This is a genomic window from Pseudomonas allokribbensis, assembly GCF_014863605.1.
Lineage (GTDB): Bacteria > Pseudomonadota > Gammaproteobacteria > Pseudomonadales > Pseudomonadaceae > Aquipseudomonas > Aquipseudomonas allokribbensis.
The window spans coordinates 815,001-872,671 of the sequence record NZ_CP062252.1; the positions used below are offsets into that span (position 1 = coordinate 815,001).

The 57,671-nt window shown below is 60.1% G+C and carries 43 protein-coding genes, 2 tRNA genes and 2 rRNA genes (2 of these 47 cut by a window edge); 39 read left to right on the top strand and 8 right to left on the bottom strand.

Features of this window, described 5'->3' with window-relative positions:
* The 10 genes from IF199_RS03600 to yfiB form a co-directional block, all read left to right on the top strand.
* Positions 1 to 52: transfer RNA gene (locus IF199_RS03600), tRNA-Ile, on the top strand (it extends 25 nt beyond the left edge of the window).
* A 30-nt stretch (positions 53 to 82) separates the two neighbouring features.
* Positions 83 to 158, top strand: a tRNA-Ala gene (locus tag IF199_RS03605).
* A gap of 245 nt (positions 159 to 403) precedes the next feature.
* A 23S ribosomal RNA gene (locus IF199_RS03610) occupies positions 404 to 3,294 on the top strand.
* Between the two features lie 179 nt (positions 3,295 to 3,473).
* Positions 3,474 to 3,589 (top strand): 5S ribosomal RNA (rrf, locus tag IF199_RS03615).
* A 154-nt stretch (positions 3,590 to 3,743) separates the two neighbouring features.
* A complete protein-coding gene (recC, locus tag IF199_RS03620) occupies positions 3,744 to 7,196 on the top strand; it encodes an exodeoxyribonuclease V subunit gamma (protein ID WP_192559702.1) in 3,453 nt (1,150 codons plus the stop codon).
* The gene (gene recB, locus IF199_RS03625) at positions 7,193 to 10,882 is read left to right on the top strand and encodes an exodeoxyribonuclease V subunit beta (protein WP_192559703.1); all 3,690 of its coding nucleotides are present in this window, start codon (positions 7,193 to 7,195) and stop codon (positions 10,880 to 10,882) included. The genes recC and recB overlap by 4 nt, the downstream gene beginning before the upstream one ends.
* Positions 10,879 to 12,984, top strand: coding sequence for an exodeoxyribonuclease V subunit alpha (recD, locus tag IF199_RS03630; protein ID WP_192559704.1), 2,106 nt, complete (start codon positions 10,879 to 10,881; stop codon positions 12,982 to 12,984). The genes recB and recD overlap by 4 nt, the downstream gene beginning before the upstream one ends.
* Positions 12,985 to 13,106: 122 nt before the next feature.
* Complete coding sequence (gene yfiR, locus IF199_RS03635; RefSeq protein WP_096818680.1) at positions 13,107 to 13,682, top strand: regulatory sequestration protein YfiR; 576 nt, start codon at positions 13,107 to 13,109, stop codon at positions 13,680 to 13,682.
* Positions 13,679 to 14,947, top strand: coding sequence for a diguanylate cyclase DgcN/YfiN (gene dgcN / locus IF199_RS03640; RefSeq protein ID WP_096818682.1), 1,269 nt, complete (start codon positions 13,679 to 13,681; stop codon positions 14,945 to 14,947). Before yfiR ends, dgcN begins: the two co-directional genes overlap by 4 nt.
* The gene (gene yfiB / locus IF199_RS03645) at positions 14,947 to 15,447 is read left to right on the top strand and encodes an outer membrane lipoprotein YfiB (RefSeq protein WP_176504814.1); all 501 of its coding nucleotides are present in this window, start codon (positions 14,947 to 14,949) and stop codon (positions 15,445 to 15,447) included. The genes dgcN and yfiB overlap by 1 nt, the downstream gene beginning before the upstream one ends.
* On the opposite strand, the gene IF199_RS03650 is transcribed toward yfiB, so the two are convergent.
* Positions 15,444 to 16,391 (bottom strand): LysR family transcriptional regulator, encoded by a 948-nt coding sequence (locus tag IF199_RS03650; RefSeq protein WP_114881330.1) that lies wholly within the window; start codon positions 16,389 to 16,391, stop codon positions 15,444 to 15,446. The genes yfiB and IF199_RS03650 overlap by 4 nt on opposite strands.
* A gap of 149 nt (positions 16,392 to 16,540) precedes the next feature.
* Between IF199_RS03650 and IF199_RS03655 the strand changes: the two genes are divergently transcribed.
* Positions 16,541 to 18,067, top strand: a complete 1,527-nt coding sequence (locus tag IF199_RS03655; RefSeq protein WP_102619357.1) for a CoA-acylating methylmalonate-semialdehyde dehydrogenase — start codon at positions 16,541 to 16,543, stop codon at positions 18,065 to 18,067.
* A 9-nt stretch (positions 18,068 to 18,076) separates the two neighbouring features.
* The gene (mmsB, locus tag IF199_RS03660) at positions 18,077 to 18,964 is read left to right on the top strand and encodes a 3-hydroxyisobutyrate dehydrogenase (RefSeq protein ID WP_192559705.1); all 888 of its coding nucleotides are present in this window, start codon (positions 18,077 to 18,079) and stop codon (positions 18,962 to 18,964) included.
* 76 nt (positions 18,965 to 19,040) lie between these two features.
* On the opposite strand, the gene IF199_RS03665 is transcribed toward mmsB, so the two are convergent.
* Positions 19,041 to 19,385: a cupin domain-containing protein gene (locus IF199_RS03665; protein ID WP_096818693.1), complete on the bottom strand. Its 345-nt coding sequence runs from the start codon at positions 19,383 to 19,385 to the stop codon at positions 19,041 to 19,043.
* A gap of 603 nt (positions 19,386 to 19,988) precedes the next feature.
* Between IF199_RS03665 and IF199_RS03670 the strand changes: the two genes are divergently transcribed.
* The 5 genes from IF199_RS03670 to rfbA all read left to right on the top strand — a co-directional run bounded on the left by IF199_RS03670 (position 19,989) and on the right by rfbA (position 26,484).
* Positions 19,989 to 20,924, top strand: coding sequence for an acyltransferase (locus IF199_RS03670; protein WP_244142435.1), 936 nt, complete (start codon positions 19,989 to 19,991; stop codon positions 20,922 to 20,924).
* Positions 20,921 to 22,171 carry a glycosyltransferase family 28 protein gene (locus IF199_RS03675; protein ID WP_102619359.1) on the top strand — a complete coding sequence of 417 codons (1,251 nt, stop codon included), beginning with the start codon at positions 20,921 to 20,923 and terminating at the stop codon, positions 22,169 to 22,171. Before IF199_RS03670 ends, IF199_RS03675 begins: the two co-directional genes overlap by 4 nt.
* Positions 22,172 to 22,193: 22 nt before the next feature.
* On the top strand, positions 22,194 to 24,371 hold the full coding sequence (locus tag IF199_RS03680) for a prenyltransferase/squalene oxidase repeat-containing protein (protein WP_192559707.1): 2,178 nt from the start codon (positions 22,194 to 22,196) through the stop codon (positions 24,369 to 24,371).
* 64 nt (positions 24,372 to 24,435) lie between these two features.
* Complete coding sequence (gene rfbB, locus IF199_RS03685) at positions 24,436 to 25,518, top strand: dTDP-glucose 4,6-dehydratase (protein WP_208491903.1); 1,083 nt, start codon at positions 24,436 to 24,438, stop codon at positions 25,516 to 25,518.
* A 42-nt stretch (positions 25,519 to 25,560) separates the two neighbouring features.
* The gene (rfbA, locus tag IF199_RS03690; RefSeq protein ID WP_085734075.1) at positions 25,561 to 26,484 is read left to right on the top strand and encodes a glucose-1-phosphate thymidylyltransferase RfbA; all 924 of its coding nucleotides are present in this window, start codon (positions 25,561 to 25,563) and stop codon (positions 26,482 to 26,484) included.
* Positions 26,485 to 26,526: 42 nt separating this feature from the next.
* On the opposite strand, the gene IF199_RS03695 is transcribed toward rfbA, so the two are convergent.
* Entirely contained in the window at positions 26,527 to 27,672 is a 1,146-nt protein-coding gene (locus tag IF199_RS03695) for an LLM class flavin-dependent oxidoreductase (RefSeq protein WP_096818702.1), read from the bottom strand.
* A gap of 26 nt (positions 27,673 to 27,698) precedes the next feature.
* Here IF199_RS03695 and IF199_RS03700 point away from each other — a divergent pair, with 26 nt between their 5' ends.
* The 7 genes from IF199_RS03700 (at position 27,699) to IF199_RS03730 (ending at position 36,991) form a co-directional block, all read left to right on the top strand.
* On the top strand, positions 27,699 to 28,703 hold the full coding sequence (locus tag IF199_RS03700; RefSeq protein WP_279612922.1) for an NAD(P)-dependent oxidoreductase: 1,005 nt from the start codon (positions 27,699 to 27,701) through the stop codon (positions 28,701 to 28,703).
* A gap of 230 nt (positions 28,704 to 28,933) precedes the next feature.
* A complete protein-coding gene (locus IF199_RS03705; protein ID WP_096818707.1) occupies positions 28,934 to 30,091 on the top strand; it encodes an acyl-CoA dehydrogenase family protein in 1,158 nt (385 codons plus the stop codon).
* A gap of 136 nt (positions 30,092 to 30,227) precedes the next feature.
* Entirely contained in the window at positions 30,228 to 31,328 is a 1,101-nt protein-coding gene (locus tag IF199_RS03710) for an efflux RND transporter periplasmic adaptor subunit (RefSeq protein ID WP_096818709.1), read from the top strand.
* Positions 31,325 to 34,402 (top strand): MexW/MexI family multidrug efflux RND transporter permease subunit, encoded by a 3,078-nt coding sequence (locus IF199_RS03715; RefSeq protein ID WP_192559709.1) that lies wholly within the window; start codon positions 31,325 to 31,327, stop codon positions 34,400 to 34,402. The genes IF199_RS03710 and IF199_RS03715 overlap by 4 nt, the downstream gene beginning before the upstream one ends.
* Before the next feature lie 9 nt (positions 34,403 to 34,411).
* On the top strand, positions 34,412 to 35,863 hold the full coding sequence (locus tag IF199_RS03720) for an efflux transporter outer membrane subunit (RefSeq protein WP_192559710.1): 1,452 nt from the start codon (positions 34,412 to 34,414) through the stop codon (positions 35,861 to 35,863).
* Positions 35,864 to 35,992: 129 nt separating this feature from the next.
* Positions 35,993 to 36,358, top strand: coding sequence for an ArsR/SmtB family transcription factor (locus IF199_RS03725; RefSeq protein ID WP_007953843.1), 366 nt, complete (start codon positions 35,993 to 35,995; stop codon positions 36,356 to 36,358).
* 75 nt (positions 36,359 to 36,433) lie between these two features.
* Positions 36,434 to 36,991, top strand: a complete 558-nt coding sequence (locus tag IF199_RS03730; RefSeq protein ID WP_192559711.1) for a chorismate--pyruvate lyase family protein — start codon at positions 36,434 to 36,436, stop codon at positions 36,989 to 36,991.
* A 53-nt stretch (positions 36,992 to 37,044) separates the two neighbouring features.
* On the opposite strand, the gene IF199_RS03735 is transcribed toward IF199_RS03730, so the two are convergent.
* The 3 genes from IF199_RS03735 to IF199_RS03745 form a co-directional block, all read right to left on the bottom strand.
* On the bottom strand, positions 37,045 to 37,320 hold the full coding sequence (locus IF199_RS03735; RefSeq protein ID WP_085713206.1) for a helix-turn-helix domain-containing protein: 276 nt from the start codon (positions 37,318 to 37,320) through the stop codon (positions 37,045 to 37,047).
* Between the two features lie 59 nt (positions 37,321 to 37,379).
* Positions 37,380 to 37,889: a flavin reductase gene (locus IF199_RS03740; protein WP_007953834.1), complete on the bottom strand. Its 510-nt coding sequence runs from the start codon at positions 37,887 to 37,889 to the stop codon at positions 37,380 to 37,382.
* A 172-nt stretch (positions 37,890 to 38,061) separates the two neighbouring features.
* A complete protein-coding gene (locus IF199_RS03745) occupies positions 38,062 to 38,943 on the bottom strand; it encodes a LysR family transcriptional regulator (protein ID WP_096818717.1) in 882 nt (293 codons plus the stop codon).
* Between the two features lie 82 nt (positions 38,944 to 39,025).
* Between IF199_RS03745 and IF199_RS03750 the strand changes: the two genes are divergently transcribed.
* Positions 39,026 to 39,790 carry a sulfite exporter TauE/SafE family protein gene (locus tag IF199_RS03750; RefSeq protein WP_192559712.1) on the top strand — a complete coding sequence of 255 codons (765 nt, stop codon included), beginning with the start codon at positions 39,026 to 39,028 and terminating at the stop codon, positions 39,788 to 39,790.
* On the opposite strand, the gene IF199_RS03755 is transcribed toward IF199_RS03750, so the two are convergent.
* A complete protein-coding gene (locus tag IF199_RS03755; RefSeq protein ID WP_096818720.1) occupies positions 39,780 to 40,094 on the bottom strand; it encodes a putative quinol monooxygenase in 315 nt (104 codons plus the stop codon). The genes IF199_RS03750 and IF199_RS03755 overlap by 11 nt on opposite strands.
* A gap of 200 nt (positions 40,095 to 40,294) precedes the next feature.
* Here IF199_RS03755 and mdaB point away from each other — a divergent pair, with 200 nt between their 5' ends.
* The 10 genes from mdaB (at position 40,295) to IF199_RS03805 (ending at position 51,019) form a co-directional block, all read left to right on the top strand.
* On the top strand, positions 40,295 to 40,885 hold the full coding sequence (gene mdaB, locus IF199_RS03760) for an NADPH:quinone oxidoreductase MdaB (RefSeq protein WP_192559713.1): 591 nt from the start codon (positions 40,295 to 40,297) through the stop codon (positions 40,883 to 40,885).
* A gap of 60 nt (positions 40,886 to 40,945) precedes the next feature.
* A complete protein-coding gene (locus IF199_RS03765) occupies positions 40,946 to 41,857 on the top strand; it encodes a LysR family transcriptional regulator (protein ID WP_192559714.1) in 912 nt (303 codons plus the stop codon).
* 103 nt (positions 41,858 to 41,960) lie between these two features.
* Positions 41,961 to 42,854, top strand: a complete 894-nt coding sequence (locus IF199_RS03770; protein WP_192559715.1) for an NAD-dependent epimerase/dehydratase family protein — start codon at positions 41,961 to 41,963, stop codon at positions 42,852 to 42,854.
* A 445-nt stretch (positions 42,855 to 43,299) separates the two neighbouring features.
* Positions 43,300 to 45,021 carry a carbamoyltransferase family protein gene (locus IF199_RS03775; RefSeq protein ID WP_192559716.1) on the top strand — a complete coding sequence of 574 codons (1,722 nt, stop codon included), beginning with the start codon at positions 43,300 to 43,302 and terminating at the stop codon, positions 45,019 to 45,021.
* A gap of 64 nt (positions 45,022 to 45,085) precedes the next feature.
* A complete protein-coding gene (locus IF199_RS03780; RefSeq protein WP_192559717.1) occupies positions 45,086 to 46,261 on the top strand; it encodes an MFS transporter in 1,176 nt (391 codons plus the stop codon).
* A 1-nt stretch (position 46,262) separates the two neighbouring features.
* Positions 46,263 to 46,934 carry an HAD family hydrolase gene (locus tag IF199_RS03785; RefSeq protein WP_244142437.1) on the top strand — a complete coding sequence of 224 codons (672 nt, stop codon included), beginning with the start codon at positions 46,263 to 46,265 and terminating at the stop codon, positions 46,932 to 46,934.
* Complete coding sequence (locus tag IF199_RS03790; protein ID WP_192559719.1) at positions 46,931 to 47,569, top strand: YdcF family protein; 639 nt, start codon at positions 46,931 to 46,933, stop codon at positions 47,567 to 47,569. Before IF199_RS03785 ends, IF199_RS03790 begins: the two co-directional genes overlap by 4 nt.
* Positions 47,570 to 47,594: 25 nt before the next feature.
* Positions 47,595 to 49,061 carry a D-aminoacylase gene (locus tag IF199_RS03795; protein WP_192559720.1) on the top strand — a complete coding sequence of 489 codons (1,467 nt, stop codon included), beginning with the start codon at positions 47,595 to 47,597 and terminating at the stop codon, positions 49,059 to 49,061.
* A gap of 112 nt (positions 49,062 to 49,173) precedes the next feature.
* Positions 49,174 to 50,586 carry a hypothetical protein gene (locus IF199_RS03800; protein WP_192559721.1) on the top strand — a complete coding sequence of 471 codons (1,413 nt, stop codon included), beginning with the start codon at positions 49,174 to 49,176 and terminating at the stop codon, positions 50,584 to 50,586.
* A gap of 64 nt (positions 50,587 to 50,650) precedes the next feature.
* Positions 50,651 to 51,019 (top strand): glyoxalase superfamily protein, encoded by a 369-nt coding sequence (locus tag IF199_RS03805; RefSeq protein WP_085734057.1) that lies wholly within the window; start codon positions 50,651 to 50,653, stop codon positions 51,017 to 51,019.
* Here IF199_RS03805 and gliR read toward each other — a convergent pair.
* Positions 51,016 to 52,044 carry an AraC family transcriptional regulator GliR gene (gene gliR, locus IF199_RS03810; RefSeq protein WP_192559722.1) on the bottom strand — a complete coding sequence of 343 codons (1,029 nt, stop codon included), beginning with the start codon at positions 52,042 to 52,044 and terminating at the stop codon, positions 51,016 to 51,018. The genes IF199_RS03805 and gliR overlap by 4 nt on opposite strands.
* A 211-nt stretch (positions 52,045 to 52,255) precedes the next feature.
* Between gliR and IF199_RS03815 the strand changes: the two genes are divergently transcribed.
* From IF199_RS03815 to IF199_RS03830, 4 genes are all read left to right on the top strand, one after another.
* Positions 52,256 to 53,851: an FAD-binding oxidoreductase gene (locus IF199_RS03815; protein WP_192559723.1), complete on the top strand. Its 1,596-nt coding sequence runs from the start codon at positions 52,256 to 52,258 to the stop codon at positions 53,849 to 53,851.
* A 5-nt stretch (positions 53,852 to 53,856) separates the two neighbouring features.
* Positions 53,857 to 55,452: a glycerol-3-phosphate dehydrogenase/oxidase gene (locus IF199_RS03820; protein WP_192559724.1), complete on the top strand. Its 1,596-nt coding sequence runs from the start codon at positions 53,857 to 53,859 to the stop codon at positions 55,450 to 55,452.
* 20 nt (positions 55,453 to 55,472) lie between these two features.
* Complete coding sequence (locus IF199_RS03825) at positions 55,473 to 57,041, top strand: FGGY-family carbohydrate kinase (protein ID WP_192559725.1); 1,569 nt, start codon at positions 55,473 to 55,475, stop codon at positions 57,039 to 57,041.
* 116 nt (positions 57,042 to 57,157) lie between these two features.
* A protein-coding gene (locus IF199_RS03830) for a phospholipase C/P1 nuclease family protein (protein ID WP_192559726.1) crosses the window boundary here: on the top strand, positions 57,158 to 57,671 show its beginning. Its footprint extends 776 nt past the window's final position; 514 of the gene's 1,290 nt are visible here — the first part of the coding sequence; the start codon lies at positions 57,158 to 57,160; its stop codon lies off the right edge, out of view.

The following is a 57,671-nucleotide window of genomic DNA, read 5'->3' on the forward strand; positions in this document are numbered from 1 at the left end:
CGCACCCCTGATAAGGGTGAGGTCGGCAGTTCGAATCTGCCCAGACCCACCAATTTTGTGTGGGAAACGCCTGTAGAAATACGGGGCCATAGCTCAGCTGGGAGAGCGCCTGCCTTGCACGCAGGAGGTCAGCGGTTCGATCCCGCTTGGCTCCACCACTACTGCTTCTGAAGTAAGAGCTTAGAAATGAGCATTCCATCGAGTGGATGGTGAATGTTGATTTCTAGTCTTTGACTAGTTCGTTCTTTAAAAATTTGGGTATGTGATAGAAAGATAGACTGAACGTTACTTTCACTGGTAACGGATCAGGCTAAGGTAAAATTTGTGAGTTCTCTTAGTTGAGAAATTCGAATTTTCGGCGAATGTCGTCTTCACAGTATAACCAGATTGCTTGGGGTTATATGGTCAAGTGAAGAAGCGCATACGGTGGATGCCTTGGCAGTCAGAGGCGATGAAAGACGTGGTAGCCTGCGAAAAGCTTCGGGGAGTCGGCAAACAGACTTTGATCCGGAGATGTCTGAATGGGGGAACCCAGCCATCATAAGATGGTTATCTTGTACTGAATACATAGGTGCAAGAGGCGAACCAGGGGAACTGAAACATCTAAGTACCCTGAGGAAAAGAAATCAACCGAGATTCCCTTAGTAGTGGCGAGCGAACGGGGACTAGCCCTTAAGTGGCTTTGAGATTAGCGGAACGCTCTGGAAAGTGCGGCCATAGTGGGTGATAGCCCTGTACGCGAAAATCTCTTAGTCATGAAATCGAGTAGGACGGAGCACGAGAAACTTTGTCTGAATATGGGGGGACCATCCTCCAAGGCTAAATACTACTGACTGACCGATAGTGAACTAGTACCGTGAGGGAAAGGCGAAAAGAACCCCGGAGAGGGGAGTGAAATAGATCCTGAAACCGTATGCGTACAAGCAGTGGGAGCAGACTTTGTTCTGTGACTGCGTACCTTTTGTATAATGGGTCAGCGACTTATTTTCAGTGGCGAGCTTAACCGAATAGGGGAGGCGTAGCGAAAGCGAGTCTTAATAGGGCGTCTAGTCGCTGGGAATAGACCCGAAACCGGGCGATCTATCCATGGGCAGGTTGAAGGTTAGGTAACACTGACTGGAGGACCGAACCGACTACCGTTGAAAAGTTAGCGGATGACCTGTGGATCGGAGTGAAAGGCTAATCAAGCTCGGAGATAGCTGGTTCTCCTCGAAAGCTATTTAGGTAGCGCCTCATGTATCACTGTAGGGGGTAGAGCACTGTTTCGGCTAGGGGGTCATCCCGACTTACCAAACCGATGCAAACTCCGAATACCTACAAGTGCCGAGCATGGGAGACACACGGCGGGTGCTAACGTCCGTCGTGAAAAGGGAAACAACCCAGACCGTCAGCTAAGGTCCCAAAGTTATGGTTAAGTGGGAAACGATGTGGGAAGGCTTAGACAGCTAGGAGGTTGGCTTAGAAGCAGCCACCCTTTAAAGAAAGCGTAATAGCTCACTAGTCGAGTCGGCCTGCGCGGAAGATGTAACGGGGCTCAAACCATACACCGAAGCTACGGGTATCACGTAAGTGATGCGGTAGAGGAGCGTTCTGTAAGCCTGTGAAGGTGAGTTGAGAAGCTTGCTGGAGGTATCAGAAGTGCGAATGCTGACATGAGTAACGACAATGGGTGTGAAAAACACCCACGCCGAAAGACCAAGGTTTCCTGCGCAACGTTAATCGACGCAGGGTTAGTCGGTCCCTAAGGCGAGGCTGAAAAGCGTAGTCGATGGAAAACAGGTTAATATTCCTGTACTTCTGGTTATTGCGATGGAGGGACGGAGAAGGCTAGGCCAGCTTGGCGTTGGTTGTCCAAGTTTAAGGTGGTAGGCTGGAATCTTAGGTAAATCCGGGATTCTAAGGCCGAGAGCTGATGACGAGTTGCCATTAGGCGACGAAGTGGTTGATGCCATGCTTCCAAGAAAAGCTTCTAAGCTTCAGGTAACCAGGAACCGTACCCCAAACCGACACAGGTGGTTGGGTAGAGAATACCAAGGCGCTTGAGAGAACTCGGGTGAAGGAACTAGGCAAAATGGCACCGTAACTTCGGGAGAAGGTGCGCCGGTGAGGGTGAAGGACTTGCTCCGTAAGCCCATGCCGGTCGAAGATACCAGGCCGCTGCGACTGTTTATTAAAAACACAGCACTCTGCAAACACGAAAGTGGACGTATAGGGTGTGACGCCTGCCCGGTGCCGGAAGGTTAATTGATGGGGTTAGCTAACGCGAAGCTCTTGATCGAAGCCCCGGTAAACGGCGGCCGTAACTATAACGGTCCTAAGGTAGCGAAATTCCTTGTCGGGTAAGTTCCGACCTGCACGAATGGCGTAACGATGGCGGCGCTGTCTCCACCCGAGACTCAGTGAAATTGAAATCGCTGTGAAGATGCAGTGTATCCGCGGCTAGACGGAAAGACCCCGTGAACCTTTACTATAGCTTTGCACTGGACTTTGAATTTGCTTGTGTAGGATAGGTGGGAGGCTTTGAAGCGTGAACGCCAGTTTGCGTGGAGCCATCCTTGAAATACCACCCTGGCAACTTTGAGGTTCTAACTCAGGTCCGTTATCCGGATCGAGGACAGTGTATGGTGGGTAGTTTGACTGGGGCGGTCTCCTCCTAAAGAGTAACGGAGGAGTACGAAGGTGCGCTCAGACCGGTCGGAAATCGGTCGTAGAGTATAAAGGCAAAAGCGCGCTTGACTGCGAGACAGACACGTCGAGCAGGTACGAAAGTAGGTCTTAGTGATCCGGTGGTTCTGTATGGAAGGGCCATCGCTCAACGGATAAAAGGTACTCCGGGGATAACAGGCTGATACCGCCCAAGAGTTCATATCGACGGCGGTGTTTGGCACCTCGATGTCGGCTCATCACATCCTGGGGCTGAAGCCGGTCCCAAGGGTATGGCTGTTCGCCATTTAAAGTGGTACGCGAGCTGGGTTTAGAACGTCGTGAGACAGTTCGGTCCCTATCTGCCGTGGACGTTTGAGATTTGAGAGGGGCTGCTCCTAGTACGAGAGGACCGGAGTGGACGAACCTCTGGTGTTCCGGTTGTCACGCCAGTGGCATTGCCGGGTAGCTATGTTCGGAAAAGATAACCGCTGAAAGCATCTAAGCGGGAAACTTGCCTCAAGATGAGATCTCACTGGAACCTTGAGTTCCCTGAAGGGCCGTCGAAGACTACGACGTTGATAGGTTGGGTGTGTAAGCGCTGTGAGGCGTTGAGCTAACCAATACTAATTGCCCGTGAGGCTTGACCATATAACACCCAAGCAATTTGCGTCGGCTCTCTAAACCAGAGCAACCAGATTGCGGTGTGTGAAGACGAAACGAACCGAAAGTTCGACTGCACCTAAAAAGGCAGCACAAAACACCGAAAACTATCCCATACCCAATTTGCTGAAGCGAGGCCGTCTGGCCACGACTCAGTACCCGAATTTCTTGACGACCATAGAGCGTTGGAACCACCTGATCCCATCCCGAACTCAGAAGTGAAACGATGCATCGCCGATGGTAGTGTGGGGTTTCCCCATGTGAGAGTAGGTCATCGTCAAGATTAAATTCCGAAACCCCAATTGCGAAAGCAGTTGGGGTTTTGTTTTGCCCGCAGGAAAGTTCGTACGACATTCTCAGACGCCCTGCGGCTGTCCTCGCCTGCCGACAATGCTAAGGTTCAGCCCTAGCTTTTGTACTTTTCCAAGGAAGCCTTCATGCCGGACACTCAGTCCCTCAACGCTGCATTCATGGTGGTTCAGAGCAACAGCCTGGACGAACTGCGCAGCCTTGTGATCAGCATAATGCGGCGCTATCCGCTGGCTCCCCTGGAGAACGAAATTGCGCTCGTGCAGAGCAACGGCATCGCTCAATGGCTCAAGCTGGCATTAGCCGAGGATCCTGAAGAGGATGACCTTGGCGGCTGCGGTATTGCCGCTGCAATTGATGTGCAGTTGCCGGGCAGTTTCATGTGGCAGCTTTACCGAATGGTCCTGGGGCGAGATGAGATCCCGGCAAAGTCCCTGCTCGACAAGGCACCTCTGACCTGGCGGTTGATGCGCTTGTTGCCGCAGGTCATCGACCTGCCGCATTTCGAACCGCTGCAACGATTCCTGACCCATGACACCGACTTACGCAAGCGCTACCAGCTGTCCGAGCGTTTGGCTGATCTATTCGATCAGTATCAGGTGTACCGTGCCGACTGGCTCGAGGATTGGGCCGAGGGGCGTCATCAACTACGAAATGTCAGAGGTGAAATAAAACCGCTGCCCATCACCAGTTGCTGGCAGGCGGAGCTGTGGCGCGCATTGCTTGAGGATGTCGGTGAACAAGGCATGGCTCAAAGCCGTGCGGGCGTGCACCAGCGATTCATCGAGTGCATCAACAACCTTGAAAAAGCACCGACAGGTTTGCCTTCACGAGTAATCGTTTTCGGAATTTCCTCACTGCCTGCGCAAGTACTCGAAGCATTGGCAGGGCTGGCCCGTTTCAGCCAGGTCCTGCTCTGTGTCCACAACCCTTGCCGTTATCATTGGGCCGATATCGTTGCCGACAAGGATCTGTTGCGCCATCAATACAAACGTCAGGCTCGCAAGAACGGCATGCCCGTGGTTCTGAATTCTGAATCACTGCATCAACATGCCCACCCGCTACTGGCAGCCTGGGGCAAGCAAGGTCGTGACTACATCAATCTGCTCGACAGCTATGACGACCCCGGCAGCTATCGCGCGGCATTTCGCAATGGTCGTATCGATCTGTTCAGCGAAACAGTCCCGCAAAATATGCTCAATCAACTGCAAGATGACATTCTGGAGCTGCGCCCACTCGACGAGACGCGTGAGCTCTGGCCCGACGTCGATCTGAAGCAGGACCAGTCGATTCGATTCCACATTGCCCATAGTGCCCAGCGTGAAGTGGAGATTCTCCACGATCAGCTTCTGGCCCGCTTCAGCGCCAATCCCGAACTGCGCCCGCGCGATGTGATCGTGATGGTGCCTGATATCGACAGCTATGCACCGCATGTCCGTGCGGTGTTCGGGCAGCTGGATCGTCATGATCCACGGTTCATTCCTTTCACACTGGCAGACCAGGGGCAACGCGGTCGCGATCCATTACTGATCGCTGTCGAACATTTGCTCAAGCTGCCAGACAGTCGTTTCCCCGTCAGCGAAATCCTCGACTTGCTCGATGTTCCAGCGTTACGCGCACGGTTCGGAGTGGAGGAGCGGGACTTGCCGACTCTGCATCGCTGGATCGAAGGCGCCGGTGTGCGTTGGGGGATGGACGCTGATCAGCGCGCCGGACTGGGATTGCCAAATGAACTGGAGCAGAACAGTTGGCGTTTCGGCCTGAGGCGGATGCTCCTCGGGTATGCGGTTGGCGACTCAAGTGCCTGCGCGGGTATTGAGCCCTACGATGAAATTGGCGGTCTCGATGCCGCATTGATCGGTCCTCTGGTCGCCTTGCTGGATGCCTTGGAGTACTCGCACCAGCAGTTGCTGAAGCCTGCGAAACCTCAAGAGTGGGGGAGCCGGTTACAGGTACTGATGCAGGTGTTTTTCAAAGCGAGCAATGAGCATGACGACTACTTGCTGACCCAGCTTGAAGAGCTGCGCGAAACATGGCTGGAGACCTGCGAGTCTGTCGGACTGGAAGACGAGTTGCCGCTGACCGTTGTTCGCGAGGCCTGGCTGGCTGGACTGGATCAGGGGCGCCTTTCTCAACGCTTTCTGGCCGGAGCGGTGAACTTCTGTACCCTGATGCCGATGCGGGCAATTCCATTCAAGCTGGTTTGCCTTCTGGGCATGAACGATGGCGATTATCCCCGGGCACAACCACCGCTGGACTTCGACCTCATGGGCAGCGATTACCGGCCGGGAGATCGCTCCCGCCGTGAAGATGATCGCTATTTGTTGCTCGAAGCACTGTTGTCTGCGCGTCATCAGCTCTACATCAGTTGGGTTGGACGCAGTATTCGTGACAACAGTGAGCGGCCACCCTCGGTGCTGATCGGTCAGTTGCGCGATCATCTCGCCAACGGTTGGTGCACGACTGACGACAGTGCGGATCTTTTGCATGCCATGACTCAGGAACATCCGCTGCAGCCATTCAGTTCACGTTACTTCCATGAGGGAAATGAACTGTTCAGCTACGCCAGCGAATGGCAGATGCTGCATCTACGTCATGAGCCTGTTGATGTGAAAGGAATACTTGAACCCCATGTCCAGGAGGAGCCGTTGAGTCTCGCACTGCTGCAGGATTTCCTGCGCAATCCGGTGCGACACTTTTTCACTCAGCGATTGAAGGTTTACTTTGAAGCGGCACAAGTACCTCAAGCCGATGAAGAACCCTTTGTCCTGGATGCGTTGCAGCGATATACCCTCAGCGACAGTTTGCTCGAAGCGGCCCTGGGACATCCGGAGAGTGTTGATCAGGCGCTCGAGGATCAGGCTCGGCGCCTGCAAAACAGCGGGCTGCTGCCCATGGCGGGATTTGGTGAGTGCCTGCAGCGAGAGTTGATCGAACCGCTTCCTGATTTGCTGCAACGCTATCAGCAGCTACTGACGCTTTGGCCGACTCCGTTGACCAGCGCGATCCCGATCAATCATGAATGTCAGGGATTACGCCTGGAAGGATGGCTTGGTGGTCTGCATCAACGCGCCGATGGCGGTGTGCTGTCGGTGACGACGATCCCCAACAGTATCGGTTCGATCAAGAACCGCAAATGGCACCGTCTGACCAAACCATGGGTCAATCATCTGGTCGCTTGTGCGAGTGGGCTTTCTCTGACTACGGCGCTGGTCGCCAGTGACGACACCCTTTTGCTTGAACCGATGGAGCAGGATCGGGCCTGGAGAATACTCGAAGACCTGCTGCTCGCCTGGCAGTCAGGAATGCGTCAACCGCTCCCGGTGGCGGTGAAAACCGCTTTTGCATGGCTGGGCCAGAATGACCCGCTGAAGGCTGAAGCCGCTGCCCGTAAAGCCTATGAAGGTGATGGCCAGACCAGCGAAGGTGAGCGACGCGAAAGCCCCGCATTGGCCCGTCAATTCCCGGATTACGATGCATTGTTGGCCGAAGAGACATTCCCCGATTGGTGCAACGCTTTATACCGCCCAGTGCTCGAAGCCCCTTGGCAATCCTTGGCCAGCGCGGGGGGACGTTCATGAGCGCAAAGCAGCCTCTTGCCCTGGCGTTTCCGTTAAAGGGCAGTCAACTGATCGAGGCCAGCGCGGGTACTGGCAAGACATTTACAATCTCCGCGTTGTATCTGCGCCTGATCCTTGGCCATGGAGGTGAAGCGAATGGCTTCGGTCGCGAGCTGCTGCCACCGCAGATTTTGGTGGTGACATTCACCGACGCAGCGACCAAGGAGTTGCGCGAACGTATTCGCACTCGCTTGGCGGAGGCCGCACGCTTCTTCCGTGACGAGACACCGCCTCCAGATACGTTGATTGATGAGTTGCGCGCGCAGTTCGACCCTCAGCAATGGCCCGGTTGCGCCAATCGTCTGGACATCGCCGCGCAATGGATGGACGAGGCTGCCGTCTCGACGATCCACAGCTGGTGTCAGCGAATGCTGCGCGAACACGCATTCGACAGCGGTAGTCTGTTTACCCAGACCCTCGAAACCGATCACAGCGATCTGTTGGGCGAAGTGCTCCGCGATTACTGGCGCCTGTTCTGCTATCCGATGCAGGGGGATGTACTGAATTGGGTTCGCAGTCACTGGGGCGGTCCGGCCGCTTTGTTGCCTCGCGTACGTGCTCTCTTCGGTACTGAACGTAATGGAGCGGAAGGCAGATCTCCGGCCGAACTGATCGAAGAATGCCTGCAAGAACGTCGAGCAGCATTGGTTGAATTGAAAAAGCCCTGGCAGCAGTGGGCGGATGAGCTGCTCGCCATTTGTCATCAGGGCGTCGCCAGCAAGACAGTCGATGGGCGCAAGATGCAGGCTCGCTACTTCGAGCCCTGGTTCGAGAAACTCAAGGCCTGGGCTGAAGACGAGTCACTGGAGCAACTGGATATCGGTACCGGATTTACCCGGCTCACGCCTGACGGCATGGCCGAGGCCTGGAAAGGCGAGCCACCGAGCCATCCGGGACTGGACGCCATGCAGGCACTCAAATCAAGCCTCGATGAGCTGCCAACCCCCGACGCAGCGGTGCTGCAGCACGCCGCCAAATGGGTGGGCGAGCGCTTTGAAGAAGAAAAGCGTCGACGTGCCGAAATGGGTTTCGACGACATGCTGCTGCGACTCGACGCAGCCTTGCAATCCGAAGGCGGCGAGCGCCTCGCCACGCTTATTCGCGAGCAGTTTCCGGTCGCCCTGATCGATGAATTTCAGGATACGGATCCGGTGCAGTACCGGATCTTCGAGAACATCTATCGCATCGAGGAAAACAATCCCGAGACCGGACTATTCCTGATCGGTGATCCGAAGCAGGCGATCTATGCCTTCCGTGGCGCAGACATCTACACCTACCTGCGCGCGCGAATAGCCACCACCGGGCGGCTACATACGTTGGGCACAAACTTCCGCTCCAGTCATGGAATGGTCCGTGCGGTGAACCAGGTGTTCGAGCGCGCGGAATCCCGTGAACAGGGACGCGGCGCGTTTCTGTTTCGAGAGAAAAACGGTGACAACCCGGTGCCGTTTCAGCCCGTGGATTCTCAGGGGCGCAAGGAACATTTACTGATTTCCGGGCAAGACGTGCCGGCGCTGAATATCTGGCATTTATCCACCGAGCAACCAGTCTCCGGTGCGGTCTATCGCCAGCAGATGGCGGCGGCCTGCGCCAGTGAAATCACTGCCCTGCTCAATGGCGGACAAGCCGGCAGCGCTGGTTTCGCGCAGGACGGCAAGGATTTTCGCGGGGTGCAACCGGCGGACATCGCAATTCTTGTGCGTGACGGCAAAGAGGCCCAAGCGATACGCGGTGAACTTGCCGCCCGAGGGGTGCGCAGTGTTTACCTGTCGGACAAGGATTCTGTCTTTGCGGCCCAGGAGGCCCATGATCTGCTGGCCTGGCTCAAGGCCTGTGCCGAACCGGATGTCGAGCGCTCGTTGAAGGCAGCCCTCGCCTGCACCACGTTGAACCTGCCGTTGACTGAGCTGGAGCGCCTGAATCAGGACGAACTGGTCTGGGAAGCTCGCGTCATGCAGTTCCGAGCCTATCGCGAGATCTGGCGCAAACAAGGCGTGCTGCCGATGTTGCGGCGTTTTCTGCATGACTTCCATCTGCCGCAAACCTTGATCGCGCGCAGTGATGGTGAGCGTGTGCTGACTAACCTGTTGCACCTGTCGGAGCTGATGCAGCAGGCGGCCTCCGAACTCGATGGCGAACAGGCGCTGATCCGGCATTTGGCCGAGCACCTTGCGTTGTCCGGTCAAGCGGGTGAGGAGCAGATCCTGCGCCTTGAAAGCGACGAGCAACTGGTCAAGGTCGTGACGATCCACAAGTCCAAGGGGCTTGAGTATCCGTTGGTGTTTCTGCCTTTTATCTGCTCGGCCAAACCCGTGGACGGCAGCCGGCTGCCGTTGCATTACCACGATGCATCCGGCAAGGCTCAGGTCAGTCTCAAACCTGATGCCGAGCTGATTGCCCTGGCCGACAATGAGCGGCTGGCGGAGGACCTGCGTTTGCTCTACGTCGCTCTGACCCGGGCACAACATGCCTGCTGGCTTGGCGTGACGGACCTCAAGCGCGGCAATAACAGCAGCTCGGTCCTGCATCTTTCAGCACTTGGTTATCTGGTGGGTGGTGGCGCGTCATTGAGTGAGTCCAGCGGTCTGACTCGCTGGCTCGACGATCTGCAGCAACATTGCCCTGCGCTGAGCATCGTTGAAATGCCCCTGGCAACCAGCGAAAGCTACCAGCCGCCACGCAACGAAGCGATCCCAAGTGCCACGTTGATCCCCAAACGCAAGGCCAGCGAAAACTGGTGGATCGCCTCTTACAGTGCCTTGCGCATCAGTGACGTGTTGAGCGTGGGCAGTGATGAAGCACCGGACAGCCCGCAAGCGCAGAAACTGTTCGACGACGAGCGCCTTGAGCCCGATGCCCCTCGCGAGATCATTCCGGGAGGGGCCGAGATTCACCGCTTCCCCCGAGGACCGAATCCGGGGACGTTCCTCCACGGACTGCTCGAATGGGCAGGTGATGAAGGGTTCGCGGTTTCACGCGAGGCGCTGGAAGACGCGATCGCTCGACGCTGCAATCGACGCGGCTGGGAAGGCTGGATCACGACCCTAAGCGACTGGCTGCAGCATTTGCTCAAATCGCCGATGCCTGCAGGCACCGGTCGACCACCGGTGGTGCTGGAGCAATTGAAACAGTATCGGGTCGAGATGGAGTTCTGGTTCGCCAGCCACAAGGTCGATGTCGTCAGACTCGACGAGCAGGTACGCAAGTTCACCCACAACGGTGTTGCCCGGGTCGCCGCCGAAGCGGTGCAACTCAACGGCATGTTCAAAGGTTTCATCGACCTGACCTTTGAGCATGATGGTCGGTATTACGTGGCGGATTACAAATCCAACTGGCTGGGCGTCGATGACGCCGCCTACACCGAACTGGCCATGGAACAGTCGATTCTGGAAAATCGTTACGACCTGCAATACGTGCTGTATCTGCTGGCACTGCATCGTCAGCTCAAGGCCCGCCTCGCCGATTACGATTACGACCGGCATGTTGGCGGTGCGCTGTATCTGTTCCTGCGGGGCTCTCGTGCTGACAGCGGTGGTGTGTATTTCGTGCGGCCGCCGCGAGAGCTGATCGAGCGTCTGGATCGGATGTTCCAGGGCAAACCGGAACCGAAAGCCGAGCCCGCGTGGGAACAGGGAGAATTGCTATGAGCCGCACCATCGCGGATTTTCCGCCGGTTTCACTGGATGCCGACGGCCTCGCGCAGCTCACCCCTCTGACGCGAGCCCATGACCTGTTGCAGCTACTGAACCTCTGGGTCGAGCGTGGATGGCTGCGGGCGCTGGACAAGGCATTCGTGGCATTTCTTTACGAGTTGGCGCCTGACGTTGATCCGTTGGTATTACTTGCCGCCGCGTTGACCAGTCATCAACTCGGCCACGGTCATGTGTGTCTGGATTTGTTCGAAACCCTCAAGGCCCCGGACTTCGCCCTGTCCCTGCCGCCGGAGGGTGACGTGCAATCGGGTGTGTTGTTGCTGCCATCGCAATTGCTTGAAACCCTGGAAGGGGCGCACTGGTGCAGGGTGCTGGCTGGCAGCTCGCTGGTGGCGCTGGCTGCCGACGACAATGAGTCTGCACGGCAATGTCCTCTGGTGCTGTCCGGTAAGCGCCTGTACTTGCGGCGGTACTGGGCCTATGAGCGACGCATCGACACTGCTCTGCGTCAGCGCTTGGCGGAGCATGAGCCGACGCCGGGCGATCTGTCGCAGCGGCTGGACGAGTTGTTCGGATCGACAAAGAACGCCGACGTGATCGACTGGCAGAGACTCGCCTGCGCGCTGGCGACCCGAGGTGCTTTCAGCATCGTCACGGGCGGGCCTGGCACCGGCAAGACCACCACGGTGGTGCGTTTGCTGGCGTTGCTTCAGGCTCCGGCGGTCGAAGCCGGCCAGCCTCTGCGCATTCGCCTGGCCGCCCCCACGGGTAAGGCGGCTGCGCGGTTGACCGAGTCCATCAGCCAGCAAGTGCAGTCGCTGAAAGTCGCCGACGCCGTTCGGGAAAAGATTCCTTCCGAGGTCACCACTGTTCACCGTTTGCTCGGCAGCCGTCCCGGCACCCGACACTTCCGTCACCATGCCGGGAACCGTCTGCCACTGGATGTGTTGGTGGTCGACGAAGCGTCCATGATCGATCTGGAAATGATGGCCAACCTGCTTGATGCTTTGCCGTCGCACGCTCGTCTGGTGTTGCTGGGCGACAAGGATCAACTGGCCTCCGTCGAGGCCGGTGCGGTGCTGGGGGATCTGTGCCGCGACGCCGAGGCGGGTTGGTACAGTCCGCAGACCCGCCAGTGGCTGGAGTCCGTTAGCGGTGAGTCCTTGCAGGACAGCGGTTTGCATGAGGACATCGACGGTACACACCCGTTGGCGCAGCAAGTGGTGATGTTGCGTCACTCGCGGCGTTTCGGCGAGGGCAGTGGCATCGGCCAGCTCGCGCGTCGGGTGAATCAGCAATTGCCGGATGAGGCTCGCCAGCTGTTGGCTGGGCGAAGCCATGACGACGTGTATTCACTGGCGCTCAAAGGTGAGCAGGACCACGCACTGGAGCGGCTTGTTCTGGAAGGGCATGGCGATGGCCCCCACGGGTATCGGCATTACCTGAGCGTTCTGCGCAATCAGCGTCCGCCTGCGGGAGCTCCCCTTGAGCATCCAGGTTGGCTCGATTGGGCGCGTGAGGTCTTGCAGGCGTTCGATACTTTTCAGCTGCTGTGCGCGGTGCGTAAAGGGCCGTGGGGCGTCGAGGGGTTGAACCAGCGCATCACCGACGCGCTGCTCAAGGCGCGGCTGATCGACAGCGACCAGCAATGGTATGAAGGTCGCCCGGTGCTGATGACCCGCAATGACTATGGCTTGGGGCTGATGAACGGTGACATCGGCATTGCTCTCAAGCTGCCCGAGCGTGATGGGCCGAACGCCGGTGAAGCGGTCCTTCGGGTGGCGTTCCCGCGTAACGACGGGCGCGGCGGGGTACGGTTCGTGTTGCCGAGCCGGCTCAATGATGTGGAAACCGTGTACGCGATGACGGTGCACAAGTCGCAAGGCTCGGAGTTTGCCCATACCGCGCTGATCCTTCCGGACGCCTTGAATCCGGTGTTGACCAAAGAGCTGATCTACACCGGCATTACCCGAGCCAAGCACTGGTTCACCTTGATCGAACCGCGAGCCGGGGTGTTTGAAGAGGCGGTGCAGCGCAAGGTCAAGCGCTTGAGCGGTCTGATGCTGGAACTGGAGGAGGGCGTGGGACCTCGATAATGAAAATGCTGACGGATCCCGGCGTTATCTGACCAGCCGGTCAGAGGGTGCTGTATCGCTGGCGTTCCAACGCTGTGCTATCGTTGCGGCATCATCTCGTTACGATCCAAGAGAATCCCTGCATGAAGCTGGCTGTCTGGGCGACAGAGCGCGTAGTTGGCAGCAAGCAAGTGTTGCTTGCCGGTCTGCTCTGTTTGCTCACGGGTGTGGCTGCTGCCCAGCCGCAAACACCGGTGGGTATGGCCGAGCAACGGGCAAAATCCGTTACTCAGGTGGTCCTCGGCATTCTCAGTTATGCCCGCTGGCCGGTTGAACCTGCACAATTGCGCCTGTGCATCGTCGGTCCCACCGAATACACCGACGACCTGGTGAAAGGCACGACCCAGGCCACGGGCCGACCTGTCACGGTGCGTCGCCTGCTGGCCGACAACCCGTCTATCGTCAGCGAGTGCGATGCGGTGTACATCGGCAAACTCACCGCCGATGAACGCAGCCGACTGTTCGCTTCGCTGATTGGCCACCCGGTATTGAGCATCAGCGAGGGCGGCGATCAGTGCACGGTCGGCAGTCTGTTCTGTCTGCGGGTCGGTGATGAGCAGGTGTCGTTCGAGGTCAATCTCGACTCCGTCGCCCGCAGCGGCGTGCGCATTCATCCGAGCGTGCTGCAGTTGTCGCGCCGCAAGCCGGCGGCCCCATGAGACGCAACAAATCCACAGGGCGTCCGACCCTGGGTTCGGTCATCGGTCGCGGGCATTTGATTGTCGCGCTGGTTGCCGTGGGAATGGCCAGTGTGTCCCTGACCCTGCTCGGCGTGTTGGCGCTGCGGGTCTATGCCGATCACAACCTGCACCTGATCGCTCGTTCGATCAGTTACACCGTGGAAGCGGCGGTGGTGTTCAACGACAAGCCTGCAGCGACGGAAGCGCTGGCGTTGATCGCTTCGACCGAAGAGGTGGCGGACGCGCAGGTGCTGGACAGCCAGGGCCAGGAACTTGCGCGTTGGCAGCGTCCGGAGAACGGCTTGTTTTCCGGGCTGGAAATGCAGATAACGCGGGTCGTTCTGGAAAAACCGATCAGCCTGCCGATCCTGCATCAGGATCGCGAGATCGGCCGGATCCTGCTGACGGGTCACGGCGGCAGCTTGATGCAGTTTCTGTTGAGCGGTCTGGCGGGCATCATTCTCTGCACCGCGATCAGCGCCTGGGTGGCGCTCTATCTGGCGCGCCGTCAGTTGCGCGGGATCATCGGCCCGCTGCACAGCCTGGCGGGAGTCGCCCACGCCGCCCGCAGTGAGCGGGCGCTCGACCGGCGCGTACCTCCGGCGAAAATCGCCGAACTCGACAACCTCGGTAATGACTTCAATGCCCTGCTCGATGAGCTGGAGTCCTGGCAGACCCATCTGCAAAGCGAGAACGAAACCCTCGCCCATCAGGCCAGCCACGACAGCCTCACCGGATTGCCCAATCGCGCGTTCTTCGAAGGCCGTCTGATCCGCGCGCTACGCAGCGCCAGCAAACTCAACGAGCGGATGGCGGTGCTGTTTCTCGACAGTGACCGTTTCAAGGGCATCAACGACAGTTTCGGTCATGCCGCCGGCGATGCGGTGCTGGTGGCGGTGGCTAACCGGATTCGGGCGCAGTTACGCGAAGAGGATCTGGTGGCGCGTCTGGGCGGCGATGAGTTTGCCGTTTTGCTGACGCCGTTGCACAAGACCGAAGACGCCGAGCGCATTGCCGACAAGATCCTCGCCAGCATGGACACCCCGATTGCATTGCCGGGCGACACCAGTGTGGTGACCTCGCTCAGTATCGGCATTGCGGTTTACCCCGATCATGGCGCCACGCCCGGCACCTTGCTTGATGCGGCTGACGCCGCCATGTATCAAGCCAAGCGCCTGTCGCGTGGCGCCCAATTCACGGCCGGGTCGGAGCACCCGGTCGATCCCGTTCAAACCAGGAGCTAATGCCCGTGTTCTCACTTTCCGTTCGACTGTTTTCCACACTGATGTTGATGGCCATGTTGGCCCTGACCGGATGCCAGACCGCCCCGCAAAAAGGCCTGACGCCAGCGCAGATTGCCGTGCTCAAACAGCAAGGCTTTGAGCTGACCGACGACGGTTGGGAGTTCGGCCTGTCGGGCAAAGTGCTGTTTGGCAGCGACATAGAAAGCCTGAACAAGCAAAGTACCGAAATCGTCGAGCGTATCGGCAAAGCCTTGTTGGGTGTCGGTATCGAACGGGTGCGAGTGGATGGTCACACCGATGCCTCGGGCAAGGAAAGCTACAACCAGCAGCTGTCGCTGCGCCGAGCGAAAAGCGTCGGTAAAGTGCTGACCACGGTCGGCATGAAGGAAGAGAACATTCAACTGCAAGGCCTCGGCAGCCGCGAACCGGTGGCCTCCAACGACACCGTTGCCGGCCGCACCGAAAACCGCCGGGTATCGATCGTGGTCAGCGCCGATTAATCGGCGAACTGCATCTCTCGCGTCTGCCCCATCAACAGCGCCTGATTGCGTTCGGTCACTTCGCGGATGTAATCCCACAACAGGGTGATCCGCTTGAGCTTGCGCAGGTCTTCCCGGCAGTACATCCAGAACTGCCGGGTGATGTCGATTTCCTCCGGCAGCACCGGTAACAGGCGTGGGTCCTGGGCTGCGAGGAAACACGGCAGAATCGCCAGCGAGCGCCCCTGCTGCGCCGCCACGAATTGTGCGATCACGCTGGTGCTGCGCAAATTGGCGCTGGCGCCGGGCACCACGTTCGCCAGATACAGCAGCTCCGAGCTGAACGCCAGGTCATCCACATAACTGATGAATTGATGCTTGCCCAGGTCCGCGGGGCGGCGGATCGGCGGGTGTTTGTCGAGGTATTCCTGGGTCGCGTAGAGCTGCAAGCGGTAGTCGCAGAGTTTGCAGCATACATACGGCCCGTGTTCCGGGCGTTCGAGGGCGATGACGATGTCGGCCTCGCGTTTGGACAGGCTGATGAAGTGCGGCAGCGGCAGGATGTCCACCGAAATTGCCGGGTAGGCGTCGACGAAGTGGCTCAGTTGCGGCGTGATGAAGAAACTGCCGAAACCTTCGGTGCAGCCCATCCGCACATGCCCGGAAAGTGCGACACCGGAGCCGGACACCTGTTCGCAGGCCATGTGCAGTGTGCTTTCGATCGACTCGGCGTAGCTCAGCAGACGCTGGCCTTCGGCGGTCAGCACGAAACCGCTGGTGCGGGACTTTTCGAACAGCAATGTGCCCAACGCCGCCTCCAGCGAACTGATTCGCCGCGACACCGTTGTGTAATCCACAGCCAGGCGTTTGGCCGCAGTGCTGGCCTTGCGGGTACGAGCGACTTCGAGGAAAAACTTGAGGTCGTCCCAGTTCAGCGAGCCTAAAGACGTGATGTTTTTTTGCATGATGGACGGGCTTATATGTGCGTTCTTATTAGAAGTTTGCACATCTATACTCCAAAAACAGTCCGACAACCAATTCGTGACACACGCCTCATCTCAAGGCGAACCCTTCGCCTTGGCTCCTAAGATAAAAACAAGTTCTGGAGACCAGCATGAACGCATCGCTTACGCCCAACGAAACCACGATCCAGAAGGTCAAGCTGCTGATCGACGGCGAGTGGGTCGAGTCGCAGACCACCGAGTGGCATGACATCGTCAACCCGGCGACCCAGCAGGTGCTGGCCAAAGTCCCATTCGCCACCGCCGCTGAAGTCGACGCTGCCGTCAGTGCCGCCCAGCGCGCCTTCCAGACCTGGAAGCTGACCCCGATCGGCGCGCGCATGCGCATCATGCTCAAGCTGCAAGCGTTGATCCGCGAACACTCCAAACGCATCGCCGTGGTGCTGAGCGCCGAACAGGGCAAGACCATTGCCGATGCTGAAGGCGATATTTTCCGTGGCCTGGAAGTGGTCGAGCACGCGTGCTCCATCGGCAGCCTGCAAATGGGCGAGTTCGCCGAAAACGTTGCCGGCGGCGTCGACACTTACACCCTGCGCCAGCCGATCGGCGTCTGCGCCGGCATTACGCCGTTCAACTTCCCGGCAATGATTCCGCTGTGGATGTTCCCGATGGCCATCGCCTGCGGCAACACCTTCGTGCTCAAGCCGTCCGAACAGGATCCGCTGTCGACCATGCTGCTGGTGGAACTGGCGATCGAGGCCGGCGTTCCGGCGGGTGTGCTCAACGTCGTGCACGGTGGCAAGGACGTGGTCGATGGCCTGTGCACCCACAAGGACATCAAGGCGATTTCGTTCGTCGGTTCGACCGCCGTCGGCACCCACGTTTATGACCTGGCCGGTAAACACGGCAAGCGCGTGCAATCGATGATGGGCGCGAAGAACCACGCCGTGGTGCTGCCGGACGCCAATCGCGAGCAAGCGCTCAATGCCCTGGTCGGCGCCGGTTTCGGTGCGGCCGGTCAGCGTTGCATGGCCACGTCGGTGGTGGTGCTGGTGGGGGCCGCCAAACAATGGTTGCCGGATCTGAAAGCGCTGGCGCAGAAACTCAAGGTCAACGCCGGCAGCGAGCCGGGCACCGATGTCGGTCCGGTCATTTCGAAAAAGGCCAAGGCGCGGATTCTCGATCTGATCGAAAGCGGTATCAAGGAAGGCGCCAAACTCGAGCTGGACGGTCGCGACATCAGCGTGCCGGGCTACGAGAAAGGCAACTTCGTCGGCCCGACCCTGTTCTCCGGGGTGACCACCGACATGCAGATCTACACCCAGGAAATTTTCGGCCCGGTACTGGTGGTGCTGGAAGTCGACACCCTCGATCAGGCCATTGCGCTGGTCAACGCCAACCCGTTCGGCAACGGCACGGGCCTGTTCACCCAGAGCGGCGCGGCGGCGCGTAAATTCCAGAATGAAATCGACGTCGGTCAGGTCGGCATCAACATCCCGATTCCAGTGCCGGTACCGTTCTTCAGCTTTACCGGTTCGCGCGGTTCGAAACTCGGCGACCTCGGCCCGTACGGTAAGCAAGTGGTGCAGTTCTACACCCAGACCAAAACGGTCACGGCGCGCTGGTTCGATGACGACAGCGTCAACGACGGCGTGAACACCACCATTAACCTGCGCTGAGGAATGGCCATGAAAATCGCATTTATCGGTCTGGGCAACATGGGCGCGCCGATGGCGCGCAACCTGATCAAGGCCGGGCATTCGCTGAACCTGGTGGACCTGAACAAAACCGTGCTGGCGGAACTCGAGCAACTGGGCGGCACCATCCGCGCCTCGGCTCGCGAAGCCGCACAGGACGCGGAACTGGTGATCACCATGCTGCCGGCCGCCGTGCATGTGCGCAGCGTCTGGCTCGGTGAAGACGGAGTGCTCGCCGGGATCGGCAAAGGTGTGCCGGCAGTGGATTGCAGCACCATCGATCCGCAGACTGCTCGCGACGTGGCAGCGGCCGCTGCCAAACAAGGCGTGGCCATGGCCGATGCGCCAGTTTCCGGCGGCACCGGCGGCGCCACTGCAGGTACGTTGACCTTCATGGTCGGCGCCACCCCGGAACTGTTCGCCACTCTGCAACCGGTGCTGGCGCAAATGGGCCGCAACATCGTGCATTGCGGTGAAGTCGGCACCGGGCAGATCGCCAAGATCTGCAACAACCTGTTGCTCGCCATTTCGATGGTCGGCGTCAGCGAGGCGATGGCCCTCGGCGATGCGCTGGGGATCGACACCGGCGTGCTTGCCGGGATTATCAACAGCTCGACCGGCCGTTGCTGGAGCTCGGAAATGTACAACCCATGGCCGGGCATCGTCGAAACGGCGCCGGCCTCGCGTGGTTACACCGGTGGCTTTGGCGCCGAGCTGATGCTCAAGGATCTGGGGCTGGCCACCGAGGCGGCGCGTCAGGCGCATCAGCCGGTGGTGCTGGGCGCTGTGGCGCAACAGTTGTATCAGGCAATGAGTCAGCGCGGGGAAGGTGGCAAGGACTTCTCGGCGATCATCAACAGCTATCGCAAGCCGCAGTAATCGTCGTCAGGCCTGTGTTTGTCACAGGTCTGTATTGCCGGGAAATCACGTCGGGTGGTTTCCCGGCTTTTTTGTATCAGGCGAACACGAAATATTTGCGCACAGTCTCGACCACTTCCCAGGTGCCCTTCATGCCCGGTTCGACGACGAAGATGTCACCGGCACGCAGGTGGATCGGCTCCAGGCCGTCCGGGGTGATGATGCAGTAGCCCTCCTGGAAGTGGCAGTACTCCCATTTCACGTAATCCACCCGCCACTTGCCTGGCGTACAGATCCAGGTGCCCATGATCTTGCTGCCGTCTTCGCTGGTGTAGGCGTTGAGGTTGACGGTGTGCGGGTCGCCCTCGAGCTTCTCCCATTTACAGGCGTCGAGTACTGGCAGCGGGTGGGTGTCGCGCAGAACGGTGATAGGTGCGGGCATGACGGCTCCAGGCCAAAGGCAGTTTGAGTCGCCACCCTAACGTTGGTGAGCACTGTCGGAATGTCTGGGTTCGACCTCCAGATGCCTGTTAGCGCTGGAGGGATCCCCCCTGAAACCGGCCACTTGCACCAATGCTGTGCATATATGACGGCTTTAATACAAGCGCGCACCATAAAAGTTCAATAAATTTTTAGACCAAAACGAGATAACCATCCGGGCACCTATTGCAAAACAAAATCGTCTGTACTATAACATTCGTACTAAAGGACAATCCCACCCTAATGGAGCTACACCAGAGTCACGGACAGACTTGAATCGGCTTTTCTTCACATAAAACTGACTTGGCCATCGGCGCAAGCGTGAACGTCTACCTGTTGTTAATGAATAACGACAATTGAATGAACCGGTCAGTTAATAAGTTGCGCAGACGCAATGTTGTGCGTGCTTTGAATAGAAGCCCTAAATAAACAGTTAATTGTTATTTGTGCATCGGCGGAATTATATCTGCGGGATACGCACGCCTTTCGAATTTATATGTGCCCGGCATCAATGGAATGAGGCTTTATTGTGGACGACATAAACGTAATTGAAGTTTCGACGACCGTGAGTGACGCGAGTGAGTTGGGCCGGCATGTCTGGATTCGTGCTGGCAGCCGCCTGCAAAACGTTCAGGTCGCCGATGATTGTTTCATCGGGTTCAAGTGTGATTTGCAGTTCGCCTCCATCGGCGCGTCCAGCATGCTGGCCACCGGCGCACGGTGCCTGGGCACTGCGCAATCACCGGTACACATTGCCGACAATGTCTGGCTGGGCGCCAAGGCCACCGTGACCGCGGGCGTTTCCATCGGTGCGGGAGCGGTGATCGCTGCCGGAGCGCTGGTGACTGCTGATGTACCGGCCGATGCCATCGTGGTCGGCCGCCCGGCGCGAGTCATTGCCCTGCGCACGGTGGTCGAGGACGGCCTGCCGAGCCCGGCGCCGGTGCTGGCGAAAGTCCGGGATCGTGCGCGCCAGGGCTTGCCGTCGATGCTCGATCGGTCGACGCAGTCGGTGCCGCGGCTCAAGGCGTTGAACCCCGACACCGCGACCTGGGACATCAGCGACGAAGCCTTGATCGATGCCGAATTGCGCGGCGGGGCTTCGGTGGAAATCGCCCGGGACTGCATTCTGATCGGACGCAGCAGCCGCCAGGGCGGCATGTCGCAACTGGGCGGCATCGAACTGGGCACCGGCGCTCGACTGGCGCCGGGCGTGGTTATCGAAGCGGCCGGTGGCGTGACCATCGGTGCCTTCAGCGAGCTGGCCGAAGGCGTCACGATTGTTGCGTCTACTCATGATCATTCGTTCCGCTCACTGCCTTGGGAGGAGGCACCTGTGCGCATTGGAAGTCGTTGCGTAATTGGCGAGGGCGCCATCTTGGTAGGTCCACTGAATATCGGTGACGGTGCAGTTATCAAGCCGTACTCAGTGGTGATAAGGGATGTATTGGAAAACACTGTGGTTCATGGCGTTGTTCAACTAATGGAGATTCAAGAATGATTTTATTTGCCCCCAATCCGACCGGTTCAGGCCACAACATGCGCGCGCTTTCGATCGCTCAGGCGATTAAAAAGCAACGTCCGGATATGCCATTGACCGTGGCGCTGGCTTCTTTGCAGCCCACCTTTACGCCGATGTTCGAAAAGTCCGGCGTTGAAGTGGTGGATATTGCCGGTCGTTTGGTCGATTACTCGAAAAAGAGCAACTTGTCGAAGGAGCTCGACTGGAATAATTACATCGGCGGTTATATCGCCAATACCTTCTTGTCCGGTGAGCGGATTCTGTCTTACCTGGCCCTGATCGCCGAGTACAAGCCGACCGCCCTGGTGTCTGACTACAACATGGCTGCCTGCCTGGCCGCGATTTTCAGTGGCACGCCGCTGGTGTTCGTGACCGAGCGCTATGACTTCACACTCTGCCAGCTCCAGGATCACGACCTGGCCGACGGTGGTTTCGAAGTCAATGCGCTGGAAATGGCCCGGGCCCGTACCGCGCTGCACAGCCAGTTCAACTGGATGATCAATCAGAGCCAACTGGTGCTGACCGATAAGCCGTACGTGGCTTCCCTCGATCAGGGCACACCGGTCGCCGAAGCGCTGATCAGCGGCAAGGCGCATTTTGTCGGGCCGATGATCCGCGACATCAATGTCCAGAGCGGTTTGAACGTTCGCGAGCAATTGAACCTGGGCGATGCGCCGTTCGTGGTTGCCTCGATCAGCGGCACCACGATGTTTGCGCAGAACAAGGACGCGCTGCTCGCCGCCTACCTCGACAGCTTCAAGGTCCTGCGCGAACGCAATCCGGAACTGAAACTGGTGTTGCTCGGCCGTCAGGATATCCAGGCCCAGGATGGCGTGGTTTGCGTGCCGTATTACCCGGACTGGATGGGCCTGCTGCGCGAAGCCAGTCTGCTGATTTCGGCGCCGGGCTGGATCACCGTGACGGAAATCGCCGCGCTGCAGATTCCGACCCTGTTCGTGCTGCCGTCCAAATCCGAATACCACGAACTCGAAGCGCTGCGCCGCCTGGAGCTGCTCGGTTTCCCGACGCATCTGGGTCACGATCGCGATGCAATCGTCGAGCTGATTCAGGGCGAACTGGAGAAAGACACTCGCGCTTGCGCCTACTACGCGCCTCATCGTCAAGTGGCCGCGCCGGACGGCGAAGGTGCTGCCCGTGCCGCCATGCGCATCATCGAATTGTGTCAGGGCAGCGTTGTGTCGCTGACTGAAAGCAAAGCCGCTTAACCTCAAGGAAGAGGGATTTACCATGCCGCTGCATCCGCAGTTTGTATTTGATCAAGGCCTCAAGGACATTGAGTACGGCGGTTTTTTTGCTGTCACCGATGCCAGTGGCGAAGTCGCGATTTCCACTGACAAGCAGTTGCAGGATCAGGTCGCGGCCACGCTCTACCAGGCCGACCACGGTGACGATGTTCAACTGCGTTTTGCCCACGACGGGTTGATGCGTTTGTACGATGCGCCGAACGCCGGTTTTCACGAGCTCGCCGACCGCTACTGGACGCCGCATGGTTCGGGGCGTTGCCGAACGCTGGCGTTGCAACTGGACGCATTGGCTGCGCTGATTGCCTATCAGCGTCGAGTGCCGCAGGACGCGGCGAACGATGCCGTGATCCACGGCATGCTGGAAAAGGTCGAAGCGCTTTACGCCCGTTCCACGGTTGCCGGCCTGTACAGCAGCGACTGGTCGACGCCGCTGGAGCTGGCGACCTCGATCGATCTCGACATCAGCGCCACGGCCTTGCTGGCGCGTATCGGCAACGAGCCGTTGGGTCTGGGGCTGGTCGGGCACTTGCAGATTCACGCAGAAAACCTGATCGGTCGCGTGGCCGGCAGTGACAGTGCATCCTGTGTCGATGTGTCCCTGACCCGCTGCGCCGTACGCGCTCAGGTCAGCCTGGTGCTGGCGCGTCTGGCCGATGTGCGGGACGACAACGCGCTGTCGAACCTGGCCCGTTCGTTCCTGCTGCAAACCCTGTCACTGTTTCGCGATCCGGCCTACGGCGGGTACTGGGACCGGGTGGGCATCAACGGCAAAGTGCGTTGCGACTGGCACACCTCGTACAAGAACCACGAGTCGCCATTCCCGATCAAAACCGCCTACGACGTGGCGTTGCTGTTGCAGGCGATTCAGGCCTTGCCGTCCGGCGCGAGCGAAGCTGACCGGACTTCGGTGACGGCAGCCTTGCTGGAGTTTCACGACGCCCGCAATGGCGGACTGTTCATGGGCAAGGGCTACTTCTGGTCGACGCCTGATGACCCGACCGTGCCGTTCATTCGGCAGTTCTGGGCGCCGCCGCGTCAGCCGGGGATTTTCAGCATCGGCAACCTGACGTACCTGCCGTTGCACTTGAAGAGCCTGAAAACCCAGCTCGCCGCCGCCCACGCCTTGCAGGCCATCGAGCCGGCCGCTGCCGTTGCTCATCATGACGATGCAGCGTCGGTAGATCGTGAGCTGCAAGTGATCGATGGCGGTGGCGATGTGCAGCGCATTCACCCGAATGGCGTGCCGACCATCAATGTCGATCTGCAGCGTTATCTCGCGTGGCTGGCCAAGGCCCGGGCGTCGAATGAAACCCCTTACGGGCTGACCGCCGAAACCGCGCCGCTGGGTTTTCGTGCCGACAAAACCTGGCAGGTGTTTTCCGGATTGCATGTGATCTCTGACTTGCATGCCCTGGGCCTGCAAATCGAAAACAAGGCCAGCCTGATCGATTGCATCAGGGCCTCACAGAACACCGACGGCGGATTTGCCGAGCAGCCGGGGCACCTGAGCGATGTGTTCGCCACCTACTGCGCGGTGTTGTCGCTGCGGGTGCTGGGCGCGTTGCCGAACGATATCGGCGGTTGCGTGCGTTACCTGCAAGCGTGCCAGAACCCCGATGGCGGGTTCGGCGATGTGCCGGGTTTCGGCTCGGACATCTGGCACACCAACCTGGCGGTGTTGTCGCTGCATGCGCTGGAAGCCAAGGCGCCGGACGAGCAGGGCGTGATGGCGTTTGCTCTGCGCTGCCGCTCGGCCGATGGCGGTTTCGCCAACAAACCCGGGTATCCGCCGGACGCCTTTTCGGTGTACCGCGTGGTGTCGACGCTGTTCATTCTCAACCGACGCATCGTCGATGCCGAACAGACTGTCGCCTGGCTGCAGAGCCTGCAACTGGCCAACGGCTCGTTCCACTACCGGCCGGGCAAAGCCGTCAGCCTGGTGGGGACTTACATGGCCATCGCGGCGATGTTTCTGCTCGACGCCCAGCCGACGCATTTGCAGGAATCGAAAGACTGGATCGCTTCCCATCAGAAGCAGGACGGTGGTTTCGGCCCACTCAACGCGACCTCGGCGACCACCGATGAAAGCTTCGTCTGCATCCAGACGCTGCTGATTCTCGAGCAAGGGCTGTCGCAATACTGGGTGGCACTGTTGAACTGACCCGCACATGACGGCGGGCAGCATCGAAGGACGTTAAATCATCATTTTGCCAGGGGAGGCGCTGATGAAAATTTTAGTGACAGGGGGCGCGGGCTTCATTGGCTCGGCCGTGGTGCGGTTTCTGATCGAAGAGACCGAATGTGAAGTGATCAACGTCGACAAACTGACCTACGCCGGCAATCTCGAATCGCTGACCGATGTGTCCGACTCGCCGCGTTATCGGTTTTGTCAGGTGGACATCTGCGACAAGCCGGCGCTGGACGAATTGTTCGCGCGGCTGCAACCGGATGCGGTGATGCACCTGGCCGCCGAGTCCCACGTGGACCGCTCGATCGATGGCCCGCAAGCCTTCATCGAAACCAACATCGTTGGCACCTACACGATGCTCGAAGCGGCGCGCGGTTACTGGAACCGGCTGGACGGGGCGCGTCAGTCGGCGTTCCGTTTCCATCACATTTCCACCGATGAAGTGTATGGCGACCTGGAACCCGAAGATCCGGCGTTCACCGAGCGTACGCCGTATGCGCCAAGCTCGCCGTATTCGGCGACCAAGGCCGGTTCCGATCATCTGGTTCGCGCCTGGCATCGCACGTATGGCCTGCCGGTGGTGATGAGCAACTGCTCGAACAATTACGGGCCTTATCACTTCCCGGAAAAACTGATTCCTCACGTCATTCTCAATGCGCTGCAAGGCAAGCCGTTGCCGGTGTACGGCGATGGCGCGCAAATCCGCGACTGGCTGTTTGTCGAGGATCACGCCCGTGCCCTGTATGCGGTGGTGACGCGTGGTGAGGTCGGGCAGACCTACAACATCGGCGGCCACAACGAGAAGACCAACCTTGAAGTCGTGCAAACCCTGTGCGATCTGCTCGAAGCGCGCGGGGCGGAAAAACCGGCGGGCGTCGCGCACTTCCGCGACCTGATCACCTTCGTCAAGGATCGTCCGGGCCACGACAAACGCTACGCCGTCGATGCCGGGAAAATCCACGCGACGCTGGGCTGGACGCCGCAGGAAACCTTCGAAAGCGGCATGAAGAAAACCGTCGACTGGTACCTCGACAACCGCGCCTGGTGGGTGCGGGTGATGTCCGGTGCCTACGCGCTGGAGCGTCTCGGCGAGCAACGTAACGAAGCCCTCGTGGCCTGAACACACAGTCATTCAAATCTCACTGCTTGAAAGGAAAAAAGCATGGCCAAGTACAAAGGAATTCTGCTGGCAGGCGGCGCCGGTTCGCGTCTGCACCCGATCACCCTGGGCGTCTCGAAACAGTCGCTGCCGGTGTATGACAAACCGATGATCTACTACCCGCTGTCGGTGCTGATGCTGGCGGAAATCCGCGAGATCCTGATCATCTCCACCCCGGAAGATCTGCCGGGCTTCCAGCGCATGCTCGGCGACGGCAGCCAGTTGGGCCTGAGCCTGAGCTACGCGGTGCAGCCAAGCCCGGACGGTCTCGCTCAGGCGTTCATCATCGGTCGTGAATTCGTCGGTGAAGACAACGTCTGCCTGGTGCTCGGCGATAACATTTTCTACGGTGCCGGTTTCGGTGAAACCTTGCTGCAAGCGGCGTCTCGCGACGAGGGCGCCACGGTGTTCGGCTACTACGTGGCCGATCCCGAGCGCTTTGGCGTGGTGGAATTCGATGCCGCCGGCAAGGCCCTGAGCATCTGCGAAAAACCGAGCGATCCGAAGTCCAACTACGCGGTCACCGGCCTGTATTTCTACGACAACGAAGTGCTGCAGATTGCCGCCGACATCAAGCCGTCGCCGCGCGGTGAGCTGGAGATTACCGACGTCAACAACGTCTACCTGCAACGCGGCAAGTTGAATGTGTCGGTGATGGGGCGTGGCATGGCCTGGCTCGACACCGGGACCCACGATGCGTTGATGGAGGCCGGCAACTTCGTGCAGGCCATCGAGAAACGCCAGGGTCTGAAAATCGCCTGCCTCGAAGAGATCGCCTATAACAAGGGCTGGATCGACGACGCGCAGTTGCTGGTGCACGCGGGCAGCATGAGCAAGACCGGTTACGGTCAGTATCTGGCGCGGCTGATCAACGATGATGTGGTGGTTTCGATGGACGCGCAGCGCCCGCTGAAAGGCGCTGCCTGACCGTTGCGAGATCAATGTGGGAGCACGGATGCTCCCACGGTCTCAGTGGCCGGTCACACTGTCATGTTGCGGGGTTTTGACGCCCGGGCGTGGTTCGGCTGGCGACGGTTGCAGGGACTGCAAACGGGCCAGGCGATTGGCGTGAGTCGGCGCTTCGGCTGCCAGTGGCGAGCGGCGTTTGCGGGTTTCTTCACGCAGCACCGGCAACACTTCCTTGCCGAACATGTCGAGTTGTTCCAGCACGGTCTTCAGCGGAATACCGCCGTGGTCGAACAGGAACAACTGGCGCTGATAGTCGCCGAAGTGCTCGCGGAAGGTCAGGGTCTTGTCGATGATTTCCTGAGGGCTGCCGACGGCCAGCGGGGTCATTTCCATGAACTCTTCCAGGGATGGACCGTGGCCGTACACCGGGGCGTTATCGAAGTAAGGACGGAACTCCCGACGTGCATCCTGGGAGTTGCGACGCATGAAGATGTGCCCGCCGAGGCCGACGATCGCCTGCTCCGGCGTGCCGTGGCCGTAATGCGCAAACCGCGTGCGGTAGAACTCGACCAGCGCCATGAAATGTTCCCGGGGCCAGAGGATGTGGCTGGCAAAAAAGCCGTCGCCGTAATAGGCCGCCTGTTCGGCGATTTCCGGAGTACGGATCGAGCCGTGCCAGACGAAGGGCGGCAGGTCGTCCAGCGGTCGCGGGATCGAGGTGAAGTGGTTCAGCGGTGTGCGAAAGCGTCCGCTCCAGTTGATGTCTTCCTCGCGCCAGAGCCGGTGCAGCAGGCGATAGTTTTCCATCGCCAGGGGCAGGGCGTCGGCGATGCTCTTGCCGAACCAGGGATAGACCGGCGCGGTGTTGCCACGGCCGAGCATCAGGTCCATGCGTCCGCCGCAGAGGTTTTGCAACAGCGAATACTCTTCGGCCAGCCGCACCGGATCGTTGGTGCTGATCAGGGTAGTGGACGTCGAAAGAATGATGCGTTGGGTCTTCGCTGCGATGTACGCCAGCAGCGTGGTGGGAGAGGAGGTGATGAACGGGGGATTGTGGTGCTCGCCGGTGGCGAACACGTCCAGTCCGATGTCTTCGGCCTTCTGCGCAATTTGCAGGGTGGCCTGGATGCGCTCGGATTCACTGGGGGTACGGGCGTTGGTAGGGTCCTGTGTGACGTCGCCAACGGTGTAGATCCCGAATTGCATAAAGCCTCCTTGCCTTGGGTAAAGGTGTGTTTGAAACCCTTGCCGCGAAGAATGAATCAACGTGGCACTTGAAATGTACGCCTGTACACGTACAATCGCAATCGTGGGGCATTGTACAAACGGATTTGAAGACCTCATCGAGAGAGGAACACGACATGGAACTGGGATTTATCGGTCTGGGCACGATGGGTGCGCCGATGGTGCTGAACCTGCTGAAGGCCGGGCATCGGGTCCGCGTGTGGAATCGCTCGTCGGCACCGCTGGAAGAGCTGGCCAGGGCTGGCGCCGAACCTGTCGACACCCCCGCGCTGGCAGCGCAGGCCGACGTGCTGATTTCAATGCTTGGCGATGACACGGCGATCCGCTCGGTGTTCCTCGACGCCAAGGCGCTGGACGGTCTGCAGGCCGGCAGCGTTCACGTCAACATGTCCACGGTGTCCGTGGCGCTGGCCAAAGAGCTGGCGGCCCTGCACGAGGCGCGCGGCGTCGGTTATGTGTCGGCGCCGGTGCTGGGGCGGGTCGATGTGGCGGCCGCCGGCAATCTGAATATTCTCGCCTCGGGGCCTGCCGCAGCACTGGTCCGGGTGCAGTCGCTGTTCGATGTGCTGGGGCGCAAGACCTGGCACTTCGGTGAAGCCGCCGACGTGGCGTGCGCCGCCAAACTGTCGGCCAACCTGATGGTCGCCTCGGCGATCGAGTCCCTGGCCGAAGCCTCGACCCTGGCCGGTGGCTACGGGATCAGCCGTGCGGCGTTCATCGACATGATCACCTCGACGTTGTTTCCCGTTCCGGTCTATCAGGGTTACGGCAAGCAGATGGCTGATGAGAGATTCGAGCCGGCCGGCTTCAAATTGTCGCTGGGCCTCAAGGATGTGCGCCTGGTGCTGGAGGCCGGTGAGGCTGCCCAGGTGCCGTTGCCGTTTGCCAGCGTGTTGAAGGATAACTTGCTGGACGGCATGGCCCATGGTCAGGCCGATCAGGACTGGGCATCGCTGTCGCGGGTCAGTGACCGGCGTGCCGGCGTGAAGTAATCAATCGGATTTAAACGCCGTAACTTGCCTTGCTAGTTCGGTTGGAATCTTGCGCAGTTAATTATTGTCGGACAGCTATTTGCCTTTTACTGAAAAGTGAAAGAAGTCTGAGAATAATGCTTGTCAAATGTACGACTGTAGACGTACATTTTTATCGGGGTTTAACAACAATAAAAGTTCGTCTGTTTTTTCGTCTGCTGATCGTAAATAAATAATAGCTAGGAGCCGTTATGAAAAATCTAATGCAATGGAACAGCCTTCCCTCCGAATCCAATGAATGGCTCGAGAAGGTGCGTGCACTGAATCCGCTGATTGTTCAGCACCGCGAGTACAGCGAGCAGACCAATGCGACTCACAAGGATGTGATGTCCCGCTTCTTCAAGGACGGTTTTGGCCGTACGTCGGTCTCCCGAGCGTTCGGCGGCTCCCAGGTCGATATCCAGACCACTTCCGCGCTGGTGCTGGAATTTGCCCGGCATGACGCCTCGCTGTCCTGGCAGCTGGCGGTTCAAGTGGCGATGGGGCGCCTCTCGGACTACCTGCCGGAAGCCACTTCCGAAGCGATCTACAACCACTGCGACGGTTTCGTGATCGGCGCCATCCACTCCGGTGGCGAAGCACTGCCAATGGGTGACGATTACCTGCTGAGCGGCAAGTGGGCCTTCGCCAGCGGCTCGGCCCACGCCGACTGGCTGGTCTGCACCGCCACCGTCAAAGGCACCGAAAACAACACCACCCCGGAAGTGCGGATGTTCTTCGTCCCCGCCAGCCAGTGCACCATCCTGTCGACCTGGGACACCCTGGGCATGCGCGGCACCGGCAGCCATCACTTCCAGTGCTCCAACGTCATCGTCAACAAGGCGTTCTCGCTGGACGTCGAAACTCTGAAAAAATCCCCCGAAGCGCGCAGCTCCCGTGCCTACGCCACCGGCTACTACGAGTTCGGCACCCTGGCGGCAATGTCCACCGTGCTGGGCGTGGCCCGGGCCGCCGTGGATCACTTCCGCAACGACCGTGCGATCAACACCGACCCGGGCCTGGAAGGGGTGATCTTCGAGAAGACCGGCCGCGCCATCTCCTCGGTACACACCGCGCAATTGCTGCTTGAGGATGCCATCCATCAGGTGATCAACCGTGGCGAAACCATCGGCGAACCGGTCAGCGCCCGCGTCGGTCTGGCAGCGTCGGTGTTGACTGAAAACTCGGTCAACGCCGTCAACCAGATCTACTCGATGGCCGGTTCCAAAGCCGTCTACAAGTCGCACTTCCTGGAGCGTTGCTTCCGCGATATTCATACCGGTTCGAAGCACTTCACTCTGTCGCCTTTGAACTTACACGGTATCGGCAAGTATTACCTGGATAAAACCAACGTACTGGCCGCGGCGTAATAGTCGATAAATAAAAAACGGGTGCGTTATCAGTGAATGTTCACAGGGATCAATAGCGCGCCCGTTTCAAGTTGCACCTTTATTTTCTTAAATCTCAAACTTTTGTGCTCGCAGTAAAGAGTCAAGGGAGTGCCACATGCTTGCTCGAAATATTATTAAGTCGCTGGTGTTTATTATTCTGGTCGTGGTGCTGTCCGCCGCGCTGGGCTGGCGTTTCTGGTCGCCGCAACCGGCCGCGGCCGAACAACGGATTCCCAGCACCCGGGTCGGTCTGGCCGTGGTCAAGAAACAACCGTACACCTACTACCTCGAAGCCATCGGCAAACTCGAAGCGCAGCGTCAGGTGCTGGTGTCGGCTGAAGTCAGCGGCAAAGTGGTGGACATCGATTTCGAGTCCGGTGATGAAGTGAAGGCGGGGCAGGTGCTGCTCAAGCTCAACGACGCACCCGAGCAAGGTGAACTGGTTCGCCTGAAAGGCGAGTACGAATCCGCCAAGGCGCAGTTTGCCCGTGTCCAGGAACTGGCCAAGACCGGCGCCGAAAGCCGTCGCGCCTTCGACAGTGCCCGCGCTCAATACGACGCGGCCAAGGGCGACATGGAACGCATGCAGGCGCAGATCGCCCAACGGCACATTCGTGCGCCGTTCGGCGGCACCCTCGGCATTCGCCAGGCGCATCTGGGCCAGTACCTGCAAGCCGGCAGCGCGGTAGCGACCCTGACGGATCCGGGCCTGCTGCGCGTCAACTTCACCCTCGCCGAACGCGATGGCTCGCAAGTGCAACTGGGCCAGACCGTGCAGGCCAAGGTCGATGCCTGGGGTGACGCGACCTTCGCCGGCAAGATCGTCGCGGTCGATCCGCAGATCAACCAGTCCCACACCATCAACGTTCAAGCGGTCATTACCGACACGCAAAAACGCCTGCGTCCCGGCATGTATGCACGGGTCTCGGTGACCCTGCCACAGACCGCCGAGCTGCTGATTCCGGAAACCGCGATCACCTACAACGCCTACGGCGAGAGCGTGTTCTCGGTCTACACCGACGAGACCGGCGTGCAGAAGGTCAAGCGTGAGTCGATCAAGGTCGGCGAGCGTCGCAATGGCTGGGCGGTGGTCGACAAGGGCTTGATCGAAGGTGTGCAGGTGGTGACTTCCGGTCAGCTCAAACTCCACGACGGCGTGGCGGTGGAAGGCGTGCCGGACACGATTGCTCTTAAACTCAGTGGGCTGGAAAAATGAATTTCACCGACCTCTTTCTTCGCCGCCCGGTGCTGGCCGTGGTGGTCAGCACGTTGATCCTGCTGTTCGGGGTGCGTGCGCTGATGAACCTGCCGATCCGTCAGTACCCGATGCTGGAAACGTCGACCATCACGGTCACCACCCAGTATCCCGGCGCCTCTTCGGAGCTGATGCAGGGCTTCGTCACCCAACCGATCAGCCAGGCCGTGGCCTCGGTCGAAGGCATCGACTATCTGTCGTCGGCCTCGACCCAGGGTCGCAGCCAGGTGACGATCCGCATGGCACTGAACAGTGATTCCATCGCGGCGCTGACCGAGGTCATGGCCAAGGTCAACCAGATCAAATATCGCTTGCCGAAGGACGCTTATGACCCGGTGGTTGAGCGTACTTCTGGCGGCTTCACCAGCGTGGCCTACGTCGCGTTCGCCAGTTCCAACCTGACCATTCCGGAGATGTCGGATTACATCTCCCGTGTCGTCGAGCCGATGTTCGCCGGCATCGAAGGCGTGGCCAAGATCAACATCATGGGCGAGCAGAAACTGTCCATGCGCCTGTGGCTCGATCCGCAGCGTCTGGCCGGTTACGGCATGACCGGGCAGGACGTTTCGGCCGCCATCGAAGGCAACAACTTCCAGGCAGCACCAGGTCAGGTCAAAGGCCTGTACGTGGTCAGCAACCTGCGGGTGAACACCGACCTGAACAGCGTCGAAGACTTCCGCGACATGGTGCTGCGCAACGACAACGGCCACATCATCCGTGTGCGTGACGTCGGCACGGTGGAACTGAATGCAGCCTCCACCGACACCAGTGGTGCGATGAGCGACGTACCGGCGCTGTTCCTCGGTCTGGACGCAGCACCAACCGGCAACCCGTTGGTCATCGTCAAACGGGTGCGCGAATTGCTGCCGCAGATCCAGGAAACCCTGCCACCGGGCGTGACCGTGCAGATCCCGTTCGAAGTGGCGCACTTCATTCAGTCGTCGATCGACGAGGTGAGCTACACCCTGCTCGAAGCGCTGGTGATCGTGGTGCTGGTGATTTACCTGTGCCTGGGTACGTTCCGCACCGTGCTGATTCCGCTGGTGACGATTCCGCTGTCGATGCTTGGCGCGGCCATGCTGATGCAGATGTTCGGCTTCAGCCTCAACCTGCTGACCTTGCTTGCCATGGTGCTCGCCATCGGGCTGGTGGTGGACGACGCCATCGTCGTGGTGGAAAACGTCCATCGTCACATCGAAGAGGGCAAGACGCCGTTCGACGCTGCTCTGATCGGCGCTCGTGAAGTGGCCGGGCCGGTGGTGGCGATGACCTTCACCCTGGCGGCGGTGTACGCGCCGATCGGCCTGATGGGCGGCCTCACCGGCACGCTGTTCAAGGAGTTCGCTCTGACCCTGGCCGGTGCTGTGGTGATTTCCGGCATCGTCGCCCTGACCCTGTCGCCGATCATGAGTACCCGTCTGCTGGACGCGAAAACCAGCGAAGGTTTCATGGCCGTCAAGGCGGACCGTTTCTTCCAGTACCTGTCCCGTCGCTATGGCGCTCTGTTGGGCGGTTCGCTGTCCCGTCGCTGGATCAGCCTGAGCGTGGCGCTGGTGATCTTCTTCAGCTTGCCGTTCCTCTATCGCTCGGCGCAGACCGAACTGGCGCCGCTGGAAGACCAGAACATCCTGCTGACCGCGATCAAGGCGCCGCAGCACGCCAACCTGAATTACCTCGAAGCCTACGCACACGAGCTGTACAAGACCTTCAACGAAATCCCCGAGGGCTACAGCAACTGGGTGGCGAACGGTTCCGACGGTCTGTCCAACAGCGTCGGCGGGATCAACCTGGTGGACTGGGAAAAGCGTGGCCGCGATGCCAACACCATCCAGCCTGACTTGCAGGCACGGGTGAACCAGATCGAAGGCACGAGCATTTTCGTGTTCCAGATGCCGCCGTTGCCGGGCTCTACCGGTGGTCTGCCGGTGCAGATGGTGATCCGCAGCGATCAGGATTATCTGGCGCTGTACAACGTGATGGATCAGCTCAAGAAAGCGGCTCAGGCCAGTGGCCTGTTCGCGGTGGTCGACAGTGATCTGGACTTCAACAATCCAGTGGTGGAAATCCAGGTTGACCGCGCCAAGGCCAACGCCCTGGGCATCCGCATGCAGGACATCGGCGAGACGCTCAACAGCCTGATCGGCGAGAAGTACGTCAACCGGTTCTCGTTCCACGGTCGTTCCTACGATGTGATCCCGCAGTCGGTGTCGGCGGATCGCCTGACCCCGGAAACCCTGAAGCTGTATTACGTGAAGGATCAGAAGGGCAACCCGGTGCCGCTGTCGACGCTGGCCACCCTCAGCGTCAAGGTCGAGCCGAATCGCCTGACCCAGTTCAACCAGCAGAACTCCGCCACGTTCCAGGCCATTCCGGCGCCGGGCGTGACGTTGGGCGATGCGGTGGGCTTCCTGCAGAAGCAATCGGAAAACTTCCCGGCCGGCTTCAGTTTCGACTGGCAGTCCGATGCCCGCCAATACGTGCAGGAAGGCAACAGCCTGGCGTTCACCTTCGGCCTGGCTCTGGTGATCATCTATCTGGTGCTGAGCGTGCAGTACGAGAGCTTCCGCGACCCGTTCATCATTCTGATCAGCGTGCCGCTGTCGATCTGCGGGGCCCTGGTGCCGCTGGCGCTGGGCATGACTTCGATGAACATCTACACCCAGATCGGCCTGATCACACTGATCGGTCTGATCAGTAAGCACGGGATCCTGATGGTCGCGTTCGCCAATGAGTTGCAGCGCCAGCAAGGCATGGACCGCGTGCAAGCGATCCAGCACGCCGCGCAGGTGCGTCTGCGGCCGATCCTGATGACCACCGCTGCCATGGTGGTCGGCCTCGCGCCCCTGTTGTTCGCCAGCGGTGCCGGCGCCAACAGCCGCTTCGGCCTGGGCCTGGTGATTGTGGTGGGGATGCTGATCGGCACCTTGTTCACGCTGTTCATTCTGCCGTCGGTGTACACGCTGCTCAGTTCGATCAAGCAACCGAGCCACGCACCCGAAGCCGAACCGGCCGGTGTGCCGCAACCCATCCTGTGAGGACGTGACATGTATTCGATTACACGTTTGATGCTGGCGCCCCTGGCGGCGTCCATCCTGTTGGCGGCGGGTTGTGTGAACTACGCCGGGATCGATCATCAGGGCAAATTGCTGGCGGTCGGCGATGCGCCGTCCGACAGCCTGAAAGACAAGTTGCCGCCGGCCCAGTGGCCGCGTGCGGACTGGTGGACATCGCTGGGTGATCCGCGTCTGGGCGCGTTGATCGAAGAGGCGTATGCCAGCAACCCGGACTTGCAGGAAGTCGCTGCCCGGGTCGCCAAGGCCAACGCATTTCTCGACCTGCGCGACGCCGAGCGTTACCCGGAAATGGACGCGTCGGCGGGTGTCACTCGCGGTCGGCTGTCGCGCTTCGAGGACTACAGCGGTGAAGGTGAAAAGTACTTCACCGCACGCAATCTGGCGGTGAATTTCAGCTACACCTTCGACCTCTGGGGCGGCCAGCGTGCCGCCTGGGAATCGGCGCTCAACAGCGCACGAGCTGCGGAAGTCGACCTGCAATCGTCGCGGCTGATTCTGGCGACCAACGTGGTCAAGGCTTACAACCAACTGGCGTACGCCTGGCAGGTGTCGGAGCTCAACCAGCGCGATCTCGAACGCTTGAGCAAACTGGTGGAACTGACGGATTCGCGCTACGGCTCGGGGCTCGACAACCTGTCGCAACTCAAGCAGGTGCAGAGTCTCAAGGCGCGTTCGGAATCGACCCTGATCGGCGCCAACGAAGACATCGAAATCGCCCGACTGCAATTGTCGGCGCTGATCGGCAAGGGTGTCGACCGTGCGCACACGCTCGAACGGCCATCGAATCTGCAGGCCAGCGTGGTGGCATTGCCGGCGCAGTTGCCGGCCCAGTTGTTGGGGCGTCGTCCGGATATCGTCGCTGCGCGTTGGCGAGTGGAGGCCGAGACCAAGAACGTCGAGGCGGTGAAGACCACGTTCTACCCGAACATCAACCTGGTGGCGGCGGCGGGTTCGCATGCCTTGATCGGTGATGCGATGTTCGCCGGGGTCAGCAAATTCTGGAATGTGGCGCCGACGGTGTCGCTGCCGATCTTCGATGCGGGTCGTCTGCGCTCCGATCTGAAGGCCGGCAACGCTGAACTCGACAGTTCGATTGCACAGTACAACCGGGTGTTGAATTCGGCGCTGCACGAGGTGGCGATTTCGGTGACGCAGTTGCGTTCTTTCGAACAGCAAATCGTCGTGCAGCGCGATGCCTGTTCGATTGCGCAGTCGTCTTATGATCTGTCGCAGTCGCGCTACAAGGCCGGGGAGGACACGTTCCTCGATGCCCTGAATATCGAGCAACAATTGATTCAGGACGAAATGCGTCTGGCCTTCCTCAACAGCAAGCACATCGACAGCTCGGTTTCGTTGATGGCAGCGCTGGGCGGCGGGTTCCAGGCCCCCGCGCTGGAGACGGCACAGAGCAGTGCTCTGTAGTGTTTTTCGGGACGCCGCCTTCGGGGCGGCTGTCGCGGGGAAAAGGCATCTTGTGTATAGTCTTACTGTTCTCGTATAGACGAATACAAGCCGGATTATTCCCGCCTATATCATCAAGGGTACCTACCTATGAACGTCCCGAATCATCCCAATCAGGATCAGATCCTTCTGGAAAATGTGCTGAACGCATTGGGAAGCCCGCTACGCCTGACCGTGTTGAAAGTGTTGTCCGATGGCCAGGAACATCCATGCGGCCGGATCCTCAAGGGTGCATCGAAGTCGACCATGACCCACCACTGGCGGGTTCTGCGTGACAGCGGTCTGATTTGGCAACGCCCCTACGGCCGGGAAAACCTGCTGTCCTTGCGTCGTGAAGACATGGACGTGCGTTTCCCGGGGCTTCTCGACTCGCTGCTGTCGGCGGTCAAGACCGATGAACAGACCATCAGCGTGATCAGCAAACACGAAGTGACCGAAGAAAACGGAGCCGAGTGACAGACACCGCCGGTGAAGGGTTGGCCTTCCACGGCAACCAATCAATTCACCATCACCAGGAAGGTGTGTGCGGGTATGGATACAAGTCATTACTGGTCGTCGCGACCCCTGTCGGAATTGACCGGCTCCGAGCATCACTGGCTGTTTTTGCCCGGGGCACTGACCCCGCGTCTGAAAGCCATGGGCGACTATTCAATCGAAGTGGTCGAGCAGTCCCATGGCCCGCTCAATCCTGAAGAAGCGCAAGCGCTGAACGTACCGCCGATGACCATCGGCTGGGTGCGCGAGGTGGTGATGAAACTGGATGGCGAGGCCTGCGTCACCGCGCGCAGCCTGACCAGCATGCCGGCGCTGAACGGCGAATGGGCGGATCTGAAAGGCTATGGTCGTCGACCGCTGGCCGAGATTCTCTACACGTCGGAGCAGACCCTGCGCGAACCCTTCCAGTGTGCCTTGCTGCCCGCCGGCGTGCCGTTGGCGGCACTGTCCTATCGCTATGCGCCGCAGGCCAAACGGTTGTTGGCCCGACGTTCGCGTTTCACTCGTAATGGTTCGGCACTGCTGGTCAGCGAGTGCTTCCTGCCGGCGTTCTGGGCACGGGTCGAGTACGCTCAGGCGCTCAAATCGGCCTGACAAAATGAAACCTGCGGGAGCGAACTCCCGCAGGTTTTTTTTTCGCAAGTTGTTCAGAGCCGGATGACCGCTTCGATCTGCTTGATTGCCGGCGTCAGGGCCTGCGCCAGCTCCTCGGCTTTCGAGGTCGGGCGCATGGTTCTGGATGAGCGCAGAAACAGAGGATCATCGAACCGCTTGCGCAGTCGTGCCAGCGATCCGCTGATGGCGGGTTGTTTGACGTGCAGGCGTTCGGCCGTGCGTGACACGCTGCGTTCGCGGAACAGCACCAGGAAAATGATGATCAGGTTCAGGTCGATATCCGCGAAGTTGTCTTCATTGAATAGCATGGTTACATCCCTGTCATGACCCGCCGGCTAGCAATCTGCGATGCCGGCGGGTGTCTGGATCACTGCTCGGGTGCCAGGCGCAGTTCGTCGTTCAGACGGTAGTAACTGCGGTTGAAATAGACCAGGCCTTCCGTGGCCTCGCTGTGTTGCTGCAGCTCGAGGATTTCACAGTAGAAGATGCTGTGGGTGCCGACCTCGTCGACCTTGCTGACCCGGCAATCGAGGCTGACCAACGCCTCTTCGATCACCGGCGAGCCGGTCTTGAGTGTCTGGCAATTCACGCTGGAAAAGCGCTCCTGCATGCTCAACTGTCGATTGGCGAACGCCCCGGAGGTCGACTGGTGGTCGCCGGTCAGGACGTTCACGCACAGCACGCCATTGGTCTTGAAATGCTCGTGATTGGACGACGAGCGATTGACGCACACCAGCAGCGTGGGCGGTGAATCCGTCACGCTGCACACCGCCGACGCGGTAAAGCCGAAACGCCCCGCAGGGCCATCGGTCGTGACGATGGTGACGGCACTCCCCAGCATCGCCATTGCATTACGAAACTCCGTTGAATCAACCATCGCGTCACCTCATTCCATGTAGGTTTAATGGAGCCGATCCGTTCTTCCTTGTCCGTTGTCGTTGTGCGAAAACGGGTATCGGGCAACACGTTCGCTCTGGCGATATAGTACGTATGTATCCGTACCTTGCAAGCTATTCCTTGTGCTTATTTTGCAGATGAAAAGATAAATCTCAGGGGAGTGCCAAGGCTTGCAGCAAGGCTGTGGCATAGGCCGGCAACGTGGAGAAATCCCGGGCGCACAGCAATAGTTTGCGCATGGCCCACGCTTCATTCATCGGCAGGGACTTGAAGGCCTGCGGTGCGGCACGCTGGACCGCCGCCAGCGGCACGATGCCGATGCCGGCGCCCCGGGCCACCATGCGCATCACGCCGTCGAAACCATCGGCGCGGATGCGCATCTGCATCCGTGAGCCGCTGTGCAGGGCCTGTTCTTCCAGGTACACCGCCAGTGCGCTGTCGGCATGCAAGCCGACGAAGTCATGGCGCAGGGCGTCGCTGAAACTGACTTCGGTCGCATCAGACAGTGGATGTTCCAGAGGCAGAATCAGCACCAGCGGATCATCGCGAAAGGCTCGGGTCTGCAAGTCGGAGGTGTCGATCGCGTCGGACACAATGCCCAGATCCGCCGCGCCCTGGCGCAAGGCATGGGTGATGCGAGCGCTGGGCAGTTCCTGCAAATCGATGTCGAGATTGGGGTGCTCGCGCAGGAAATCCGCCAACACCTCCGGCAGGTATTCGCTGAGCGCCGTGGTGTTGCACAACAGACGCACCTGGCCTTTGACGCCTTGGGCGTATTCGGCCAGATCCTGCTGCAGGCGGTCGGCCTGTTGCAGCAACACCCGCGCATGTTGCGCCAGAGCTTTGCCGGCCGGCGTCGGCGTGACACCACGGCGCCCGCGCTCAAGGAACTCGGTGCCCAACGAAGCCTCCATCGCCCGGATCCGCGCACTGGCCGCCGCCAGCGACAGATGACTGCGCGCGGCGCCGGCGGTGATGTTGCCGCTGTCGAGGATGTGCAGGTACAGGCGCAGGTCGGTGAGGTCGAAGTGCATGACGCGTGGCTCTTGCTGAGAGAGAGGCTGCCTCAGTGTATGACAGATTTTCAGTTCATCCGTGTGGGTGCAGAGTGTCGCCATGAACGCACTCGCAGATTTTTATCAAAACCTCGGTCTGGCCCTGTCATTGCTGGTGATTGCGACCTTCGTCGTCGCCGGCCTGATCAAGGGTGTGATCGGCCTCGGCCTGCCCACCGTCGCCATGGGCCTGCTCGGTCTGGCTATGGCACCGTCGCAGGCTGCGGCGTTACTGATCATTCCGGCAACCTTGACCAACATCTGGCAACTGGCGTTCGGCGGGCATTTGCGCGGGCTGGTGAAACGCTTGTGGCCATTGCTGCTGGCGATCTTCCTCGGCACGGCGATCGGCACCTTGTGGATCGGCATGGAGGGTGGGCATTGGGTGGTGCGCGGACTTGGCGCGGCGCTGTTGCTCTATGCGCTGAGTGGATTGTTCCTGCCGACGCTGAGTGTCAGTCGCCGCCATGAACCGTGGCTGGGACCGCTGTGTGGCGTGGTCACCGGCGTCATCACTTCGGCCACCGGCGTGTTCGTGATTCCCGCCGTCCCCTACATGCAGGCACTGGGTTTGAACCGCGACGAACTGGTACAGGCGCTGGGCCTGTCCTTCACCGTGTCGACCCTGGCGCTGGCCGGTGGATTGCTCTGGCGCGGGTCGCTCGGCGGCGCAGAATTGAGCGCCTCGTTGCTGGCGCTGATCCCGGCGGTGCTCGGCATGCTGTTCGGCCAATGGCTGCGCCAGCGCATCAGCGCCGTGCTGTTCAAGCGAGTGTTCTTCATCGGTCTGGGCGCGCTCGGCGCCCATCTGTTGATCAGCGGCTAGCGGACGAATCGCTGAGCATGTCGATCGGGCGGATGTCGAAATCCCGCTCCAGATACTCCATGCGCTGAGCGAGAAACTGCTGCATGTGCGGCAGGTTCGAGTGCACGTCCAGGTGCGCCTGGGTTTCCCAGATCTCGTAGAAAATGAACAGGCTCGGATCTTCCTTGTCGCGCAGCATGTGGTACTCGATGCAGCCGGGTTCGGCGCGGCTCGGCTCGACGTAGGCGCGGAAAAACGCTTCGAAGGCTTCGGCTTTTTCCGGGCGGGTCTTGGCGTGCAGGATGAAACCCTGGCGTTCGCTCATCGCAAAAAACTCCTCAGATTCAGATGGCGGCCAATCCTAAGGCAACAATCGGCATTCGATTCGTGCGTTTTACTCAAATGAATTTTGCGCAACCGCGGCTTATTCCGCGCGAGGCGCATCATTAATCTGCCGCCATCCAGTTTTCCCCTTCTCCATCCAGCGCTCTGCGCTGCGTATCGGAATCCGATCGAGGCTGTCCCATGAAAAAAGTGCTGTTGCTCAACGGCGGTAAAAAATTCGCCCACTCCGACGGTCGCTACAACGCCACCCTGCACGAAGCGGCGCTGAGCGTGCTGGATCGCGGCGGTGTCGACGTCAAGACCACCTTCATCGACGAGGGTTACGACATCGCCGAAGAAGTCGCCAAATTTCTCTGGGCCGACGTGATCATTTATCAGATGCCGGGCTGGTGGATGGGCGCGCCATGGACCGTGAAAAAGTACCTCGACGAAGTGTTCACCGAAGGCCACGGCAGTCTGTACGCCAGCGACGGTCGCACCCGTTCCGACTCCTCGCAGAAGTACGGCAGCGGCGGTCTGATCCAGGGCAAGCAATACATGCTGTCGCTGACCTGGAACGCGCCGCAGCAGGCGTTCGATGACCCGACCGACTTCTTCGAAGCCAAAGGCGTGGACGCTGTTTACTTCCCGTTCCACAAGGCCAACGAGTTCCTCGGCATGACCGGCCTGCCGACCTTCCTCTGCGTGGACGTGATGAAACGCCCGAACATCGAAGCGGATGTGGCACGTTACGAGCAGCATCTGACCGAGGTGTTTGGCCTCAAGGCCTGACGCTCGGCTACTATCGAAGGCCTGAGCTTGCGCAGCAGGCCTTTCGATTCGAGGACACCCGTGAAAGCCAGATCCGATGAGTTGCAGATTTTCGTCTGCGTGATCGAATGCGGTTCGATCTCCGCCGCCGCCGAGCAGGTCGGACAGACGCCGTCGGCCGTCAGCCGCACGCTGTCGCGGCTGGAAGCCAAGCTCGACACCACGCTGATCAACCGCACGACCCGGCGCATGGACCTGACCGAGGAAGGCAAGTATTTCTTCGAACAGGCCAAGCTGATCCTCGACCAGCTGGATCAGCTCGAGGAGCGCCTTTCTTCGCGCCAACAGACGCCGTCCGGTCGGCTGCGAATCAACGCCGCATCGCCGTTCATGCTCCACGCCATCGTGCCGTACATCGACGAATTCCGGCGGCTGTACCCGGACATCCAGCTCGAACTCAACAGCAATGACTTGATCATTGACCTGCTGGAACAAAGCACCGACGTCGCCATCCGCATCGGCACCCTCGCCGATTCGACGTTGCATGCCCGCTCGCTCGGTTGCAGTCCGCTGTTGATCGTTGCCAGTCCCGCCTATCTGGAAAAACACGGCGCGCCGCTGGAAGTGGCCGACCTCAGCGAACACACCTTGCTCGGCTTCACCCAGAACGAAGGCCTCAACCAGTGGCCGCTGCGTTACGTACACGGTGATCGCTGGCCGATCACCCCGGTGATCAGCGCCTCCAGCGGCGAGACGGTTCGGCATCTGGCGCTGGAAGGCCAGGGCATTGCCTGCCTCTCGCATTTCATGACCATCGACGACATTCGCGCCGGGCGCCTCAAGGTGTTGCTGGCGGAATTCAACAGCGGTTATCGCCAACCGATCAACGCGGTGTACTACCGCAACTCGCAACTGGCGCTGCGGATCCAGTGCTTCCTGGACTTCATCCAGAGCAAACTGGCGGCTTACGCCAGTGCTGATTTCAAAGGCTGATTCGTGATCCCTGCGCAAGAGTGAATTGGCTGAGGGCGGGTTTTTCCACCGGACTCGCCGGTCGATACTCGTTGCATCACTTATTCACGCAGGGAGTTTCTCCATGAACGTATTCGTCACCGGCGCTGCCGGCTTTATCGGCGGCTCCATCGCTACCGGTCTGGTCAAGGCCGGGCACACCGTCACCGGTCTGGTGCGCGGCGCCGAGCAGGCTGATGAGTTGAAAGCACTGGGCATCACCCCGGTGATCGGCACCCTCGACGACAAGGCACTGCTGGCCGAACAGGCCCGCGCCGCCGACGCCGTGATCAACGCCGCCAGCAGCGACCATCGCGGCGCGGTCGAAGCCTTGCTCGATGCCCTGCGCGGCTCGAACAAAGTGTTCCTGCACACCAGCGGTTCGAGCATCGTCGGCGATGCGTCGGGCGGCAAATCCAGCGATGTCATCTACTTCGAAGACAACCTGCCGGAGCCGACCGTCGACAAGGCCGCACGCGTGGCCATCGACAACCTGATCCTCGCCGCAGCGAAGGATGGCGTGAACTCGGCCGTCATCTGCAACACCCTGATCTACGGCCACAGCCTGGGCGTCCATCGCGACAGCGTGCAACTGCCGCGCCTGCTGAAACAGGCGCGCAAAAGCGGCGTGGTGCGTCACGTCGGCACTGGCCAGAACATCTGGTCCAACGTGCACATCGAAGACGTGGTGTCTCTGTACCTGCTGGCGCTGACCAAAAACGTCCCGGGCACGTTCTACTTCGTCGAAAGCGGCGAAGCGTCGTTCATCGACATGACCACCGCCATGGCCCAGGCCCTGAATCTGGGCCAGCCACAGGACTGGCCGCTGAAAGACGCCGAAGCAGAGTGGGGCTACGAAATGGCCAACTACGGCCTGGGCTCCAACAGCCGGGTACGCGGCAAACACGCCCGTGAGCTGCTGGGCTGGGTACCGAAGCGCACGTCAGTGGTCGAGTGGATTCGCAACGAAATGGTGTGAGCCCATCCGCGCATCCGGGCCTTGCCAAACCTGTGGGAGCATCGTGCTCCCACAGGTTTTTTTGTGCCCCGGAAATTCAGGACATGAACATGGGATCTGATTTTTAGGCGGCTGTTTATCGAGACGTTCAGAAATTTCCTACTAGTCTGATCCCCGCACAGGCATGGCCAACGCAGCTGGCCGGTTTGTAGGATAGCGGGCACCCACTGGTTGTCTGGCCATGAGGCCAGGTCGGTGGGTAACGCCCGTGGAATTTTTTTGCAAAAGGAATTTGCGATGGCAATACGCACCTCTGCTGCCTGCACGTAAAGGCATATCCCGGGCGAACCAGACGATTTCGCCTCCTCACGGTTCATGACTCGGCGCCAAGCGCCTTGGCCGGAGCATTGCGCTCTTCGGTCGTGGGCACACTCATCCGCGAAATTGGCAAGAACAAGGAGTAGTTATGGTCATTTTGGGCATTACCAATAACGATTTGTCGGGCGCTTGCCTGGTACGCGATGGTCAGATTCTCTCGGCGGTCAGCGAAGAGCGTTTCACCCGCATCAAGGACCACAAGATCTGGCCCGCCAAGTCCATCGAGTTTGTGTTGAGCCAGGCTGGCGTGTCACTGGAAGATATCGACTACGTGGCTTACGGATGGAATGCCGGTTTCAACGCAGATAAACACCTTGAGTTGTATTTCGACCGAATCGTCGAGGAAGTCCGGAACAACCCCGAAGGCCTGGCGCAGTTCCGCCAGCGGGTCACCGATGAAGTCCGAAACGACAGAGAGAAGCGTGCCGAATTCGACCAATACATTGTCGCCAATGGCCTGGCCGGCAAGGCGTATTACATCGACCACCATGAATGCCACGCCCTCGGTGCTTATGTCTGCTCGCCGTTCGATGAAGCCTTGACCCTGACCTGTGACGGGCGCGGCGACTTCCAGTCGCTGACCGTGACCTGGTACAGCCCGACCGAAACCACGGTGCTGCAGCGCGAAACCAGCATCGACAGCCTGGGTTACTTCTACGGCCGGATCACTCATTTGCTGGGCTACAAACCGAACCGGCATGAAGGCAAGGTCACGGGGCTGGCCGCTTTTGGTGATCCGCAGAAGTTGCTGGGGGTGATGCAGCAGATGATCCGTTTTGAAGACGGGCGCATCAAAGCCCGTTGCGGCGACCTGTTCGTACCGTCCTACAACCACTACAGCGAATCACTGGAAACCCTTTTCTCCCGGGAAACCCCCGAGGATATCGCCGCCGCCGTGCAGCGCCACTCCGAAGACTTGCTGGTGGCGATCGTCAAACATCACCTGGAACAACGCGGCAGCACCAACCTGTGCCTGGCCGGCGGTGTGTTTGGCAACGTCAAACTCAACCAGCGCCTGCGCGAGATTCCCGGCGTGAAAAACGTCTATGTGCTGCCGTGCATGGGCGATGGCGGGTTGGCGCTGGCGGCGGCTGTCGGGGCGGCGTACCTGGAGAACGGTACCCGCTTCAAGAATCCGGCAATGACCCTCGGGCCGGAATCGCGCAGCGTTTCGCAGAACATCAACCTGATCCATCGCGACTACCCTGAACTCGGTTATCACACACCGTCGAACATCATCGACGTGCTGACCGACGCACTGATGGAAAACCAGGTGCTGGGCATGTTCAAGGGCAAGATGGAGTTCGGCCCGCGCTCACTGTGCAACCGCAGCATCGTCTATCACGCGCAGGATGGCGAAGTGAACGACTGGCTGAACAAACGCATGCACCGCACCGAGTTCATGCCGTTCGGCCCGGTCACCGCCATTGAACAGGCAGCGGCCTGCTACGTCGGCTGGGATGAGGATCAAGTGGCGGCAGACACCATGACCATGACCTACGATTGTCATCCGCAGTTCAGCGAAGCGAGCCCGGCGGTGGTGCACATCGATGGCACGGCGCGGCCGCAGATCATTCGCCCGGAGCGTGATCCATTCATGCATCGGCTGTTGAATGCCTGGCATGAGCGGACCGGTCAGGCAGCGTTGATCAACACCTCGTTCAACCGGCACGAAGAGCCGATCGTGTGTTCGCCTCAGGATGCGCTGGATGCGTTGAAAGAAGGGATGGTCGATCTGGTGGTGATGAGTGAATCACTGATTGTCTGGCGCAAAGGCAAAAACAGCTTCACCCAACAACGCTTCGAATAATGGATGGATGGTTACAGGGCTCCGCTGGAGCCCTGCTCAGGAGTATCGAGCGTATGGTTGACCCATGTATCTGATCTTTTTCGGGTTCTTTGCGGCAGAAGGGATCATCTATCCGTTCTGGCCGACCTGGCTGAATTCGCTGGGTTTCAGCGCCAGCCAGATTGGCCTGCTGATCGCGGCGGTCTATTGGCCCCAAGTCGTGACCGGAGTGTTGATCACTTACGTGGCCGATTGGCGCGTGGACCAATTGCGGCTCGCGGCGTTTCTCGGTTTCTCGGCGTCGTTGTGTACGTTGCTGTTCTATTTCATGCCGGTGCACCTGTGGGGATTCGTGTGCCTGAGCATCCTGTTTGGCGGGCTGTGGATGGTGGTGTTGCCGCTGTCCGAGTCCTATCTGCTCAAGCGTGACAAGCAAGCCCTGCAGAACTACGGCTGGGTCCGTGCGGTGGGCTCTTCAGCATTTATCCTGACTTCGACCCTCGGCGGCCTGTTGTTTGCGCAGTACAGCCAGTCATGGGTGCCGGTGGTGATTGCCGCGTGCATGTTGCTCACCGCGCTGGCGTGCCTGTGGCTGAAGCGTCAGGTCACGCTGGCGCATCTGCAACCGCCCGAGCGTGCGACGAAACGGCCCGACTGGAAGGCGCTGTTCGCCCAAAAAGGCCTGTTGATCGCGATTGCCGCCGCCAGCTTCATTCAACTGAGTCACACCCTGTACTTTTCCACGGCGTCGATTGGCTGGGGCGTGAAGGGCTATTCTTCAACCGCCATCGGGGTGTTCTGGTCAGTGGCGGTGATCGCGGAAATCACTTATTTCGCGTTCTCCAACAAGGTCCTGTCGTTCTGTTCGCCGTTGCCCATCGTGATGTTTTCCAGTGTCTGTGCGGCGGCGCGCTGGGCGTTGTTTTCCGAAAGCGATGCGGTGCCGGTGATCCTGCTGGGGCAATGCCTGCACGCCTTGAGTTTCGCGGCGTATCACTCGGCGATCATGCGCTGCATTCGCGATCACGCCCCGCCAGATATCCAGGTGTTTACCCAGGGTGTCTATTACTCGCTGGCGGTTGCCTTGCCCATGGGCCTGGCCACACCCTTTGCCGGGTATCTGTACGAGACGCAGCCACAATGGTCCTGGTATGTCATGGCGCTGTTTGCCCTGATGGGAACCGTGCTGGCATTCATTGCTCACCAGAAAATGCGAAGTGCAACCGATGCCACAACGAACGTTTACAGCCGTCTGCTTTGATATGGACGGCGTGCTTATCCAGTCTCGCGAGGTCATCGAGTTCGCCTGGACCACGGTGGCGCGCAACTACGGTGTTGCCGTCGATCAGGCGTTCATCGACGATCACATTCACGGTCGCCCGGGCGGTTACACCCTGCAGGCCCTGTTTGGTCAGTTCGACGAACAGACGCGCGTGGCCATCAAGCAAGAAGTCGACGCCATCGAAGAGGTTTCGATCTGTTCGCTGGTGCCGGGCGTCGCTGCGTTCATCGCCCAATTGAATGGGCGCGTGCCGCTGGCGCTGGTGACCAGCAGTTGGCGAGCGCGAGTCGACCACGTTTTGCAGCAACACGACCTGACGTCGGTTTTCGACTGCATCATCTGCCGCGACGATGTGCGCAGTGGCAAACCGGCTCCCGATCCTTATCGCCTGGCCGCTGCCCGACTGGAGCGTCAGAGCGATGAATGCCTGGTCTTCGAAGATTCCGTCAGCGGCGTGCAGTCGGCGGTCAGCAGCGGCGCGCTGTGCATCGGTATCGGCGACGACCCGACGCTGACCACTCACGGGGCACTGCGGACGTACGCGGATTTCACGGCGCTCCCGGTCTCGCAGGGCGGGGTGGATACACACCTCTATGCCGACGGTGGGTTGTTTATCAGCGGGCAGCTTGCCCAGAGGTTCGCACGCTCATGACACCGACCTTGCGACACGCGACCGTCCTGTGGAATTTCCTGGGGGCGGGGCGCCAACACAGCGATTGTGAGCTGATCGTGGTGTGCGGCTCCTACGACCTGCGGGTCTGCGATTACGCCTGCCAGTTGCTGAAAAAAGGCGTCGCCCCGCATCTGTTGTTTACCGGCAACACTGGTAACTGGACGAAGCATTTGTGGGAACGGACCGAAGCCGATATTTTTGCGCAACGGGCCATGGTGCAAGGCGTTTCGGCGGATCAGTTCACCCTCGAATCCCGTGCCACCAACTTCGCCGAGAACATCGCGTTTGCCCGAGCGTTGTTCCCGGACGTGCGCCGGGCGACGTTCCTGACCAAACCGAATTCGATCCGGCGCGTGGCGTTGACCTTGCCCGTTCAATGGCCAGGGCTTGAGGCCTGGGTGGATGCGCCGTCCTTCAGTTTTCCGGGGGAGGTCAGCAACCTGATCGGGGTCCTGGGGCTGATCGACGAAATGGTCGGGGATGTGCACCGGATCATGGTTTACCCTTCGCTGGGCTTTCAGGTCGAGCAGGTGATTCCCGAGGAAGTCGAGGTAGCCTGGCGCTACCTGATCGAACAAGGATTCGATCACCATTTGATCAAAGGCAGACACTGACGCCGAGCTGCCGCCGGAGACTGACATGCTGTACGACACACTGATTCGCAACGCCCTGGTCATCGACGGCAGCAACAGCCCCGGCTATACCGCTGACGTGGCAATCCTCGATGGCCGCATCGCGCGCATCGGTGACTTGCGCGATGTGAGCGCCACCGATGAAATCGACGCCGCCGGCCGAGTGCTGGCGCCGGGCTTCATCGACGTGCACACCCACGACGACACCGTGGTGATCCGCCAGCCGCAGATGCTGCCCAAGCTCAGCCAGGGCGTGACCACGGTGATTGTCGGCAACTGCGGCATCAGCGCAGCACCGGTCAGTCTCAAGGGCGATCCACCGGATCCGATGAACCTGCTCGGCACTGCCGCCGCATTCGTCTATCCACGTTTCAGCGATTACCGCGCGGCGGTCGAAGCGGCCAACACCACGCTGAACGTCGCGGCACTGGTGGGGCACACGGCACTGCGCAGCAATCACCTCGATGATCTGTTTCGCACCGCGACTGACGATGAAATCGCCGCGATGCGCGAGCAGTTGCGTGAAAGCCTGGAGGCGGGCGCCCTTGGTTTATCCACAGGTCTGGCGTATGCGAGCGCGTTCTCGGCATCCACTGATGAAGTCATGCAGCTGACTGAAGAATTGAACGCGTTCGGCGCCGTGTACACCACCCATCTGCGCAGCGAATTCGAACCGGTGCTGGAGGCTATGGACGAAGCCTTTCGCATCGGCCGCCACGCCCGTTCGCCGGTGATCGTTTCCCACCTCAAGTGTGCCGGCGTAGGTAACTGGGGGCGCAGTCCGCAGTTGCTCGCGTCGCTGGAAGAAGCGGCGAAAACCCACCCGGTCGGCTGTGATTGCTACCCGTATGCGGCGAGTTCTTCGACGCTGGATCTGAAGCAGGTGACCGATGCCCACCGTATCACCATTACCTGGTCGACACCGCATCCGGACATGGGCGGCCGTGATCTCATGGATATCGCCGCGGAATGGAATCTGCCATTGCTCGACGCCGCCAAGCGTCTGCAACCGGCGGGCGCGGTGTATTACGGCATGGACGAGAACGACGTGCGCCGGATCCTCGCCCATCCGCTGTCGATGGTCGGTTCCGACGGCCTGCCGGAAGACCCGTTCCCGCACCCGCGCCTGTGGGGCGCTTTCCCTCGGGTGCTCGGGCATTTCAGTCGTGATGTAGGCCTGTTTCCGCTGCACACCGCCGTGCACAAGATGACCGGTCTTTCGGCGGCGCGCTTTGGCTTGAAGGAAAGAGGCGAGATCCGGGAAGGCTATTGGGCCGATCTGGTGTTGTTCGACCCCGCAACCGTACGTGACGTGGCTGATTTCAGCGATCCGCAACGACCGGCGCAAGGCATCGATGGTGTGTGGATCAATGGCGTGTCGAGTTATCGCGACGGACAGGCCAGCGGTCGGCGTGAAGGCCGATTCCTTGCCAGACAAGGGGATTTGCGCGCGGGATTCGCGCGCGCGTTGTGAGGGCAGGGAAGCTGGATTGATAGCGTGATGGCACATTGAGACTAAAGATTCCCTCGACCAAGCCGAATTGCTGACATCCAGTGGATTTGGCGTACGTCGCCCAGGGAGTTTCATGTATCGCGTCAGTTTGCTCGTAGCCGTCACCCTGTTGACTGGCTGCGCCGTCACCCCGCAAGCCAGAACCGCCGCCTCCCAGGCTGAAACAGGGGGCATCCTGATGCGTCCGATCGTGCAGGACTCGATCATTCGCGAAGGCGATGTCTTGAGCTTTCAAACCAGCGACACAGGCAACGCTCAAGCGGGATCAGGGATCCTCGCGCAACTTGAAGCCTCTTGCACGGCGGATCGCGGCAGCCTTCTGTACCTGACCAGTTCCGTGCGTCGCTATCTGGGGGGCAATGGCCGCGAGTACAGCGTGGGCTTGCCGATTCCTGCGTCGGCGTATCCGACGTTCAAGCGTCACCCTGATTTCATTCGTGCCTGCGCGCAGACGCCACAGGCGGACTGGCGTGTGGTCAAGGGCAGTGGCGAACAGCAATGGGTGATGATCGACCGCAACAGCCTCAAGACCGAAGGCAATGAGTTGAAGTTCTGGGCCGCGTACGACAATCCGTATGTAGCGTTCGATATGCCCTACAACGCGCCTTATGCACAAAAGCGTGAGCACTATGCCGTCAACTGTTCCAAACAGGTGTTCCGTCCGATCGGGGGGTATGACCTCAATGTCGACAACACCGTGACCGACGGCCAGGACCGCACTTCGCTGGCCGCCCAGCCAATTGCCGGAAGCAACGACGACTACGAGATGCTGTTCAAACTGGCCTGTGAGAAGCCGCAATCCATCGCGCAGTTGCCGGTGTTCGTACCCCGTGCCAAGAAGACCCAGCCGACGACTTTGCCGATGGTATCCGACAAGGTACTTTCCGCGATCAAGAACCTGAACATGACCCCGGTCAGCAAGCCTCTGAGCTACGTGGAAGTGGTAGGCAAGTCCACTTACGAGTCCACGACCAAGGACATGCGCGAGGAACGTTTCCTCGGTGTCGACGCTGTCAGTGGCCAGTCGACCCAGCGCTTGACGGGCAACGGCTACGAGGGCAACAGCGTGACCTTCCGTGGGCTGTTCGAGCTGGTGAGGCAAACGGAGTTCGGCGTGGGCAAGCCGTCGTCGATGAAAGACGGCTCCAGCGTGGAGGAGCTCAGCTTCAGTGGTGACTGGCAGCACATGCCGGTCAACGGCAAGCTGGGTTACATCATGCAACTGCGCACGTCCAATTCGGTGATCGGCAAGCTTGGCGAAATCACTCGCCGCAATGAATGCACGGTGGTTCGTGACCTGTCTGCCAATGAACTCAATGCCACGCTGAGCGGCGGGGCCAAAGAACTTTCTTGCCAGCAGAAAAATGATCAGTACGGCCGGGTGGATGCGTATTACTACCTGCAGGACTACGGCTACTTTTTCTTCGCCCGTACCGACAAGAACAACCACTACTACCATGACCTCACGCTCAAGACAGTGCGCTGAGCAGGCCGTTTGAACCTGACACGCCCGCCTCAGGCGGGCGAATCCCATACGCGAGAACATGCCCATGAGCTTCGGTAAAACCACCCCGATCCTGCGGATTTTCGATGAAGCCAAGGCCTTGGAGTTCTATGTCGACTTCCTCGGTTTCAAGATCGACTGGCAGCACCGTTTCGAACCCGGTTTCCCGTTGTACCTGCAAGTCTCCCGGGGCGAATGTGTGTTGCACCTGTCCGAGCATCATGGCGATGCAACACCGGGTTCGGCCCTGCGAATCGAGACCGATGAACTGGAGGCGTTCCAGCAGCAACTGCTGGCGAAGAACTACAAGTTTTCGCACCCGGGCATTCAGGCCATGCCGTGGGGCAGCCAGGACATGACCATCGCCGATCCGTTCGGCAATCGCCTGGTGTTCACCAACGCGATCAGTCTCTAACTGTCGTTCGCTACCCGGTGAGTCTGCCGAAACTCACCGGGCGGCATGCCACGCCGGCTCTTGAACGTGCGGTGAAACGAGCGCGGTTCGGTGAAGCCCAGATACTGGGCGATGTCCTGAATCGGCAACGTACTGTTTAACAGGTAATGCTCGGCCAGCTCCTGGCGCAAGTCATCGAGGATCTGCTGATACGAGGTGCCGGCCTGATGCAACTGGCGTTGCAGCGTGCGCACGGACACGGCGAGATGTTCGGCCACCTGTTCCTTGCGCGGCAGGCCTTCCTTGAGCAACTGGCGCAGGATGCTTTTGACCCGTTGCTCCAGCGACGCGTCCTCCAGCGTCGCCATCAGGCTCTGAGCGTGTTCTTCCAAGGTGCGCAGCAAATGCGCATCGGCCTGGCGCAACGGCAACTGCAAATACGGTAACGGCACGATCAGCGCGGAGTAAGGCTGATCGAACAGCACCGGGCATTCGAAAAACTGTTCGTACTGTTCCAGCGTCGCGTCCGCCGGACGTGAGTGCTCCAGCCACACAGCGGCCGGCGACAATTGGGTGTCGGCGATCCAACGCGCATATTGAAGCCAGGAACCGAGTACGTTTTCCACCAGATGCCGGCGAATTCGCGGGCGCTCAAAGCGGCAGCTCCAGATCAGGTGCACGTGGCTGTCCTGAACCTCGGCGCGGCTCACACCCATGTCGCCCACCAGTTTTTCGAATGGCATGATGCGGCTCATGGCGTCGCCCAGTGTCGCGCAGTTCATGGTGATGTAGCCCAGCACGCTCCAGGAGTTGGGCAGCACGAAATTCGCGGCATTGAGGCCGAACAGCGGATCGCCCGAGTGTTCGCAGAAATAATCGAGCAACCGTTCATGGGTTTCACCCGGCAGTCGCAGGCTGTTGTCGCTCAACTGCTGCGCCTGCAACCCGGCCGCCGCCAATGCAGGCTCGATGGCCATGCCCAGATGTTCGGCGTGGCGCAGGTACTTGAGCAGCGGCGGAACGGAGGTGAAGCCGAGCGATTGCATGACCGTATTCCCTTGATCGAGGCCGCCGTGGGCGGATGAGCGCCCTGAAAGGTAATTTGAATCCACGACTAAAGTAAATGGCTGACGCTTGCGCGACGTTTGACTCAATTGGCTACTCGAACTGGCCGGATGCGACCGTGACACTTTCGGCCGGCTGACTAGTATTAGGGCCTGAAATCTCACTGATCAGACTGCACAGAAGGACACACGCATGCGACGCTGGAACGGCTGGGGAGATGCAACAACGGTGGTCGAACTGCCGGCCCAGGGCGCAAGTTTTCTCCATGAGCGACTAGGGGAGGGCCGAGCGCTGCCCGATGCGACGCTTGAAGCGGCGATGGCCCGCGTACCGGTCTCGCGGCTGGCGGAGCACGCGTTGTACAGCATCGATGCCCATGACCGTCTGCTGCATGCCCGGGGGCAGAGCCTGCCGGACTGGCTGGCATTGCGCGAAGGTGCGCTGGGCAACTATCCCGACGCCGTGGCGTTCCCGGAAACCGCTGAACACATCCGCCAGTTGCTGGCGCTCGCCCAGGCGCAGGACCTGTGCCTGATTCCCTACGGCGGCGGCACGTCGGTGGCCGGGCACATCAATCCGCCCGACTCTGCTCGACCCGTGGTGACAGTGTCTCTGGCGCGGATGAATCGTCTGCTCGACCTCGATGAACCAAGCCTGCTGGCGACTTTCGGTCCCGGCGCCAGTGGGCCGCAGGTGGAAAGTCAATTGCGCGCCCGTGGCTACACGCTGGGGCATTTCCCGCAGTCGTGGGAGTTGTCGACGCTGGGCGGCTGGGTGGCCAGTCGTTCCAGTGGCCAGCAATCGCTGCGTTATGGGCGGATCGAGCAACTGTTCGCCGGCGGGACGCTGGAAACCTTTGCCGGGCCCCTGCAAATTCCAACTTTCCCGGCGTCGGCGGCTGGCCCGGATCTGCGTGAAGTGGTGCTGGGTTGCGAAGGGCGTTTCGGGATCATTTCCGAGGTCAAGGTGCGGGTCAGCGCGCTGCCGGCCGATGAGCGTTTCTACGGCGTGTTTCTGCCCAGTTGGAGCAAGGCACTGCAAGCCATTCAGCAACTTGCGCAAGCGCGGGTGCCGCTGTCGATGCTGCGTTTGTCCAACGCAGTGGAAACCGAAACCCAGTTGGCGCTGGCCGGCCATCCGCAGCAGATCGCCTGGCTGGAAAAGTATCTGAGTTTGCGCGGAGCGGGGGAAGGTAAGTGCCTGCTGACCTTCGGCGTGACCGGCAATCGCCGGCAGAATGCGTTGTCCCTGAGCCAGGCACGCCAGCACCTGAAGGCATTCGGCGGGGTGTTCACCGGCACACTGCTCGGCAAGAAGTGGGCGCAGAACCGCTTCCGTTTTCCCTACCTGCGCGAGAATCTGTGGAACGCCGGTTATGTGGTCGACACCCTCGAAACCGCCACCGACTGGAGCAACGTCGACAACCTGCTCAGCCTGATCGAAAACAGCCTGCGCGATGCCCTCGCGGCTGAAGGAGAGCGGGTTCATGTGTTCACGCATCTGTCCCACGTCTACGGCGAAGGCTCGAGCATCTACACCACCTACGTGTTTCGCCCGGCGGCGGACTATCCCGCGACGCTGGCCCGCTGGAAGGCCCTGAAGCACGCGGCCAGCCAGACCATCGTCGACAACCACGGCACCATCAGCCACCAGCACGGCGTAGGCAAGGATCACGCGCCGTACCTGCCGCGCGAAAAGGGCGAGCTGGCGATGGACACCTTGCAGGCGCTGAGCCGGCACTTCGACCCGGCCGGGCGCCTGAACCCCGGCACGCTGTTGCAGGAGTGACCGCCATGAGCGCGGACTGGAACGCCGAATGGCGCCAGCAGGTCCTGCCGACACTGGCGGGTGAAACCTGGGACCTGATCGTGATCGGCGGCGGCATCAGCGGTGCCGGAATCCTGCGTGAAGCCGCGCGCCGTGGCTGGCGCTGCCTGCTGCTGGAGCAGCGAGATTTTGCCTGGGGCACGTCCAGCCGCTCTTCGAAAATGGTTCATGGCGGTTTGCGTTATATCGCCAAGGGGCAGTGGCGACTGACACGCGATTCGGTGCGCGAACGCCAGCGTCTGCTCGACGAAGCGCCGGGGCTGGTGGAGCCGATGAGCTTCATGATGCCGCACTATCGCGGCGGTTTTCCCGGGCCTCGGGTGCTGGGTGGGCTGTTATCGATCTATGACGCATTGGCCGGGCGCCGAGATCATCGTTTCCATGACGCGCAGCAACTGCGTTATCTGGCTCCGGGAGTAAAAGAAAATGACCTGCTCGGCGGCACCTGTTTTGTCGATGCGCTGACCGATGACGCGCGGCTGGTAATGCGCGTGTTGAGCGAAGCACGGGCCGACGGCGCGGTGGTGCTCAACGGCGTGCGTGTCGAACATGTGCTGCGTGAAAACGGGCGGGTGTGCGGGGTTCAGGTCGAAGATTGCGAGGCCGGCTCGTCGCTGCAATTACGATGTGGTGTGCTGGCGGTGGCCACTGGCGCCTGGGCCGAACGCTTGCGTCCACCCGAAGCACCGCGCCAGTTGCGCCCGTTGCGCGGCAGTCATCTGTTGCTGCCGGGCTGGCGCTTGCCGGTGGCGCAGGCCTTTACGTTTATGCACGAGCAGGATCGGCGTCCTGTGTTCGTTTTCCCGTGGGAGGGTGCCACGGTGGTCGGCACCACGGACCTCGATCATCGCGAGAATCTGGATCAGAGCGCGAGCATCAGCGGCGAAGAACTGGACTATCTGCTGGCCGCCTGCCGACAGCAGTTTCCCGGCGCTGAGGTGACAGCGGCCGACGTACTTTCAACCTGGTCGGGCGTGCGCCCGGTGGTGGGCAGTGCGGCGGGTGAGCATCAAGACAAACCGTCGAACGAAACCCGTGAACATGTGCTGTGGCAGGAGCCAGGCTGCGTCACGTTGGCCGGCGGCAAGCTCACGACGTTCCGCCCGCAAGCCATCGAAGTGCTCAAGGCGTGCGCCGACATGCTCGGCCGTTCCTTCGATGACGATGCCGCGCCGGTATTTGCCGCCGTGCCGCCACTGACAATCCCCGGCCTCAGCCCCGGTCAGTGGCGACGTCTGGCCGGGCGACATGGCCGGGACTTGCCGAGACTGGCGCAATTGCTCGCCGAACTGGGCCACGACACTGTCGGCGCCACCGACACCTTGTGGGCGGAACTGGCTTTCGCTTGCGAAGCGGAAATGGTCCTGCACCTGGATGACCTGCTGCTGCGCCGAACCCGTCTGGGCCTGTTGCTGCCCCGTGGCGGCGCGGATTATTTCCCGGCCATTCGCCGACTCTGCCAAGCACGACTGGGTTGGGACGACGAGCGCTGGCAACAGGAACAGCAACGCTACCAGGCGTTATGGCAACGCCATCACGGCCTGCCGGAAATCGCGCAGTGATGCCCCTCGAAGAGAGCTCCATGGATAACCACCCGAACAAGCGTTACCTGCTGGCCATCGACAATGGCACCCAGAGCGTGCGCGCGCTGCTCTTCGATTTGCAGGGCAATCTGCTCGGCAAGGGCAAGGTTGAATTGCAGGCCTATTACTCGACGCAGCCGGGCTGGGCCGAGCAGGATCCGGAATATTACTGGGCGAAACTGGGCGAGGCCTGCCAGCAGGTGTGGGCGCAAACCGGCATCGATCGTTCGCAGATTGCCGGCGTTTCCCTGACCACCCAGCGCGGCACGGTGATCAACGTCGATGCCCAGGGCAAGCCGTTGCGCCCGGCGATTCTCTGGCTCGATCAGCGCCAGAGCGAAGTCGAAGGCGGGATCAAGGGACCGTGGGGCTGGCTGTTCAAACTGGCCGGCGCGCAGGCCACCGTAGATTACTTTCGCGCCCAGGCCGAAGCCAACTGGATCGCTCGCCATCAGCCTGACGTGTGGGCGGCGACCGACAAGTTTCTGCTGCTCTCGGGGTTTCTCACGCATCGCCTGTGCGGGCGCTTCGTCGACTCGGTGGGTTGTTGCGTCGGTTACCTGCCGTTCGACTTCAAGCGCCTGCGCTGGGCGGCGCCGCGTGACTGGAAATGGCAGGCGCTGGCGGTGCGTCCCGAGCAACTGCCGACCTTGCACAAACCCGGTGAAACCCTCGGCCATATCAGCGCCGAAGCGAGTCGCCACACCGGCATTCCCGAAGGCGTTCCGCTGATCGCGGCGGGGGCCGACAAGGCTTGTGAAGTACTCGGTTCCGGCGTCGTCGACTCGGGCACGGTGTGCCTGTCCTACGGCACCACGGCGACGATCACCAGCACCCGCTCGCGCTATCTGGAAATCGTCCCGTTGATTCCGCCGTACCCGTCGGCGGTGCCGGATCAGTACAACTGCGAGGTGATGATTTATCGCGGCTACTGGATGGTCAGCTGGTTCAAGAACGAGTTCGGCCTGCGGGAAATGCAACAGGCCAAGGAGCAGGGTATCGAGCCTGAACAACTGTTCGATGCGCTGGTCGATGCGGTGCCGCCGGGCTCGATGGGGTTGATGCTGCAACCGTACTGGTCGCCGGGGATTCGCGAACCGGGTGTGGAAGCCAAAGGCGCGATGATCGGTTTCGGCGATGTGCACACCCGCGCGCATATTTATCGGGCAATCCTCGAAGGCCTGGCCTATGCGTTGCGTCAGGGCATGGAGAAAATCGAGAAGCGCTCGAAGATCTCCGTCACCCGTTTACGTGTTGCTGGCGGTGGCTCGCAAAGTGATGCGGCGATGCAACTCACAGCGAACATCTTCGGTCTGCCGGCGGAGCGTCCGCACGTCTATGAAGCGTCCGGTCTGGGTGCGGCGATTTGTTGCGCGGTCGGGCTGGGGCTACACGCGGATTTCCCCACAGCAATTGCGGCGATGACACGGGTTGGCGCGGTGTTTCAGCCGCAACCCGAGGCGCAGCAGGTCTACGAGCGGCTGTACAAGGACGTCTATCTGCGCATGTATCGACAGCTCAAACCGTTGTACCAGAGCATCCGCAAGATCACCGGTTACCCGGCCTGAAAGAACAGCACGCGTGGCGCTATCGGAGAACTTTTCTGGTGAGATTGGACAGTGTCAGGGGCGAGGTCGGTTGTTAGGCTCATCCCCCACAGCACATCCAACAAGAACTAAAAGCAATGAAGCTGACATTCCTCCTGCTGCTGCTTTGTGGAATGGTCCCGACGGCGTGGGGCTGGTCGAATCATACGGTGGGCAGCTACCTGGCGTTGCAGGACCTGCCGGCGTTGCGCGATGCGCCACCTGTTGAAGTCGAACCGCTGGAGCGGTTTCTCTCCGAGCAATATCCGGCCATCGCCGCGTTGCTCGATGAGCAGGAACGCTTCGCCCGCGAGCATTTCAACCAGTACCCGCCGCGCCCCGACAACCTCAAGTTGCCCGCCGAGCCGAGCGACAATCTGCGCCACGACTTCCTCACCGCGCTGCGGATCAACCCGCAGATTCATCTGGCGATGGTCATCCAGCCGTTGCCGGGCAAGGACCTGCCGGAGCGCGAGCATCTGCAGGCCGATCAGGTCATGGTGGAGCAAACGCTTTCGCCGTGGAATCGCCAGCGTTTCATCCGCGTAGCCGATCACGAAAAAGTCGCGCCCCTGGCCGTGCTGGCCAGCGCCGCCGATGAGCCGGATTACG

Bases quoted from the DNA above. Each gene is read 5' to 3' on its own strand.
- IF199_RS03770 (WP_192559715.1), top strand. From the start codon at position 41,961: ATGAACGTATTCGTCACCGGCGCTGCCGGCTTTATCGGCGGCTCCATC.
- rfbB (WP_208491903.1), top strand. From the start codon at position 24,436: ATGAAAATTTTAGTGACAGGGGGCGCGGGCTTCATTGGCTCGGCCGTG.
- IF199_RS03650 (WP_114881330.1), bottom strand. From the start codon at position 16,391: ATGCAAAAAAACATCACGTCTTTAGGCTCGCTGAACTGGGACGACCTC.
- IF199_RS03755 (WP_096818720.1), bottom strand. From the start codon at position 40,094: ATGAGCGAACGCCAGGGTTTCATCCTGCACGCCAAGACCCGCCCGGAA.
- IF199_RS03785 (WP_244142437.1), top strand. From the start codon at position 46,263: ATGGACGGCGTGCTTATCCAGTCTCGCGAGGTCATCGAGTTCGCCTGG.
- IF199_RS03730 (WP_192559711.1), top strand. From the start codon at position 36,434: ATGGATACAAGTCATTACTGGTCGTCGCGACCCCTGTCGGAATTGACC.
- IF199_RS03705 (WP_096818707.1), top strand. From the start codon at position 28,934: ATGAAAAATCTAATGCAATGGAACAGCCTTCCCTCCGAATCCAATGAA.
- recB (WP_192559703.1), top strand. From the start codon at position 7,193: ATGAGCGCAAAGCAGCCTCTTGCCCTGGCGTTTCCGTTAAAGGGCAGT.
- IF199_RS03725 (WP_007953843.1), top strand. From the start codon at position 35,993: ATGAACGTCCCGAATCATCCCAATCAGGATCAGATCCTTCTGGAAAAT.
- yfiR (WP_096818680.1), top strand. From the start codon at position 13,107: ATGAAGCTGGCTGTCTGGGCGACAGAGCGCGTAGTTGGCAGCAAGCAA.
- IF199_RS03735 (WP_085713206.1), bottom strand. From the start codon at position 37,320: ATGCTATTCAATGAAGACAACTTCGCGGATATCGACCTGAACCTGATC.
- IF199_RS03820 (WP_192559724.1), top strand. From the start codon at position 53,857: ATGAGCGCGGACTGGAACGCCGAATGGCGCCAGCAGGTCCTGCCGACA.
- IF199_RS03740 (WP_007953834.1), bottom strand. From the start codon at position 37,889: ATGGTTGATTCAACGGAGTTTCGTAATGCAATGGCGATGCTGGGGAGT.
- IF199_RS03775 (WP_192559716.1), top strand. From the start codon at position 43,300: ATGGTCATTTTGGGCATTACCAATAACGATTTGTCGGGCGCTTGCCTG.
- IF199_RS03780 (WP_192559717.1), top strand. From the start codon at position 45,086: ATGTATCTGATCTTTTTCGGGTTCTTTGCGGCAGAAGGGATCATCTAT.
- IF199_RS03790 (WP_192559719.1), top strand. From the start codon at position 46,931: ATGACACCGACCTTGCGACACGCGACCGTCCTGTGGAATTTCCTGGGG.
- IF199_RS03745 (WP_096818717.1), bottom strand. From the start codon at position 38,943: ATGCACTTCGACCTCACCGACCTGCGCCTGTACCTGCACATCCTCGAC.
- IF199_RS03715 (WP_192559709.1), top strand. From the start codon at position 31,325: ATGAATTTCACCGACCTCTTTCTTCGCCGCCCGGTGCTGGCCGTGGTG.
- yfiB (WP_176504814.1), top strand. From the start codon at position 14,947: ATGCCCGTGTTCTCACTTTCCGTTCGACTGTTTTCCACACTGATGTTG.
- IF199_RS03675 (WP_102619359.1), top strand. From the start codon at position 20,921: ATGATTTTATTTGCCCCCAATCCGACCGGTTCAGGCCACAACATGCGC.
- IF199_RS03720 (WP_192559710.1), top strand. From the start codon at position 34,412: ATGTATTCGATTACACGTTTGATGCTGGCGCCCCTGGCGGCGTCCATC.
- IF199_RS03795 (WP_192559720.1), top strand. From the start codon at position 47,595: ATGCTGTACGACACACTGATTCGCAACGCCCTGGTCATCGACGGCAGC.
- IF199_RS03800 (WP_192559721.1), top strand. From the start codon at position 49,174: ATGTATCGCGTCAGTTTGCTCGTAGCCGTCACCCTGTTGACTGGCTGC.
- IF199_RS03695 (WP_096818702.1), bottom strand. From the start codon at position 27,672: ATGCAATTCGGGATCTACACCGTTGGCGACGTCACACAGGACCCTACC.
- dgcN (WP_096818682.1), top strand. From the start codon at position 13,679: ATGAGACGCAACAAATCCACAGGGCGTCCGACCCTGGGTTCGGTCATC.
- mdaB (WP_192559713.1), top strand. From the start codon at position 40,295: ATGAAAAAAGTGCTGTTGCTCAACGGCGGTAAAAAATTCGCCCACTCC.
- rfbA (WP_085734075.1), top strand. From the start codon at position 25,561: ATGGCCAAGTACAAAGGAATTCTGCTGGCAGGCGGCGCCGGTTCGCGT.
- IF199_RS03815 (WP_192559723.1), top strand. From the start codon at position 52,256: ATGCGACGCTGGAACGGCTGGGGAGATGCAACAACGGTGGTCGAACTG.
- IF199_RS03825 (WP_192559725.1), top strand. From the start codon at position 55,473: ATGGATAACCACCCGAACAAGCGTTACCTGCTGGCCATCGACAATGGC.
- IF199_RS03710 (WP_096818709.1), top strand. From the start codon at position 30,228: ATGCTTGCTCGAAATATTATTAAGTCGCTGGTGTTTATTATTCTGGTC.
- recD (WP_192559704.1), top strand. From the start codon at position 10,879: ATGAGCCGCACCATCGCGGATTTTCCGCCGGTTTCACTGGATGCCGAC.
- IF199_RS03680 (WP_192559707.1), top strand. From the start codon at position 22,194: ATGCCGCTGCATCCGCAGTTTGTATTTGATCAAGGCCTCAAGGACATT.
- gliR (WP_192559722.1), bottom strand. From the start codon at position 52,044: ATGCAATCGCTCGGCTTCACCTCCGTTCCGCCGCTGCTCAAGTACCTG.
- IF199_RS03665 (WP_096818693.1), bottom strand. From the start codon at position 19,385: ATGCCCGCACCTATCACCGTTCTGCGCGACACCCACCCGCTGCCAGTA.
- mmsB (WP_192559705.1), top strand. From the start codon at position 18,077: ATGAAAATCGCATTTATCGGTCTGGGCAACATGGGCGCGCCGATGGCG.
- IF199_RS03805 (WP_085734057.1), top strand. From the start codon at position 50,651: ATGAGCTTCGGTAAAACCACCCCGATCCTGCGGATTTTCGATGAAGCC.
- recC (WP_192559702.1), top strand. From the start codon at position 3,744: ATGCCGGACACTCAGTCCCTCAACGCTGCATTCATGGTGGTTCAGAGC.
- IF199_RS03655 (WP_102619357.1), top strand. From the start codon at position 16,541: ATGAACGCATCGCTTACGCCCAACGAAACCACGATCCAGAAGGTCAAG.
- IF199_RS03750 (WP_192559712.1), top strand. From the start codon at position 39,026: ATGAACGCACTCGCAGATTTTTATCAAAACCTCGGTCTGGCCCTGTCA.